The organism is Acinetobacter sp. YH16053 (assembly GCF_013417035.1).
Lineage (GTDB): Bacteria > Pseudomonadota > Gammaproteobacteria > Pseudomonadales > Moraxellaceae > Acinetobacter > Acinetobacter towneri.
The window spans coordinates 57,165-103,554 of record NZ_VPEP01000008.1 but is presented as its reverse complement, the minus strand read 5'-3'; the positions used below and the strand labels follow the sequence as shown (position 1 = coordinate 103,554).

Annotated in this window: 42 protein-coding genes, 2 pseudogenes and 1 other annotated feature (1 of these 45 running past the window's edge); of the genes and pseudogenes, 27 read left to right on the top strand and 17 right to left on the bottom strand. The window is 43.0% G+C overall.

Annotation, left to right across the window (positions count from 1 at the left end):
* Positions 1 to 481: pseudogene (locus FTV43_RS08630) on the bottom strand (transposase); the annotation flags it as partial.
* Positions 89 to 206, bottom strand: a sequence feature (AL1L pseudoknot). It overlaps the preceding pseudogene by 118 nt.
* A 39-nt stretch (positions 482 to 520) precedes the next feature.
* Between FTV43_RS08630 and FTV43_RS08625 the strand changes: the two are divergent.
* A pseudogene (locus FTV43_RS08625) lies at positions 521 to 1,245 on the top strand (IS66 family transposase); the annotation flags it as partial.
* Positions 1,246 to 1,514: 269 nt separating this feature from the next.
* On the opposite strand, the gene FTV43_RS08620 reads toward FTV43_RS08625, so the two are convergent.
* On the bottom strand, positions 1,515 to 3,482 hold the full coding sequence (locus tag FTV43_RS08620) for a BCCT family transporter (RefSeq protein ID WP_096901225.1): 1,968 nt from the start codon (positions 3,480 to 3,482) through the stop codon (positions 1,515 to 1,517).
* 535 nt (positions 3,483 to 4,017) lie between these two features.
* Between FTV43_RS08620 and FTV43_RS08615 the strand changes: the two genes are divergently transcribed.
* Positions 4,018 to 4,272: a TIGR03643 family protein gene (locus FTV43_RS08615; RefSeq protein ID WP_096901224.1), complete on the top strand. Its 255-nt coding sequence runs from the start codon at positions 4,018 to 4,020 to the stop codon at positions 4,270 to 4,272.
* Here FTV43_RS08615 and FTV43_RS08610 read toward each other — a convergent pair.
* Together FTV43_RS08610 and FTV43_RS08605 are read right to left on the bottom strand one after the other, a co-directional pair.
* On the bottom strand, positions 4,269 to 4,421 hold the full coding sequence (locus FTV43_RS08610) for a DUF2256 domain-containing protein (protein WP_076755130.1): 153 nt from the start codon (positions 4,419 to 4,421) through the stop codon (positions 4,269 to 4,271). The genes FTV43_RS08615 and FTV43_RS08610 overlap by 4 nt on opposite strands.
* Before the next feature lie 3 nt (positions 4,422 to 4,424).
* The gene (locus FTV43_RS08605) at positions 4,425 to 5,948 is read right to left on the bottom strand and encodes a cryptochrome/photolyase family protein (RefSeq protein WP_179995335.1); all 1,524 of its coding nucleotides are present in this window, start codon (positions 5,946 to 5,948) and stop codon (positions 4,425 to 4,427) included.
* 382 nt (positions 5,949 to 6,330) lie between these two features.
* Between FTV43_RS08605 and nudC the strand changes: the two genes are divergently transcribed.
* From nudC to FTV43_RS08560, 9 genes are all read left to right on the top strand, one after another.
* The gene (gene nudC / locus FTV43_RS08600) at positions 6,331 to 7,104 is read left to right on the top strand and encodes an NAD(+) diphosphatase (protein WP_179995334.1); all 774 of its coding nucleotides are present in this window, start codon (positions 6,331 to 6,333) and stop codon (positions 7,102 to 7,104) included.
* A gap of 227 nt (positions 7,105 to 7,331) precedes the next feature.
* Complete coding sequence (locus tag FTV43_RS08595) at positions 7,332 to 7,880, top strand: lipocalin family protein (RefSeq protein WP_179995333.1); 549 nt, start codon at positions 7,332 to 7,334, stop codon at positions 7,878 to 7,880.
* A gap of 137 nt (positions 7,881 to 8,017) precedes the next feature.
* Positions 8,018 to 9,004: an acyl-CoA desaturase gene (locus tag FTV43_RS08590; protein WP_179995332.1), complete on the top strand. Its 987-nt coding sequence runs from the start codon at positions 8,018 to 8,020 to the stop codon at positions 9,002 to 9,004.
* Complete coding sequence (locus tag FTV43_RS08585) at positions 9,001 to 10,284, top strand: NAD(P)/FAD-dependent oxidoreductase (RefSeq protein ID WP_179995331.1); 1,284 nt, start codon at positions 9,001 to 9,003, stop codon at positions 10,282 to 10,284. The genes FTV43_RS08590 and FTV43_RS08585 overlap by 4 nt, the downstream gene beginning before the upstream one ends.
* A 9-nt stretch (positions 10,285 to 10,293) precedes the next feature.
* Positions 10,294 to 11,088 (top strand): DUF1365 domain-containing protein, encoded by a 795-nt coding sequence (locus tag FTV43_RS08580; RefSeq protein ID WP_179995341.1) that lies wholly within the window; start codon positions 10,294 to 10,296, stop codon positions 11,086 to 11,088.
* Positions 11,085 to 12,281, top strand: a complete 1,197-nt coding sequence (locus tag FTV43_RS08575; protein WP_179995330.1) for a cyclopropane-fatty-acyl-phospholipid synthase family protein — start codon at positions 11,085 to 11,087, stop codon at positions 12,279 to 12,281. Before FTV43_RS08580 ends, FTV43_RS08575 begins: the two co-directional genes overlap by 4 nt.
* A gap of 25 nt (positions 12,282 to 12,306) precedes the next feature.
* Positions 12,307 to 13,086, top strand: a complete 780-nt coding sequence (locus FTV43_RS08570; protein WP_179995329.1) for a DUF1295 domain-containing protein — start codon at positions 12,307 to 12,309, stop codon at positions 13,084 to 13,086.
* A gap of 8 nt (positions 13,087 to 13,094) precedes the next feature.
* Positions 13,095 to 14,144, top strand: coding sequence for a cyclopropane-fatty-acyl-phospholipid synthase family protein (locus FTV43_RS08565; RefSeq protein WP_179995328.1), 1,050 nt, complete (start codon positions 13,095 to 13,097; stop codon positions 14,142 to 14,144).
* Positions 14,145 to 14,192: 48 nt separating this feature from the next.
* The gene (locus FTV43_RS08560; protein WP_218950794.1) at positions 14,193 to 15,506 is read left to right on the top strand and encodes a HAMP domain-containing sensor histidine kinase; all 1,314 of its coding nucleotides are present in this window, start codon (positions 14,193 to 14,195) and stop codon (positions 15,504 to 15,506) included.
* Here FTV43_RS08560 and FTV43_RS08555 read toward each other — a convergent pair.
* The 4 genes from FTV43_RS08555 to FTV43_RS08540 form a co-directional block, all read right to left on the bottom strand.
* A complete protein-coding gene (locus FTV43_RS08555; RefSeq protein WP_179995326.1) occupies positions 15,503 to 16,195 on the bottom strand; it encodes a response regulator transcription factor in 693 nt (230 codons plus the stop codon). The two genes, FTV43_RS08560 and FTV43_RS08555, sit on opposite strands and share 4 nt — an antisense overlap.
* A gap of 11 nt (positions 16,196 to 16,206) precedes the next feature.
* Entirely contained in the window at positions 16,207 to 16,707 is a 501-nt protein-coding gene (locus tag FTV43_RS08550; RefSeq protein WP_179995325.1) for a chalcone isomerase family protein, read from the bottom strand.
* Positions 16,683 to 17,255: a nuclear transport factor 2 family protein gene (locus tag FTV43_RS08545; RefSeq protein WP_179995340.1), complete on the bottom strand. Its 573-nt coding sequence runs from the start codon at positions 17,253 to 17,255 to the stop codon at positions 16,683 to 16,685. Before FTV43_RS08545 ends, FTV43_RS08550 begins: the two co-directional genes overlap by 25 nt.
* Before the next feature lie 118 nt (positions 17,256 to 17,373).
* The gene (locus FTV43_RS08540) at positions 17,374 to 18,255 is read right to left on the bottom strand and encodes a LysR family transcriptional regulator (protein ID WP_179995324.1); all 882 of its coding nucleotides are present in this window, start codon (positions 18,253 to 18,255) and stop codon (positions 17,374 to 17,376) included.
* 102 nt (positions 18,256 to 18,357) lie between these two features.
* Between FTV43_RS08540 and trpB the strand changes: the two genes are divergently transcribed.
* Complete coding sequence (trpB, locus tag FTV43_RS08535) at positions 18,358 to 19,569, top strand: tryptophan synthase subunit beta (RefSeq protein WP_179995323.1); 1,212 nt, start codon at positions 18,358 to 18,360, stop codon at positions 19,567 to 19,569.
* A complete protein-coding gene (trpA, locus tag FTV43_RS08530; RefSeq protein WP_136143603.1) occupies positions 19,566 to 20,354 on the top strand; it encodes a tryptophan synthase subunit alpha in 789 nt (262 codons plus the stop codon). Before trpB ends, trpA begins: the two co-directional genes overlap by 4 nt.
* 125 nt (positions 20,355 to 20,479) lie before the next feature.
* Here the strand turns inward: trpA and ribA are convergent, their stop codons facing one another.
* Positions 20,480 to 21,082: a GTP cyclohydrolase II gene (gene ribA / locus FTV43_RS08525; protein ID WP_179995322.1), complete on the bottom strand. Its 603-nt coding sequence runs from the start codon at positions 21,080 to 21,082 to the stop codon at positions 20,480 to 20,482.
* Positions 21,083 to 21,619: 537 nt separating this feature from the next.
* On the opposite strand from ribA, the gene FTV43_RS08520 reads away from it, so the two are divergent.
* The 5 genes from FTV43_RS08520 to FTV43_RS08500 all read left to right on the top strand — a co-directional run bounded on the left by FTV43_RS08520 (position 21,620) and on the right by FTV43_RS08500 (position 28,755).
* The gene (locus FTV43_RS08520) at positions 21,620 to 22,528 is read left to right on the top strand and encodes a cation diffusion facilitator family transporter (protein ID WP_179995321.1); all 909 of its coding nucleotides are present in this window, start codon (positions 21,620 to 21,622) and stop codon (positions 22,526 to 22,528) included.
* Between the two features lie 64 nt (positions 22,529 to 22,592).
* Complete coding sequence (locus FTV43_RS08515) at positions 22,593 to 23,012, top strand: cation efflux protein, CzcI-like (protein WP_179995320.1); 420 nt, start codon at positions 22,593 to 22,595, stop codon at positions 23,010 to 23,012.
* Positions 23,013 to 23,059: 47 nt separating this feature from the next.
* Complete coding sequence (locus FTV43_RS08510) at positions 23,060 to 24,382, top strand: TolC family protein (protein WP_179995319.1); 1,323 nt, start codon at positions 23,060 to 23,062, stop codon at positions 24,380 to 24,382.
* A gap of 1 nt (position 24,383) precedes the next feature.
* Entirely contained in the window at positions 24,384 to 25,619 is a 1,236-nt protein-coding gene (locus tag FTV43_RS08505) for an efflux RND transporter periplasmic adaptor subunit (protein ID WP_179995318.1), read from the top strand.
* Positions 25,609 to 28,755, top strand: a complete 3,147-nt coding sequence (locus FTV43_RS08500) for an efflux RND transporter permease subunit (RefSeq protein ID WP_179995317.1) — start codon at positions 25,609 to 25,611, stop codon at positions 28,753 to 28,755. Before FTV43_RS08505 ends, FTV43_RS08500 begins: the two co-directional genes overlap by 11 nt.
* 62 nt (positions 28,756 to 28,817) lie before the next feature.
* Here the strand turns inward: FTV43_RS08500 and betA are convergent, their stop codons facing one another.
* From betA to betI, 3 genes are all read right to left on the bottom strand, one after another.
* Entirely contained in the window at positions 28,818 to 30,485 is a 1,668-nt protein-coding gene (betA, locus tag FTV43_RS08495) for a choline dehydrogenase (RefSeq protein WP_136143596.1), read from the bottom strand.
* Between the two features lie 107 nt (positions 30,486 to 30,592).
* Entirely contained in the window at positions 30,593 to 32,065 is a 1,473-nt protein-coding gene (betB, locus tag FTV43_RS08490) for a betaine-aldehyde dehydrogenase (protein ID WP_096901206.1), read from the bottom strand.
* Entirely contained in the window at positions 32,058 to 32,684 is a 627-nt protein-coding gene (gene betI / locus FTV43_RS08485; RefSeq protein WP_179995316.1) for a transcriptional regulator BetI, read from the bottom strand. Before betI ends, betB begins: the two co-directional genes overlap by 8 nt.
* Before the next feature lie 554 nt (positions 32,685 to 33,238).
* Between betI and FTV43_RS08480 the strand changes: the two genes are divergently transcribed.
* Positions 33,239 to 35,299: a choline transporter gene (locus FTV43_RS08480; RefSeq protein WP_004976932.1), complete on the top strand. Its 2,061-nt coding sequence runs from the start codon at positions 33,239 to 33,241 to the stop codon at positions 35,297 to 35,299.
* A 12-nt stretch (positions 35,300 to 35,311) separates the two neighbouring features.
* Complete coding sequence (locus tag FTV43_RS08475; protein WP_004976930.1) at positions 35,312 to 35,926, top strand: MarC family protein; 615 nt, start codon at positions 35,312 to 35,314, stop codon at positions 35,924 to 35,926.
* 238 nt (positions 35,927 to 36,164) lie between these two features.
* Here the strand turns inward: FTV43_RS08475 and FTV43_RS08470 are convergent, their stop codons facing one another.
* Positions 36,165 to 36,596 carry a PPC domain-containing protein gene (locus tag FTV43_RS08470; RefSeq protein ID WP_004976922.1) on the bottom strand — a complete coding sequence of 144 codons (432 nt, stop codon included), beginning with the start codon at positions 36,594 to 36,596 and terminating at the stop codon, positions 36,165 to 36,167.
* Positions 36,597 to 36,731: 135 nt separating this feature from the next.
* On the bottom strand, positions 36,732 to 37,598 hold the full coding sequence (tehB, locus tag FTV43_RS08465; protein WP_179995339.1) for an SAM-dependent methyltransferase TehB: 867 nt from the start codon (positions 37,596 to 37,598) through the stop codon (positions 36,732 to 36,734).
* Positions 37,599 to 37,868: 270 nt separating this feature from the next.
* Between tehB and FTV43_RS08460 the strand changes: the two genes are divergently transcribed.
* The 6 genes from FTV43_RS08460 (at position 37,869) to FTV43_RS08435 (ending at position 42,297) form a co-directional block, all read left to right on the top strand.
* Entirely contained in the window at positions 37,869 to 38,507 is a 639-nt protein-coding gene (locus tag FTV43_RS08460; protein ID WP_218950791.1) for a 2'-5' RNA ligase family protein, read from the top strand.
* Positions 38,504 to 39,025, top strand: a complete 522-nt coding sequence (cobU, locus tag FTV43_RS08455) for a bifunctional adenosylcobinamide kinase/adenosylcobinamide-phosphate guanylyltransferase (protein ID WP_096901203.1) — start codon at positions 38,504 to 38,506, stop codon at positions 39,023 to 39,025. Before FTV43_RS08460 ends, cobU begins: the two co-directional genes overlap by 4 nt.
* Positions 39,022 to 40,080: a nicotinate-nucleotide--dimethylbenzimidazole phosphoribosyltransferase gene (gene cobT, locus FTV43_RS08450; protein WP_004976913.1), complete on the top strand. Its 1,059-nt coding sequence runs from the start codon at positions 39,022 to 39,024 to the stop codon at positions 40,078 to 40,080. The genes cobU and cobT overlap by 4 nt, the downstream gene beginning before the upstream one ends.
* Positions 40,077 to 40,682, top strand: coding sequence for a histidine phosphatase family protein (locus FTV43_RS08445; RefSeq protein WP_104851861.1), 606 nt, complete (start codon positions 40,077 to 40,079; stop codon positions 40,680 to 40,682). The genes cobT and FTV43_RS08445 overlap by 4 nt, the downstream gene beginning before the upstream one ends.
* Positions 40,679 to 41,422, top strand: a complete 744-nt coding sequence (locus FTV43_RS08440) for an adenosylcobinamide-GDP ribazoletransferase (protein ID WP_104851862.1) — start codon at positions 40,679 to 40,681, stop codon at positions 41,420 to 41,422. Before FTV43_RS08445 ends, FTV43_RS08440 begins: the two co-directional genes overlap by 4 nt.
* Positions 41,423 to 42,087: 665 nt before the next feature.
* The gene (locus tag FTV43_RS08435) at positions 42,088 to 42,297 is read left to right on the top strand and encodes a hypothetical protein (RefSeq protein ID WP_004976903.1); all 210 of its coding nucleotides are present in this window, start codon (positions 42,088 to 42,090) and stop codon (positions 42,295 to 42,297) included.
* An 85-nt stretch (positions 42,298 to 42,382) separates the two neighbouring features.
* Here FTV43_RS08435 and bioB read toward each other — a convergent pair whose 3' ends face one another.
* Both bioB and queG read right to left on the bottom strand, forming a co-directional pair.
* The gene (gene bioB / locus FTV43_RS08430; protein WP_104851863.1) at positions 42,383 to 43,375 is read right to left on the bottom strand and encodes a biotin synthase BioB; all 993 of its coding nucleotides are present in this window, start codon (positions 43,373 to 43,375) and stop codon (positions 42,383 to 42,385) included.
* Between the two features lie 288 nt (positions 43,376 to 43,663).
* Entirely contained in the window at positions 43,664 to 44,764 is a 1,101-nt protein-coding gene (gene queG, locus FTV43_RS08425; RefSeq protein ID WP_104851864.1) for a tRNA epoxyqueuosine(34) reductase QueG, read from the bottom strand.
* A gap of 21 nt (positions 44,765 to 44,785) precedes the next feature.
* Between queG and FTV43_RS08420 the strand changes: the two genes are divergently transcribed.
* Positions 44,786 to 46,306, top strand: coding sequence for an NAD(P)H-hydrate dehydratase (locus FTV43_RS08420; protein ID WP_104851865.1), 1,521 nt, complete (start codon positions 44,786 to 44,788; stop codon positions 46,304 to 46,306).
* A gap of 24 nt (positions 46,307 to 46,330) precedes the next feature.
* Here the strand turns inward: FTV43_RS08420 and ruvC are convergent, their stop codons facing one another.
* Positions 46,331 to 46,390: the 3' portion of a crossover junction endodeoxyribonuclease RuvC gene (ruvC, locus tag FTV43_RS08415; protein ID WP_004976895.1), read on the bottom strand. The gene runs 486 nt beyond the window's last position; only the last 60 of its 546 coding nucleotides appear in the window; the start codon falls outside the window, past its right edge; its stop codon occupies positions 46,331 to 46,333.

The window sequence follows — 46,390 nt, the reverse complement described above, 5'->3', positions numbered from 1 at the left end:
ATTTGCTCTGCATGATGTAAATCATGCAGAGCACGTTTCGCTCGATGTTCTGGGTTATCAACGAGATCTAAAGCCCGATAATAGGTCGAAGCTGCAATCGGTAAAATTCTACAAATCGCTTCAACACTATATCGATCTTTATTGTTCTGGATAAAATCCACCATTATTTGTGTGGGCGGTCGAGCTCCGCCTGGGCGAAAAAAGCGGCTGCTTTACGTAGAATCTCATTGGCGCGTTGCAGTTCTTTATTTTCGCGTTCGAGTTGTTTGATACGTTCTTGGTCTGAAAGCTGCTGTACTTTAACTGGATTTTGTTTATCTAAATATTATTGATACCAAACACGAAGTGTTTCAGGAGTACAACCAATCTTAGGCGCAATTGCTGTGATCGCAGCCCAATTCGATGGATAATCTTTTTCGGATTCAATCAATAATTGAACCGCTCTATCTCTGATTTCAGGGGTGTATTTTACTTTTTTCATCGGGACATTCTCTCAAGAAAAGTGGTCTCCGACAAACCCAGTACGGTTCACAATCCAGTTCAGGCGGTGATCTATGACTTTCAGGATAGTCGTTCAGGCCAGCATGCTGAAGAGTTCTTGAAAGGCTGGCAGGGCTATCTAGTCTGTGATGATTACAGTGGTTATAAAGCACGTTTTAAATCAGGCCAGGTGATTGAGGTGGGGTGCATGGCCCATGCACGTCGTAAATTCCATGAACTGCATGTAACTGGGAAAAGTCAGGTCGCTGAACAGGCCTTAGTGCTGATTCAGAAACTGTATGCGATAGAAGCAAAACTCAGGAAAAAGACCGATGGTACAGCGGAAGACCGCCGCGAATACCGACAACAGCATAGTCAACCAGTGATGCAACAACTATATGAATGGCTCAACCAACATCATCTGACAGTGCCATCGAGTTCTCCCACCGCCAAGGCCATCAATTACACTCTGAAGCGTTGGCCAGCTTTAAGCCGCTATCTGGATGATGGCAATCTACCGATATGCAACAATTGGGTCGAGAATCAGATGCGTCCCTAGGCGTTGGGGCGCAAGACTGGCTGTTTGCAGGTTCGCTGCGCAGTTGTCAGCGAGCGGCAAACATCATGACGTTAATCCAGTCAGCAAAGCTGAATGGCTTGGATCCGTATGCCTATTTAAGTGATGTGCTGAAAAGGTTACCGACACACAAAGTGACCCAAATTGAAGAATTGCTGCCGCACTGCTGGAAACCTAAATCGAATTAAAAAATAGGTATGGGATTCAGCGGACGCTTACAAAGTTCTTAGCTATTTTTAAGTATAGAAAACCCGACCAGGGGAGATCGGGCTAAAAAAGAAACTACCGCACTAATTTCTGCAATAAATATAACTTAAATCACAAAAAAATAAAAATATGAGCATTCATTCACAGATCGGGCTAGTTGTCCTTCGGATCAAACCAATTTCGTTACACTCATTGTTTTGAGCATAGCAAATTCAGGCAATTACACAATTTAATTTACATTCTCCAATACTTAGTTGCGAACCACATTTAAGAAATATAAATGCCGCTCATATTGTTCCAAAATGTCTTGAAGTAAGTCTTCTTGTGTCCATTCCATCACATTGTAGTTTTTACCACCTTCTCGTAAAAACACTTCAGCAATATAAGACTGCTGAGTATCTTCATTTTGATCTTGAAGCATAAAGCTTGGAGGGAGAGTTTTACTTACAGCTACTTGGTAAATAAAATTAATTTCATCATGATGATTGACTTTGAATAGTAAGCCTTGATCACTTTCGACAATAGATACATTCAGTTGGCGACGTTGAAATTCACGCTTTAAATTCTGAAATGCTTGACGTACATCCTGTTTAATATAGGCTTTGACTTCGGATTCACTGTGAGGCGAATGCATAATTAAACTTAAACGCTGTTGCCAGCTTCTTGGATTATGTATAGCGCGTGGTGTGATTCGAGCACTTTGTAAAGCTTGCATCTTAGTCACATCTAAACGTAAGGCTTTGATGAGTCCGATGCACAATAGCAGCATAATAAAAGTGAACGGTAGGGCACTCATAATAACTGCAGACTGCAAAGCTTCTAAGCCACCTGCAATCAATAAAATAATAGAGAGCACAGCAATAGTTGCTGTCCAAAACAGTCGTTGCCACGCAGGAGAATGTTCTGTTTTTGCTGTTAAATAATCGGTGATTAAAGACCCAGAATCTGCAGAAGTCACAAAGAATAGAAAAACTAAAACCGTTGCAAGTAAGCTAGAAGCCCCAGAAAATGGCAAGTGCTTTAAAAACTCAAATAAGGCAACAGAAGAGTCTTTTTCTACAGCAGCAACTAAACCTCCCTGATTTTCAAAAAGAATACTAAATAGCGCGGCATTACCCATAAAACCCATCCATACCAAAGTGAAACCTGTGGGAATGAGTAATACCCCTACAATAAATTCACGGATGGTGCGTCCACGGGAGACACGAGCGATAAACATACCAACGAATGGCGACCATGAAATCCACCAAGCCCAATACATGATGGTCCATCCACCAATCCAGCCTGTAGGCTGATAAGCATACAGATTAAAGGTCATTGCAAATAAATTGGAAACGTATTGACCAATGTTCTGAATGGTGGTTTGTAAAATATAAATACTCGAACTGGCGAAAAATACAAATGCGAGCAGTATTACGGCCAAAATGATATTTAGTTCAGAAAGTCGTTTAATGCCCTTATCAAGACCAAGAAAAACTGAAAATGATGCGAGTGCACTGACTAAGATAATTAAGATAACTTGGGTTTGAATACTATTTTCAAAATCAAATAGATAATTTAGCCCAGAGCTAATTTGAGTTACACCAAAACCTAAAGTGGTTGCGATACCGAATATTGTGCCTATAGTTGCAAAAGTATCAATTCCATCGCCAATAGGGCCATAAATTCGCTTGCCAATAATTGGATATAAGCCTGAACGCACCTTTAAAGGTAAGTTATGTCTAAAAGAGAAATAAGCAAGACTTAATCCCACTAAAGCGTAAATAGCCCAGGCATGCAATCCCCAGTGGAAAAAAGTAATACGCATGGACTGTTGGGCAGATTGGATGGTTTCGGGTGTTCCAGTCGGTGGGCTAACATAGTGCATAACGGGTTCGGCCACACCAAAGAACATTAAGCCAATACCCATTCCTGCGGTAAATAACATGGCAAACCAAGAACTATTTTTATATTCAGGTTCGCTATGATCTGGACCTAATTTAATACGCCCCATTTTAGACAAGGCGATACAGGTAAGCGCGATCAGAAAAATGGCGACAGCAAGTACATAAAACCAACTAAATGAGGCTGTGATCCATTGGTTTAACTGATTGGTGAGCAAGTTAAAAGCATATGGTGTAAATATCACTAATGCTAAAAAAACAGAAATAATAATCACGGTGCTAAAAAATACATTTGGATTGACGTTATCAAACCAAGATGCTTTTTTGGAAGGCATAATTCCCCCGTATTTTGTCGTAGTTTGGTGCGTGTAGATAAAAGCAAAAATTTCACATTGAGTGAAAAGATAGGAAATCAATCCCTTGATGAGTGTGCTTGGTACAGAATTATCGGCAGAACAACTGATTTTTAATTATATCATTGGATTTACCTTTTAGTAAAACCTAGGGTGTAAAAATGCATTTCAGTATTTTATATACGGTAAATTTTTAGTTAGGAAAAGTGTGGCTAGTAAATCGATGGCTATTCATAGCTTATAAGGCTAATAATTCTCTAGCATAATCTGAAAAATCAACTAGCCTCACAGAGGCTTTGTTGCATAAATATGTAAGCATCTGATTTAAATAAATTTAATTTTGGATCAAAAAACAATCAAAACTTTAAAATCATATAATTATGAAATCTTTGTGCAACAAAGCCTTCGTAAACTAGAAAAAATCACAAAAAATTCATGATTGTACTGTTATTCTTTTAGTTAAATTAAAGTCGATAAAGCTTATTCACGCTTCATGATGATTAAAAACGAGAATAGTATGAATCAATTTTCTGAACAAGACGTATCCAGAATTATAGAAATGGCTTGGGAAGATCGAACTCCTTTTGAAGCTATTTTATGTGAGTATGGTTTAAATGAAGCGGCGGTGATCAGCTTGATGCGGCAAAATATGAAAGCATCGAGTTTTAAAATGTGGCGTGAACGCGTCACCGGCCGAAAAACCAAACATCTGCAACTGCGTTCACCCGACGTGATACGGGCCTATTGTTCACGGCAATACAAGCGTTTCTAAGCGTTTGACTTTGACCGTTGTCTGGACTCACGTTTACATCGTTCAGAACAGTATCTGACTTCCTCCCAGCAGCGTTGCCATTTTTTGCGCCAAGTAAAAGGACGCAAACAGTGCATACAGATTTTTTCAGGAAGATGCTGTTTTTTCATGGTTTATAACTCATCAATCCGGCTAAGAAGTTGCTGGGCATGGCTGATGATCTGCGGCCGATCTTTAAGCTTGTCCAGCTGTCGATAGATCATGCCCATACGTGGATGAGTACGGAATGTCGCTTCATGCCGGATCATGAAATACCAGTACAGGCTGTTGAAAGGACAGCTGTCTGGTTCGGTACGGGTTTTGACATTGTAGCTACAGTGCTTACAGTAATCCGACATCTTATGGATGTAATTGCCCGAAGCGGCATAGGGTTTGCTGGCCATCAAGCCACCATCGGCATGCATTACCATGCCCAAGGTGTTCGGTAGTTCTACCCATTCATAGGCATCGGCATAGACTGCCAAATACCACTCGCTGATCTGCTGCGGGTCTACACCAGTTAATAAGGCAAAATTTCCAGTCACCATCAAACGCTGGATATGATGTGCATAGGCATGCTGAAAAGTATTACGGAAACACTCAGCCATACAGTTCATCCGAGTACGTCTAGTCCAGTAAAATTGTGGCAATGGTGCTGAGTGCTGCAGTGCATTGCGGCTGGCATATTCTGGCATGTACAGCCAGTAAATTCCGCGAACATATTCGCGCCAGCCTAGAATCTGTCGGATAAAACCTTCCACTGCATTCAGTGGTGCATGACCGTCATAGTAGGCAGCTTCTGCCGCATCACAGACTTCTTTGGGCAGTAACAGACCACAATTTAGATAAGGCGAGAGCAGGCTGTGAAACAGCATGTCTGCACCCTGAACCATGGCATCCTGATAATCTCCAAAATGCGGCAAACTGTGGGTAATGAAATGCTCCAGTGCAAGCAGAGCATTGCTACGTGTGGTGGCCCAGCGGAAGTTGTCAAGGCTGCCAGCGTGAAGCGGAAACTCGCGCTCAACCATTTGCATTACATCCAGATCAATCTGATCGCGTTCAAAATGAAGTGTTGGAGGCAATGGTGGAGTGCCTGACCATGTCTTGCGATTGGCGCTGTCATAGTTCCACTGTTGTCCAAGCGGCTGCTGTCTCTGCATCAAATAACCAGTCTGTTTACGCATTTCCCGGTAAAAATATTCCATGCGCAACGTCTGGTAGCGGCTGGCCCAGTGCCGGAACTGCTCCGGGCTACAGAAAAAACGATCGTCATCCAGACACTGTACCGGCAGTTGCAGCTGCTGGCTCCAGTGCTTTTCAATCTGCTGCTGCAGGCGGTATTCCCCGCATCGGGTCATTACCAATTCTGTGACGGGGAACAGCAGTTGCTGTGCCTGTACGAAATCCAGCAGGCTACGAATCGGACTGCCGTACTGAAAAGCATGGTAACGTACACGCCAGCCTTCCGCTTTGAGCTCTTTGGCAAAATGCCGCATTGCGCTAAAAATCAGGGCAATTTTCTGCGGATGATGGGCGACATAAGTCGCTTCCTCAACCACTTCGGCCATCAGGATCACATCCCGGGTACGGTCCAGCGCTTTAAGCGTAGCGAGCTGATGATGAAGCTGGTCACCTAAAATTAAACCGAAACGCATAGCCCTTCCAGACCCGATCAAAGATAGTCTAGTGTAAAGCCAGACAGTTCAATTTTTTGTGAAAACACAGATCAGTCCGCATGTTCAGTAAATTCAACCCGACCAGATGATCTGCTGACATTGCACATGAATCATGATTGCTACAATAACAGAGTGTTCATCTCTATAATGCTACAGCCAGTTAATGAAACTCGCTTCGCATTATTCCTGAAGACATAATTGTTGTGAAAATTATGTGATTTTAATCAAAAAGATACAAATTATTATGGTTGTAATTCAGGCAGCGTGCGCTTAGTATCTAAAGAGAAGTTACTCTATGTAAGCTTCCTTAGTTTTGTCCCATACACCCCCATGTATGGGATTTTTTTAATCAGTGGATGTCATGAGTATGCATTCAAAAGCGTATATTTTTAGACAGCAGCAATTACTGGTGGATGAGCATTTTCAGTTGCCGCAGGTAGAAAAACTGCAGCACGACTTGGATCTGTCGGAAAATGGCCAAGTCATTGCACGGGATCTAAAAGAAAATGAATTAGTACCTGAAGGCTATCAACTAGTCCCGATCCGGCAATTGGTGCAGGTCTGGAGCAGGCCACAGTTTGAACAAGCCAGTCGCGCTGTGCAGTTGCTAGAGTGGCGCCGTAATCACCGCTTTTGCAGTAAATGTGGCCACCCGACCCAGCAGCACGTCAGTCACTATGCTATGGTCTGCCCATCCTGTGGTTATAACCAGTATCCGCGTGTGAATCCTTGTGTGATCACTATCATTACCCGAGGTACAGATGAAATTCTGCTGGCAAAAAATGCTCGTAACAAAACCCAGATGTACAGCCTGATTGCCGGATTTGTCGAAGTGGGCGAAACCCTGGAGGAGGCGGTACGCCGTGAGACGATGGAAGAAGTGGGACTACAAATCAAAAATATTCAATATCTAGCCAGTCAGCCGTGGCCGTTTCCCAGCAATTTGATGATGGCCTTCAGGGCAGAATATCATGCAGGCGAGATTCAGATTCAGGAAAATGAACTCAGCGATGCGCAGTTTTTTAAGTTTGATCAGTTACCCGAGATTCCGTTCAAGGGCAGTATCGCCTATGCCATGATTCAGCATGTGATGCATGGCACACCTGTTGCCGATGACAGCAAAGAATGGCTTTGAATTAACTAGTCTGGTTTGACTGCTTAAATTAAGAAAAGAATCAGGAGGTTTATTTTCGATCGGTGTAATTCCCGAGAACCTGAATTTTCTAATGTTGAAGACTTAATTATTTTTTAGCGGATAAACGAATGGCATCTCAACAAAAACTGAATCGCAGCATCTAATCTTCACGCTTTGTTCACATCCAGCTGGGTTATGCTAATCCTGAAATTAAACAAGGCTTAAAAATGAAGATGCTATTCAAGTCGGTTTTCGCAGTTACAGCGCTGGCCATCATCAGCTTAAGCTTTACTGCCCGAGCTGAAACGGTTGCCCCTCAGGCAGTCTATCAGGTGGATATCTGGCAGTATGCGGGTAAATGGTATGAAATTGCGCATTTACCGATGTATTTTCAGCGTAAATGTGTCTCGGATATCTCGGCACAATACACTGTCAATGCCGATCAGACCATGGGCGTCTTAAATAGCTGCCGGATTGAAAATGGTGAAATGATCAGCTCTGAAGGGGTAGCCTATCCGCAAAATCAGGGCAACAGCAAACTGAAGGTCAGCTTTTTGCCGCCAGGTTTAAGATGGATTCCGTTTACCAAAGGGCATTACTGGGTATTACGCGTGGATCCAGAATATAAAGTGGCGCTGGTCGGTGGACCGAGTACCAAATACCTGTGGATTTTATCGCGCGAACCGCAACTGGATGAAGCCACCTATGAGTCCTATCTGGATACAGCAAAATATTATGGTTATGACATCACAAAACTGATCAAATTGCCGCATTAATCTGTTACCCTTTTGCCGAACTCATTAGTCTCTCTACAGTTCGGCTTTTTTTTATTTCACTTCACATAAAATTCATATCTGACTGATTAGACTCATCAAATAGAATAAAGACAACCGCTTAAAAGTAGGATGAGTCCATGTTGAAAAGCCTGATGCGATGGATAGACAGCTGGTCCATACACACATCGCCTGAAACGCTGACCGCTGAAAATAGTAAAATTCAGTGGTTCAGAATTTTACCCTTTATTCTACTGCATCTGGCCTGTCTGGCAGTATTCTGGGTGGGGGTATCGTGGTTTGCACTGGGTTTCATGCTCGCATTCTACCTAATCCGCATGTTTTCCATTACGGCCTTTTTTCATCGCTATCTGTCACATAAAACTTTTCAGACTTCGCGTCCGGTGCAATTCCTGTTTGTGTTAATTGGAACTATGAGTGCACAGCGTGGTCCGCTATGGTGGGCGGCCCATCACCGTTATCACCACCGCTATACCGATACACTACAAGATCCACACTCCTCAACACATGGTTTTTGGTACAGCCATGTCGGCTGGTTTTTAAATGAATATAATTTTGCCACGCGTAAAGAAGTGATCAAGGACTGGCTGAAATATCCGGAACTGATCTGGCTGGACCGCTTCAGTTTAATTGTGGTGCTGCTGACCGCGGGAGGAATTTATGCACTCGGGGAGTGGGTGGCCATCACCTGGCCGCAATTTGGTACATCAGGCCTGCAATTGCTAGTCTGGGGCTTTGTGGTCTCCACCGTGTTACTGATCCATGCCACTTTGTGTATTAACTCACTGGCGCATCATTACGGCAGCCGTGATTTTGACACTGAAGATCACAGCCGCAACAACTTATTCCTGTCGATCATTACCTTAGGCGAGGGCTGGCACAACAATCACCATTATTATGCCGGCAGTACCCGGCAGGGTTTTTACTGGTGGCAGATTGATGTGACCTATTACCTGCTGAAACTCATGTCTTTGTTCGGGCTGGTCTGGGGACTCAAGCCGATTCCGGCACGGGTCTACGACGTCAGTAAAATTGCCCAAGCTCGAAAACAGAAAAAAGCTGCCAAGAAGGGCACTCCGACTATTCATTCAAAGGAATCACCATGAAAATTGCAATTATTGGTTCAGGTATTTCTGGTCTGTACGCTGCCTGGAAACTCAGCAAAGCGCATGAAGTCACAGTCTTTGAAAAGAATAACTACTTTGGTGGTCATACCGATACCCATCAGCTGAATATCGATGGTGAACAGGTTGCGGTAGACAGTGGCTTTATTGTCTTTAATGAGCATAACTATCCGCTGTTCTGCGCCATGCTAAAAGAACTTGGGATTCAATCGCAAAGCAGTGACATGGGCTTTTCGGTGAATAATCAGGTCAGTGGCTTACAGTACAATCCTTCAAAAAAATTCTCGTTATTGTTCCGACCTCAAAACTTTTTTAATGCAGATTTTCGCGCGATGTTGTCGGATCTGTTCCGCTTCTATGCCGCCAATAAAGATCTGGATGTGGAGCATGTCGATGCACAGCTCAGTATTGATGAGTATTTAAATCAACATGGTTATAGCGATGCCTTCCGTCATGAACATCTCTATCCGATGTGTGGAGCGCTGTGGTCCTGCCCGGTGGAACAGGCCGGACAGATTCCGTATAAGTTTGTGGTGAGCTTTTTCCAGCATCATCGCATGTTGCAGCTCAAAGACCGTCCTTTATGGCTGACGGTCAAGGGTGGGTCAGCTCGCTACGTTCGTGCCATTCAAGCCCAGTGCAATATCACCTTCCGTAAAACTGCTGTGCATCAGGTGTCTCGCAGCGCCAATGATGTACTGATTGAAACCCAACAAGGTAGCGAGCGTTTTGACTGGGTGATTTTCGCCAACCACGCCGATGACAGCCTGGAACTGCTGAAAGACCCGACCGCGCAGGAGCTGGACGTGCTAGGCAAGTTCCGCTATCAGGATAACCGCATGGTGGTACATTCCGATACCTCTATCATGCCCAAATCCCGTCGCCAGTGGGCCAGCTGGCATGTACACGTCACGCCGACTCAGGCCACTGAACAGACGCCATTCCAGCACAGTGGCACACATTATGGCTTTAGCTACTGGATGAACCAGTTGCAGAACCTGAACTGCAAAACCCAAGTCTTTGCCACCCTGAATCCTAATTTTGCCCTGAATCCGAAAAAAGTCTGGGTAGAACGACATTACCGTCATCCAGTGTTTGATGCCCCGGCGATTGAAGCACAGCAACGCTGGGTCGAGGTCAACGGCCAAAACCGCACTTCATACTGTGGTGCTTACTGGGGCTGGGGCTTTCATGAGGATGGGGCGCGTAGCGCATCATGGGTAGTCGATCAGCTATTGAAACAGGCCGAACAGGCCGCCTAGGAGCACATGATGCAGATGTATCCACTGGCGATTGCCTCTGCCGAAATCCGGCACCGACGTTATTTGCCCAAAGCCCATGCTTTTGAGACCCAGCTAACCTATCTATGGTTTGATCCGGATCAGCTCGCGACCTTTACCGGTAAATCCTGGCTCTGGTCTTCCAGCCGCTGGAATTTTCTGACCCTGGATGAGCGCGATTTTCTGAGCATGGAATGTGGTTCAATCCGGCAGAAAGTTGCACGCCTGCTAATCAAGCGGGAAAACTATCTGTTACCGCATGCCGCTTCCATCCGGGTGCTGGCCTTGCCGCGCACACTGGGTTTCCGTTTCAATTCCGTAGTGTTTTATCTGGTCTTTAGTGCCACCGACCAGTTGCTCTTTGTGCTGAGTGAAATCACCAACACACCGTGGAATGAACGACAGGTCTACATTCACGACTGCCGGAACAATGCAGACGAACATGCGCCGTACCAGAGTCACCAGTTTGACTTTAAAAAGGCCTTTCATGTGTCGCCGTTCATGCCGATGGGGCTGGATTATCGCTGGCGCTTCAGCTTTTCGGATCGGCAGAACGTGATTCATATGCAGCTGTTTGAGCAGGGAATCTTGCAATTCGATGCCACCCTGAAATTTTCCTTGCAGGCCATCACGGTTCCTTCACAGCAGCATCGCTATGCTGTAATGAAAGTTCTTGAACCCTTCAGGATGGTCAGCGGAATTTATCTGCACGCCTTTCGTTTATGGAAAAAGAAAGTTCCATTTTACCGACATCCTAAAAAAGAAAAAGGAAACACATTGCGATGAAGACACTATTCATGGGAGAGCAAAGCACACTGCCGGTGGTACTGCGCCACCTGCTGAAATTACGCCATGGTCAGCTGATTTTTAAAGGCGTCTGGAACGGGGCTGTCGGGGAAAATAGCGATTTACAGGCGGTGATACAGGTGCATGATGTTCGTCTGATGGATCTGCTGTTCCGTAATGGTGTACTGGGTGCTGCCGAAGGTTTTATCCGTGGCTACTGGAGCAGTGAAGATCTGGTCGATGTGATCCGCATTTTGGCACGTAACCGCGATGTGCTGGACCAGATGAATCAGAATGCAGTGGCCAAAGCCAGCCAGTTACTGTTAAAGGTCTGGTATAAATCGCGCAAGAATTCGATTGATGGCAGCCGCAAAAATATTGCCGAGCATTATGACCTGAGCAATGACTTTTTCAAGCTGTTCCTAGATTCCAGCATGATGTATTCCAGTGCGGTGTTTAAAGAGCCGGGCATGACCCTGGAACAGGCTTCGGATTATAAAAAAGAACTGATTTGCCAGAAACTGCAACTCAAACCGATGGATCATTTGGTTGAAATTGGCAGCGGCTGGGGCGGTTTTGCCATTTATGCGGCTCAGCATTATGGCTGTAGGGTGACTACCATTACCATTTCCAAAGCTCAGTACGATGAAGCACTCGCCCGAGTTGCTGAAGCAGGGCTGTCTCATCGGGTGTCTGTACAGCTTCAGGACTACCGTTTACTCGAGGGTAAATACGACAAATTGGTGTCCATTGAAATGATTGAAGCAGTTGGTGAGCAATATTTATCAACTTATTTCCGAAAATGCCGCGAGCTCCTCAAGCCGAATGGTCTGGCCTTGATACAGGCGATTACGATTGAAGATGCACGCTATATTAAAGCTTTAAATACGGTGGATTACATCAAGCGTTATATTTTCCCCGGTAGTTTTATTCCATGTATCAGTGTTATGACGCAAACGGCTTCTGAGCAAAAACTTCGTCTCAAACATCTGGAAGATATTGGTCAAAGCTATGCACAAACCCTGAAGTGTTGGCGTCAGCGTTTCTTGCAGCAGCATGATCAGGTACTTGGGCTTGGCTTTGATGAGCGTTTTATCCGCATGTGGGATTTTTATCTGTGTTATTGCGAAGGTGGCTTCCGCGAAGGCGTGATCAGTGATGTACATCTGCTGTTCGAAGCCAGTGCCTACTAAGCCAAGATAAAGCAGGAGGGCTGACATGCTGCTGAATTTACTGGTGCTGAATGTCTTCATTATGCTGTGTAGCTGGCTGCTGGTGACCTATAACCAGCGTGCCGGACTGGTCGATGTAGCGTGGAGTTTCAGTATTGCACTCAATGTGATTATTGCCGCTTGGGCGATTGACAGTGCACCGATGTTGGTTCGCTTATTTCTGGGACTGGCGAGTGGGATCTGGTTTTCACGGCTGACTTGGCATCTGTTACGGCGCTATGCCAGTGAAACCCAAGAAGACACGCGTTATGCCAACATGCGCCGAGCGATGGGGGAGTATCAGCATCTTGGTTTTCTGGTGTTTTTTATATTTCAGGCAGGATTGGCTCTACTGTTTTCTTACCCAATGCTGAAGCTGTTAAGTATCTCGACCGAGCAATGGAATGACTGGACTTTGGTCACTGTGATTGTGGCGGGCATGATCATGCTATCCGCTTTGATAGGCGAAAGCACTGCCGATCAGCAACTTTACCGTTTTAAGCTAGATCCACAGAATCAAGGTAAAACCATGGATCAGGGTTTGTGGAAATATTCGCGCCATCCCAATTATTTCTTTGAATGGCTGCACTGGTTTGCCTATCCGGTCCTTGGTCTGGCAGCAGGTGCCTATGGATTATGGATTTATCCGCTGCTGATGTGGCTGTTTCTGTACTACATCACCGGGATTCCCTTTAGTGAACAACAGGCGCTGGCACATCGCGGCGACAACTATAAAGACTATCAACGACGAACTTCAATGTTTATTCCGTGGCCACCCAAACAGTAGGTAAATACATGGACTTTATGATTCAACAATCTTTAAAACTGGTCGAAAGCGGCAAGCTGCCCGATTCGGTCATTCGCGCCGGCATTCGCAGCCTAAGCAAAAAACGTCTGGCACAGGAAGGACGCTTTGACCCGGCACTGGCAGCCCGGCGCTATATGGATGTGCTGCATATGCTGAAAAACAGCGAGATTGCCATCGAGACCGACAAGGCCAATGAACAGCACTATGAACTGCCCACCGCATTTTTCCAGGCAGTACTGGGCAAGCGTCTGAAATACAGTGCCAGCCTGTTTGAACATACTCATACCACGCTGGATCAGGCGGAAGAAGCGGCACTGGCCAGCTATTGCCAGCGTGCACAGTTAAAAGATGGACAGGATATTCTGGAAATTGGCTGTGGCTGGGGATCTTTGAGTCTGTATATGGCCGAGCATTATCCCAAGGCCCGTATCACGGTGGTGTCGAATTCCTCGACCCAGCGCCAGTATATTCAGGAACAGGCGCGTCTGAAAAAACTGCAGAACCTGACGGTGATCACCTGCGACGTCAATGTGCTGCAACTGGAACCCGCGTCCTTTGACCGCGTGGTTTCGGTGGAAATGTTTGAACACGTACGTAATTACCAGAAACTGTTTGAAAATATCAGCAGCTGGCTGAAAGCGGATGGTCTGCTCTGGTGCCATATTTTCTGTCACCGTTTCCTGCATTATCCGTTTGAAGTGAAAAATGAATTCGACTGGATGTCGAAATATTTCTTTAGTGGCGGACTGATGCCGGCAGCGTCGACCTTTCTACATTTCCAGCAGCATTTGCAATTAGAGCAGCACTGGCAATGGGCGGGTACGCAGTATGAACGTACCGCAAATGCTTGGCTAGAAAATATGGATGCTAAACAGGCCGAGCTAAAGCCCTTGTTTGAAATAACTTATGGCGCGGATGCCGCAATCTGGTGGCAACGCTGGCGAATTTTCTTTATGGCCTGTGCCGAGCTGTTCGGTTATGAGCATGGACGCGAGTGGGTGATCGGTCACTTTCTGTTTAAAAAGAAAACCGTATAATTGAATGGCGAATCGGATGGGGTAGCGGGGAATGCACCAATGTTAAAGCTGTTCAGGGACAAACACGATCATCCTCTGGGTGAGGTGTTTAACCGCTATTACTGGCTGCAAATCGGATTCATTGCCTTGTCTGTGGTGATTGGGATTGGCTTCAGTGCCTGGGTGATTAAAGGTTCCCTGCTCAGAACTGCGCTAGAACAGGAAATGTCACACTACTGGCAGCGGCTGGAACGTAATCCGGCTGCTGAACTGCCCGACACCAAAAACTTGTATGGTTATCGCTGGAGTGATGTACCGCCAGTCCAATTTCGCCACATACAGCTTGAGCAAGGGGTGAATCGGCATTTTGTCGATGGCAAGGAGCGCATGACCGTTTATGGTGAAAAAGACGGGCAGCATGTGCTGTTGGTGTTTGGCGAAAGCAACGTCAACAAGCTGGTGTGGCTGTTTGGTCTGGCACCGCTGATGGTCAGCCTGTTTGTGCTATATAGTGTGCTGTGGTGGTGGAACCGTCGGGCCCGACGTTATTTTTCCCCGATTACCCGGTTGGCCAATGCGCTGGAACATATCGACTGGGAACATCAGAAAAATCAGGCTTCGCCTTTTCAGGACATCCGCACCGACTCCAATCTGGAAGCTGAATACCTCAAGCAGGCGCTGGAAAAATATCATCAGGTATTAAGCGAATTTATTCAGCGTGAGCGTGAATTTACCGGAGATGTTAGCCATGAGCTGCGCACGCCACTGACCATTTTAAAAGGCAATGTGCAGCTGTGTCAGGCACGCTATGGCGACAACAAGTCCTTTACCCGCCTGCATAACACCATTGAAGACATGCAGCTGCTGGTCGATACCTTGCTGGCCATTGCCCGCAATACCACCAATACTTTAACTGCTGAACCGACCATGCTTTCAGAATGTCTGGACAATCTGGTGCAGGATCTAGAGAGTGTCAGTCATAACAAAGGCATGCAGATTGACCTGCAAAAAGACCTCGATGAACAGCCGCGTAAACTTTATCCATCCATGACCAAAATGGTGTTTGGCAATATTCTGCGCAATGCGCTGAACTATTCACAGGGCACAGAAATTGATGTGATTCTGGAAAAAAATAAAGTGCTGATTGCTGACAATGGGGTCGGCATGCCTTTACCTAACAATTCTAAAGTTCAGGAACTGTCTGGTCAGCAGCTAAAACTGGAAATCAAAGGGCATGGCATTGGATTACAATTGGTGCAAAAGCTATGCAAACAGCTAGGTTGGCGTGTGGAGCTGTTTGACAGGCAATATTATCTTGACACTCATCAGAATGTTGAATTAGCAATCACCACTGGACTGATTGTCGTTGTGTACCTAAATTAGGCTTCATCTTCGAAAGCAATCTTTAAACCAATCCCAGATATGGTGTGAATCAGCTTATGTTCAAAGGGTTTATCGACCATTTTGCGTAAATTATAGATATGACTGCGCAGAGCATCACTTTCTGGCTCTTCATCACCCCAAAGCTCCATCATAATTTCCTGTTTGGTCAGTACTTTAGGAGAATGACGCATCAGTAGCTTCAAAAGTTTAAACTGAATCGGAGGCAATTCAATGTTCTGCCCAGCTCGAGTTAGCTGTTGTGTTGCTGGGTCCAAAATTAGGTCATGAATTTGCAGACGACTGCTAGATACTTCACCCAGGGAACGTTTGATCAGGGCCTTGACCCGAACCACTAGCTCGTTAAAGTCAAAGGGCTTGACCAGATAATCATCCGTGCCGGAATTGAAGCCTTTAAGTTTGTCATCCAAGGTATCCCGAGCGGTAAGCATCAAGACAGGTAAGTCCAACCCCTCTTCATTGCGTAACCACTCGCACAATTCATAACCAGAACCATCAGGCAAATTAATGTCTAGTAGCAAGATATGGTAGCGTTGCTGTTTCAGTAATTGTCTAGCAGCACTCAGATTGCGGGCGTGATCGACCACAAAGCCATGTTCTTCAAGAAACTCGCATAGGGTAGAGGCCAGTTCATAATGGTCTTCAACCATCAGGATAAAATGTTTCGACATAGCGGCAGACACTAATTTAATAATTGCTGTTTTAATTTAGCACTAAATGGCTGGGGACCAAGCCATATATTAAAATATTGCTGGGCTAGCGGATGCTGCAGCTGCCCTAAATTTTTCCGGTTGAGGGATAAACTTAGGGTTTGCGTGGCATGGCTGTATTTCAAGCGGTACAGATCACCTGATCTGACCGGACGATACAAATCGGTGATTGGGTTGAATAGAGCATGTATTTTTGCGTCTTTAACATTACGTTTCAGTAAATGTGTGGCCGCACGCTTAAATGCCCATTCCGGAATATTCTGGGTATAGGAAAAGTCCATCTGTATATTTTGTTTTTCCCAGGACTGGCTACAGTTTTGGGCAAAATAACTGGCCATACCGACCTGTTTTTGACCCACCATCAGCGGACCATTGCCGCATTGATTCAGGCTTTGTGCCTGTGCCCATGGACAGAAGCTACATCCCATCACTAACGCTGTACTAATCGCTATTTTTTGAAAGGCAGTAGCCATGAGTAGACCCCTCCAACATAAGGCAGGGAACGGTACAGGCCATTCGCAGGGTCCCAGAAATCCTGCTGGAAAATAATCTTGTTGTTTTCGTTGATCTTGATTTCACTGATACCGTAAGAGTCCATACTGCGGGTCGTGCCGAACAATTTAAAATCATAGGCCATATGCCAGTGCACATAGGCAGAGTCCTGATGATAAGAAGCGTTTAACAGCTTGACGCTGACCTTGCTGACCCGTTTGTTCATGCCTTGAAAGTGCTCGAGTAGATTTTGACGGGATGAAAATTGCGATAGCGTATCGTTAATAAACAGCTGGTCGGCATACAGTGCTCCAGCATTTTCAACGAATTCAGGTGTGCCCAAGGTATTAAAGGCTGAGGTAAAGCGGAGGCCGATATCCTGAGCTTTAGCCTGATCCAGCGCTATCCCCTGAATACCATTTCTGGATTGGGCGTAATCGGTTGAATAACTGGGGATACTTTTACATCCGGCTAACAACAGAAGCGGCAAGGATAAGGCTGTAGCAATTAGTGTTTTTACAAGTCTCATCATCAGTGTCCGTATGAAGTGTATGTTTATACCTTAGGCAGCACAGCGTGAATAGAATGTGAAATAGACGTTATAGATGAGCAATTGAATAGAATTTTTCAAATCAAAGATTAAATGTTTAACTTTTTTCTTCGGCCATTAACCAATTAATGATATTCATAACATCACGATTTTCATTATTTTTTCTGACCATTGCATAAAAATTATAGTCACAATAGATAAAACCAAAAGGGGCAATGATCTTTCCATTTAACATTTCTTTTTCTACTAGAATTTGAGGTGCTATGGCAATTCCTAACCCAGACACGGCAGCTTCTATCATTAAATTCAGACTATCAAAATAACGGTCATTGGATTTTGGGCAAAAGCTTATTTGAAACTGATCAAACCATGTATGCCATGCACTTTTATTTGAGTGGGTATGAAGTAATGGATAGTTTAAAAGATCATTTACGGAATGAAGAGGATTTATTTCACGATTACAAATAGGACCCATGTTATCGGGAAATAACAGATATTTATTCAAAAAGTTGGGAAGTAGATGATGCTCACTGACGCTATTGATAAATATGTCAACCTTCTCTTTTTCTAACAATTTTAAGTCATTACATGTCATTAATTTGATATGGATATTGGGATAAATGACTTCGAGCTTTTCTAATCGAGGAATCAGCCAATTTGCCATAAAACTATGAGAAGCGCCTATGACAACTTCTACTTCTGAAGTTTTATTTGTTAACTCAAAGACGCATTGTTCTAAACGATTAAAAAGCTCCATACAAACGAGCGATAATTCTTCGGCATCCGCCGTCAGAGAGATGGTCGAGGAATGTCGAATAAACAATTTTTTATCCAACCATTCTTCTAACTGCTTTATTTGATGGCTAATCGCACTATGGGTGACACATAATTCTTCGGCAGCTAAGCTGAAACTTTTATTTCTGGCGACAGCTTCGAAAGCTTTTAAAGCATTAAGAGGAGGTAATGTTCTGCGTTTCATGTTGTAAAATTTTCTAACACCATAAGCTCAAAATATATCAATTATCATCAAAATGAAAATATTTTAAGATCGAACAAGTTTTGATAGTAAAAGAGATATGAGATGACAACCCCTTATACAGGTAATGGTCCTGATGACTTGGGATTTTTTGGTAAATTTGGTGGATGTTACATGACAGAGAGCTTAATGCCAGCACTTCAAGAATTAGAGCAAGCCTTTAATACTGTTCGGCACAAACCTGAATTTTGGGCTGAATATCAGCAGATTTTAACGGACTTTGTTGGTCGTCCTAGTCCTCTTTTTTATGCAAAAAACCTAACAGCTTATGCAGGCGGCGCTCGAATATATTTCAAGCGAGAAGATTTAAACCATACGGGTGCGCATAAGATCAATAATTGTGTAGGGCAAATCTTATTAGCCAAATTTATGGGCAAAACCAGAATCATTGCAGAAACGGGTGCTGGGCAACATGGTGTTGCAACAGCAACGGTTTGCGCGCTGTTTAAGATGAAATGTACCATTTTTATGGGAGAAACAGATATTCAGCGCCAACAAATGAATGTTGAACGTATGAAATTACTCGGTGCTGAAGTCAGAAGTGTTCAAAAAGGTCGTGGGACTTTAAAAGATGCCATGAATGAAGCATTACGTGACTGGATTCGTCATGTGGATACAACCTATTACCTGTTGGGTACTGGCGCAGGCCCTCACCCATATCCGACGATGGTCAGAGAATTTCAGAAAATTATTGGTTTAGAAGCCAGAAACCAAATCCTGCTCAAAGAAAATAAACTGCCTGATGCTCTAGTTGCTTGCGTTGGTGGGGGATCAAATGCACTAGGGTTGATGCATCCTTTTCTAGAAGACCTGAATGTCAAAATGTTTGGCGTTGAGGCAGGTGGAAAAGGAATAAATAGCGATGAACATGCCGCCTCTATTTGCAAAGGCCAAGTCGGTGTGCTGCATGGCAATTTAACCTATTTATTACAAGATTCAGATAGGCAGATTTTAGATGGACACTCTATATCAGCTGGCTTAGATTATCCTGGTGTTGGTCCTGAGCATGGCATTCTGTTTGAAACAGGACGTGTGACATACACGGCTATAACCGATCAAGAAGCCGTAAATGCATTTCAGCTTTTAAGCCAACAGGAGGGCATTATTCCTGCTCTTGAAAGTTCCCATGCGATTGCATATGCGATTCAACTTGCTCAAGAAATGCAACCAGAACAGATCATTATTGTCAATTTAAGTGGCAGAGGAGACAAAGACTTAAACACGGTAAAAAAATATCTTGCAGGAGCTACAGCATGAACCGTCTAGATCAAAAATTAGAGCAATTGAAACTGGAAAATCGAAGCGGTCTGGTCTGTTATTTTACTGCTGGAGATCCTAATTTTACAGAAAGTTGTCGTCTGTTAAGCCAATTGGGTCAAGCAGGGGCTGACATTATTGAAGTGGGTATTCCATTTTCTGATCCAGTGGCAGATGGAGAGATCATTCAGGCAGCGCATCTTCGGGCTTTAGGTGCAGGTCAAACGGTAAAACAGACCATTGAGTTGGTAAAAGCAATCAGGCTACATGATGACCAGACACCAATAATTTTCATGACTTATTTAAATCCGATGATGCAATATGGCTTCGAGACACTTATCGCCGAAACAGAAAATCTTATAGATGGAATATTGATTTTAGATGCTCCATATGGATATCGAGAAAACTTTGAAGTGCAGTTAAATGAAAAAAATATGCATTTAATTGTAATGACCGCGCCGACGACCCCAGTTGAAAGGTTAGAGCAAATTTCAGCGCGCGCGACAGGGTTTTTATATCATGTTGCAGAAAATGGATTAACAGGAGGAGACTTCAATTTATCTAATCTTGAGAAAAAGATGACTGAAATTAAGCGAATTTTTAATATTCCTGTTGCAATTGGTTTTGGGATCAAAAATGAAAGCCATGTTAAAGCACTAGCCAATAAAGTAGATCTTATTATCATTGGCTCAGCGCTTGTCGATACTTTTTTTAATAAGGGAATGAACGCAACTTTAGAAAAAGTCACAGTTTTTTCGCAAATCCTGAGAGAAAATAAAGAATAAGCCAGCTTCTTTGATAGGTATTCTTTAAAACCATAATTGAATATAAAACAATCTTTTATCTTTACCTTCTCCCGTGAGGGAGATGGAGCTTTATACGTGGATTTTTTTCTATAAGTGATCGCTTTTTAAAAATCACTATTATCATATAGATGTGACATGCGTTTTTGCTTTGTTTCAAGATAAGCTTTGTTAAAGATATTTAAACCAACTTTTAAAGGAATACGTTCAACAACATTAATTCCTAAATCAGTTAAAGATTTAATTTTAAGGGGATTATTTGTAATGAGTTTTACATTCTTTATTTTTAAATAATCTAACATAATGGTACACATATCATATTTACGAGCATCTGCTGGTAAATTTAATAATAAATTGGCGTCAAGAGTATCATGTCCTTGGTCTTGAAGGGCGTAAGCTCGAATTTTATTGGTTAGTCCTATGCCGCGACCTTCTTGGCGTAAGTATAAGATCACACCTTGACCTGCATCATTAATCATTTTCATGGTTGAATGTAATTGAGGACCACAGTCACATTTAAGTGACGCAAAAGCGTCACCTGTTAAGCACTCTGAATGAATTCTAACGAGTACAGGTTGATTAGAAATAGTACCCATGCCTTTGGCAAGAGCGATATGTTCTTCACCAGTACTTTGGTCTTGAAACGCTATAATTTCAAAATCACCAAATGCAGTCGGTAGTTTTGATTTTGAAACAAACTCTATAGCCATTGAAGAATACACCTATATAAATTTATATTTGGTACAATTTACTTAATCTAACATGAAAGCATTGGCTAATTTTTTTCAGTCATAAATTTCAGCATTTTTACTTCCAAGTAAAGAGTATGTATTTAATAGTGAATTTTTTGTGAAATATTAAGTTGACAAAATAACTAACCAAGCTAAAAAATTTAGTTAGCCGAGGCTTTGTTGCATAAATATGTAAGCATCTGATTTAAATAAATTTAATTTTGGATTAAAAAATAATCAAAACCTTTAAAATCCATATAGTTATGAAATCTTTGTGCAACAAAGCCGAACAGATGCCAAAATAATTGATCTGGTACAACGTATTACACCAACAGGGCTATACGCAGGCGATGAACTTTTTAACTGGAAAAAAACGCCGCACATAAAGACGTATTCACATGAAAGATGATTTTATCGTTTTAACCGAGTATGCTGAATCGAGTAATTTTTAAATTAAAAAAAGCTTCGATTTCAATGCTGAAGCATTCCGTTAAATAAAATGATAAGGAGCACTACATGAGTGGTTCTCATAACCATGATCACAGTCATGTTGAAGTGACTGCAAAAAATGCCAAGAAATTAACCATTGCACTTGCCCTGACGTTTACCTTCTTAATTGTGGAAGTGGTTGCAGGATTTATCACACAAAGCTTGGCCTTATTGTCCGATGCAGCGCATATGTTTACCGATGCCGCTGCTTTAGCCATTGCTTTAGCAGCCATCAAAATTGGGCAAAAACCTGCGGATGATAAACGTACTTTTGGTTATCAACGGTTTGAAATTTTGGCAGCTTTGTTTAATGCCATGATGTTGTTTGTGGTAGCCATTTACATTTTATATGAAGCCTATCAGCGTTTTAGTCAGCCACCTGAAATTCAAAGCTTGGGCATGTTGGTTGTTGCTGTTTTAGGTCTAATCATTAACCTGATTTCAATGAAGATTTTGGTGTCGAGCAGCCAAGACAGCTTAAATGTGAAAGGGGCTTATCTTGAGGTGCTCAGTGATGCCTTGGGTTCTGTGGGTGTAATCATTGGCGCATTGGTGATTTATTTCACAGGTTGGATGTGGGTAGATACCGTTATTGCGGTGTTGATCGGCTTTTGGGTCTTACCTCGAACTTGGGTGCTACTGAAACAAAGTATCAATATTTTGCTCGAAGGTGTGCCAAGTGAAATTGATATCGAATCTTTACGCAATGACTTGCTGGCTTTAGAGGGTGTACAAGATATTCATCAGCTTAAAGTTTGGGCCATTACCTCTAAGAATGTGCACTTAACAGCGCATTTGATTGCACCAGATGTAGACCAAAGAGCTTTATACCACCAAGCTGTGGAGTTATTGGGGCATGAGCATGGGATTACGCAAGTGACTTTGCAGATTGAAGAAGATGAATGCCATCCACACCAACATGAACATAGTCATTAAAAAGACTTGACCTTAGACTTAGTCTAGGCTTTACAATAGCGTCACTTTATTTTAGTACGACATTATGCGTTCTACCACGTGGATTAGCGTCTTAGTTGCTTTATTCATGTTCCAAAGTCTTTGGAACGTGGCGGCAGCTTTTTGCATCCATGAAGAACAAAAAGCTCAAGTCCTGACACAACAAAGTTTTCATTTTGGCCACCATCAAACCACCTTGTGTGTGTCTGATGATAAGGCACACCAGCAAAGCAGTGTTGATGACCATACTCAAACGGCAAATGATCAGTTTGAATTGGGTGAAGACCATCAAGATCATTTGCCCTCAATGGCACATTTGATTATTCCGAAAGAAAAAAACTATCAAATGCCGCTCGCGTTTGAAGTTCGTGAGCGTCCGCAGTTTTTTTGGCACAATGCCTATCAAGCCCCTGATTTATTGGGGCAACATCCTCCTCCTGAACATGCCCCGCTAATGGTGGGGTAGCCTAAAACATTTCCCACCACTTCTTCTAAAAATTAGTGGGAAAAAGCATGTCGAATCAATTTAAGGCGTTTATACGCCAAGCCCTTGCTGTAGGCATAACAACAGCCGCGATGCAATGGAGTTTTGCCGAACCGATCAAGACTTTGGATGAAGCTTTAGCAAAAGTAGAGCATTATCAAAACCAAAGTGACATTGGGCAACAGCGTCAAAGCATTTCAGAGCTGAACATCAAAAACAGTGGCCTATGGCAAAATCCTAACTTAAATATCAATCAAGATGGTTTTGGTTCAAATACCGATCAAGAGCTCAGTATTGCCATCAGTCAGCCCTTAGATGTGTTTGGACAGCGTAAGCTCAATCAAAAACTCGCAGAAACAGCGCACCAACAAATGCAGTTACAGCAACAACTGTGGACAGCACAAAGCCAATTGGTGGTGAAATTTGCATGGTCTCAATTGGCTTTGGCACAAGTTGAAAAATCGCTGTACGCAGCACAACTCAAAGTGAGTCAAAACAATTTAGACAGTGCCAAAAAACGTTATCAGGCGGGCAGTATTTCTTTGGTTGACTATGAACGTGCGCAAATCGAAAGTTTGGATATGCAGCGCTTATACCAACAAGCGGTATTGGCAGAACAAGTAGCACAGCGTCAACTCTCAAACCTATGGGGCGAAACCAAAGCCGATATTCAACTCAATGCGACCACCATGCCATGGCCAGATCAAAGTGATGCCACAGTACAGCGCTATATTGCTGAAGGTTGGTTGGAAAAGCTGTATGCACTGAACATTCAACAATCCAATTTAAATATTGAAAGTTTAAAAGTGCAGGCGCGTCCTAATCCGACCTTAAATGTCGGCATGAAACGAAGCCAAGCACCGAATGAAAGTAGCGATACCACATTAGGTGTCGGTGTGGATATTCCGCTGAATATTTTTAACCGCCAGCAATACAGCATTCCGATGGCCCAGCGCCAGCAAAGCTTGTTAAATCAGCAGCAACAGCGCGAGTTAAAACAGCAGATTTTAGATATCGCCAATGCCATGCATGAGCTTAAAGGACTAAAACTGCAGTTCAGTGCGATCAGTCAACAAACCACTTTGGCAGAACAAGTGCAAGTCCGCACACTGCAAGGTTTTAAAGCGGGAAAGTTGTCCATTACCGACATTCAACAAGCCAACTCACAACTGCAAAGCATACGCCATGGGCAGTTGCAGTTATTACGTCAAGCTTGGCAGACTGCATTGAGCGCAGAAGCACTCAGCCTCGGTACCAGCTATGAACAGATCAGTAGTTCAGATGCTTATAGCCAAATCAGTAAAAATTCGATCGCACAAATACAAGACCTCATCCTTGGCGGAGCACAATAATATGCAACTAAAAAACCAATTTGGAAAAATATCACAGCCATTGATGATTGGGCTTTTGCTCCTTATTACATTCCTCATCGCTGTTGGGATCTGGTTTAGCTCCAAAGATAAAACCACCGATGAACATGCGCATGCCGAACATGAAGAATCTGAACCTACGGATGAGCCCGAGGCAGAAAAAGGACATGCCGAGGAAGGTGAAATTCAACTGACAGCGCAGCAACTAACAGAGCAAGGCATTCAAATCGCTTCAGCTCAACAAGGCGTGGTATCTCAAGTCACCGTTCTACCCGGAAAGCTTGTGGTTAATACCGATCAGCAAGCTCATATTTCGCCAAACTTTGGTGGGCATGTGGAACAGGTGAATGTTGAACTGGGTCAAAACGTACAAAAAGGACAAATTTTGGCTGTGCTGTCTGTACCCGAGCTGATCGATCTACAAGCCAATTTGCGGATGGCTCAAGCCAGTTTGGATTTAGCGCGTCAAGATTATCAACGTGAACAGCAGTTATGGTCACAGGGCATTTCTGCCAAGCAAGATTATCAACGGGCAGAAAATGCTTACCGACAAGCGCAGATTACTGTGCAATCGGTGCAAAGCCGCTTAAACGCCCTAGGTGCAACAGGTGGGGTAAATGGTCGTTTTGCCATTAAAGCACCCATTTCAGGTGTGATTAGCCAAAAAGATATCGTAGTGGGTGAAAACGTACAATTGGCCGATCAGCTTTTTGTGATTGAACAATTTAAAGAGTTATGGCTTGAGTTTAATCTGCCTGCTCAGTACTCAGGTCAGTTACAAGCCAATCAGAGTCTGACATTTAAGCCGAATGCTTCTGATCAAAAATATGAAGCCGTCATCCAAAGCTTAACTTCTCAAGCCGATGCACAAACAGGACGTTTGGTGGTACGTGCTAAATTAAAAAGCCAAGCGGCTGAACTACGTCCAAATGTTTTGGTGAATATCTTTTTAGACAATACCAGTTCCAAAACAGCACTTCGCGTCCATAAAAGTGCTATTCAAAACATTGAAGGTCAAACTTCGGTATTTGTAGTCGACGCGGAACAAAAAGGACAAGTGCATTTGAAAGCGCAGCCCGTTCAACTTGGACAAGCTTCAAACGACGCTCAATGGGTGGAAGTAATTTCAGGCCTAACAGCAGGACAACGCTATGCCAGTCAAGGCAGCTTTGTGCTTAAGTCTGAACTAGAAAAAGGCGAGGCTGATCATGCACACTAATCATGATTTACCCAAGCCTGAGGGTTTGTTTGAACGAATTATTCAGTTCTCTATTCAAAATGCAATTTGGGTCATGCTCTTTGTCTGTACATGGATTGCGGTCGGAGTTTATAGCTATCAAAAACTGCCGATCGATGCAGTGCCTGATATTACCAATACGCAAGTACAAATTAATACCCAAGCCAATGGTTTTACCGCACTAGAGGTTGAGCAGCGGATTACCTATCCAATTGAAACTGCAATGGCGGGTATTCCAGATTTACAGTTGACTCGCTCGATTTCACGTTATGGTTTGTCCCAAGTCACTATTGTATTTGAGGATGGCACAGACATCTATTGGGCACGTCAGCAGATTAATCAGCGGGTGCAAGAGGTCAAAGCGGACTTACCTAGCGATGTTTCTCCAACCATGTCACCAGTTTCGACGGGTTTAGGTGAAATTTATCAGTGGGTCATTAAAGCCGAACCGAATGCTAAAAAAGCGGATGGTACGGCTTATAGCGCGATGGACTTGCGGGAGATCCAAGATTGGATCGTTCGCCCACAACTGCAACGTGTTGCGGGAGTTGCCGAGGTCAACAGTATTGGCGGGTTTAACAAAACCTATGTGGTTGCTCCCGACTTTAACCGTATGCAGCAGTTGAATATTTCCTTGAGCCAACTGCAAACCGCTTTACAGGAAAATAATGAAAACCGTGGGGCAGGTTTTATTGAGGAAAATGGTCAGCAACTCACAGTGCGTGTTCCAGGGACACTCAACAGTCTTGCAGACATTGAAAATACAACGGTTGCCAGCCCAAATGGGAACCCTATTCGTGTCGCAGATATTGCGCAGGTTTCAATTGATCATGACCTCAGGACAGGAGGCGCAACCTATAACGGCGAAGAAACTGTACTCGGCATCGCTATGATGATGATGGGAGAAAATAGTCGAACGGTGTCTAAAGCTGTAGATGCTAAAATTCAAGAGGTACAAAATAGTTTACCGCAAGGCGTTAGAATCGAAACAGTTTATGACCGCACCACGTTGGTAGAAAAAGCCATTAAAACAGTGCAAAAGAACTTGGTTGAGGGTGCAATCTTGGTGATTGTGATCCTGTTTTTATTCTTGGGTAATATTCGTGCGGCGTTAATAACAGCCTGTGTGATTCCACTGTCTATGCTGTTTACTTTAACGGGTATGGCACAACAGAACATCAGTGCCAACCTAATGAGTTTGGGTGCATTGGATTTCGGTATTATTGTCGATGGCGCAGTGGTAATTGTTGAAAACTGTATTCGGCGTTTAGCCCATGCGCAGCAATTACTCAAACGACCGTTGACTCAGTCGGAACGTTTTAAAGAAGTGTTTTTGGCAGCGCGCCAAGCCCGTCGCCCGCTCATTTTTGGTCAACTGATTATTTTAGTGGTGTACTTACCGATTTTTGCACTGACTGGTGTAGAAGCAAAAATGTTCCACCCAATGGCTTTGACGGTTGTACTTGCGCTCGTTGCAGCCATTATTTTGTCGATCAGCTTTGTACCTGCGGCTGTCGCACTTTTTGTTAAAGGTGACATCAAAGAAACTGAAAGCCGTTGGATGCTGTGGCTAAAGGATCGTTATCAACGTGTATTGGACTGTGCCTATCAGTATAAAGCGGTGGTTTTAACCTTTGCACTGTGCTTGTTGATGTTGACAGGATTACTTGCAACACGTATCGGCAGTGAGTTTGCACCGCAACTGAGTGAAGGTGACTTTGCTGTACAGCAACTGCGCTCTCCAAGCACAGGCCTAGAAGAATCACTTCGTATTCAGGAAAATACGGAAAAGCTACTTCTGAAAAAATTCCCTGAAATACACGCTATTTTTGCGCGAACAGGTACGGCTGAAGTGGCGACCGATGTAATGCCTCCAAATATTTCAGATGGTTATATCATGTTAAAACCCCGTGATGCATGGCCAAACCCGAAAGAAACATTGGATGAACTGCGTAGCCGTATGCAGGCGTATTTAGCGACATTGCCCGGTAACAACAGTGAGTTTTCTCAGCCAATTGAACTGCGTTTCAATGAGTTAATATCGGGTGTACGTAGTGATGTCGGTGTCAAAATCTTTGGCGATGACATGCAAGTATTAAATGCGGAAGCTGAAAAAATCAGTAAATTGATTCAACAGGTTTCAGGCAGTACCGCCGTTAAAGTTGAACAAACGTCGGGTTTACCTTTGCTCAATGTGGAAATTGATAAAAGTTTAGCAGCTCAATATGGCTTAAGTGTCAAAACTATACAAGACTATGTGTCAGCAAGCATTGGCGGACAAAATGTCGGTGAAATTTTACAGGGTGACCGCCGTTTTGACTTTGTGATTCGGCTCAGTGAGCAAGATCGTAGTCTCAGTGGGATTGCGCAACTGCCAATACAGCTTCCAAATGGTGGCAGTATTTTACTTACCGATATTGCCACTGTAAAAATGATGGATGGCATCAACCAAGTCAGCCGTGAAAACGGCAAACGGCGTGTGATTGTCACGGCGAATGTGGAAGGGCGTGATTTGGGCTCTTTTGTCACAGAAGTACAAAGTCAGCTTAAGCAGTATCCTCTACCAAGTGGTTACTGGATTGAATATGGTGGTCAGTTTGAAAATCTGGCCTCGGCACAGGCTCGAATGCAGATTGTGATTCCACTGGCGTTACTGACAATCTTTATTTTGCTGATGGCCGTTTTCCATAACATCAAAGAAAGCTTGTTGGTGTTCACGGGTGTTCCATTTGCTCTAACTGGCGGAGTGCTTTTCTTGTGGTTAAGAGACATTCCCTTGTCAATGTCGGCGGGTATTGGTTTCATTGCCTTGTCTGGCGTTGCCGTCTTAAATGGTTTGGTCATGCTGACCTTTATTAAAGAGCTAAGAGGGCAATATCGCCTGCATGAAGCCGTTTGGCAGGGAGCGATTTTGCGATTAAGGCCTGTTTTAATGACCGCTTGTGTGGCGTCCTTAGGTTTTGTTCCCATGGCGCTTGCCACAGGCACAGGGGCAGAGGTTCAACGTCCACTGGCGACCGTGGTGATTGGTGGAATTATTTCTTCGACGTTATTGACCTTGGTGCTATTACCAGTGTTGTATCGTTGGATGAATGCAAAAAAAGAAACGGAAGTTTAATTCCTTAATCAGATGAAGTATGAGGAGGTAAAATACTCTCCTCATGCTTGAGTGTGAGAAAATTATGCAGATGAACGGGCTTGATAAAAACCTGCATCAGAACGAGCTAATGCTGGTAGTCCACGAATTTGATCGGCAATTTTCTCAGCCATCATAATGGTCGTAGCATTCAAATTCCCTGTGATAATTAACGGCATAATTGAGGCATCAACCACACGTAAATTGTGCAGACCATGTACACGCCCTTGACCATCGACCACGGCCATTTCATCTTCGCCCATTTTGCAACTACAAGAAGGGTGGTAGGCCGTTTCAGCATGATTGCGTACGAAGTCATCCAATTCTGCATCACTGCTTAAATGTTTACCCGGACTAATTTCTTCACCGCGATAAGGATCTAATGCGGGTTGTTGCATGATTTCACGTGTAATCCGAATAGCATCGCGGAATTCGCGCCAATCTTGCTCTGTAGACATATAGTTAAACAGAATGCTTGGATGTTCAAATGGATCTTTAGATTTTAATTTGATGCGTCCACGCGAGGGTGAACGCATAGAACCGACGTGGGCTTGAAAGCCATGTTCTTTGACTGCGTTGCTACCATTGTAGTTAATCGCAACAGGCAGGAAATGAAACTGAATATTGGGCCAAGAAAATTCATCGGAAGAGCGAATAAACCCCCCTGCTTCAAATTGGTTGCTGGCGCCAATCCCAGTTCCATTGAATAACCATTCGGCACCAATGGCAGGCTGGTTATACCATTTCAAGGCGGGGTAGAGCGAAACAGGTTTTATGCATTTATATTGCAGATACATTTCCAGATGGTCTTGTAAATTTTCTCCGACACCAGGTAAATCATGGACAAGTTCAATATCTAGATCACGCAGTAACTCGCTAGAGCCTACACCTGAACGTTGTAAAATTTGCGGAGATGCAATTGCGCCTGCACAGAGCAAAACTTCTTTATTCGCATAGACCTGATGTAACTGTTGCCGATTTGCACCTTGCAGGTATTCCACCCCAATTGCTTGTTTGCCGCTAAACAGAATTTTATGGGTGGTGGCATGCGTCATGATAGTCAAGTTGGGCCGCTGCTTTGCCATATCCAGATATCCGCGGGCTGTACTGGCGCGTCGACCATTGGGCGTGACAGTTCGATCCATAGGACCAAAACCTTCTTGTTGATAGCCATTTAAATCATCTGTACGTGGATAACCTGCTTGTACGCCAGCGTCTACCATCGCATGAAACAGCTCATTATTATTGGCTTTGGGTGTAGCAACACTTACAGGTCCATGATCACCATGATAGTCGTTGGCGCCAATATCACGACTTTCTGCTTTTCGATAGTAAGGCAGGCAATCGGCATAGCTCCAGTTTTCTAAACCTTTTAAAGTCGACCATTGTTCTAAGTCCATGGCATTGCCACGGATATAGCACATGCCATTAATCAGTGAAGATCCACCCAAACCTTTGCCGCGTCCACATTCCATGCGGCGGTTATTCATATGCGGTTCGGGGTCAGTTAAATAAGCCCAGTTATAGCGTCGCCCTTGCAGTGGATAAGCCAACGCAGCAGGCATTTGGGTACGAAAATCGAGTCGGTAGTCAGGTCCGCCAGCTTCTAATAATAAAACAGAGACATCGGCATCTTCAGTTAAACGTGCGGCAAGAACATTACCTGCAGAGCCAGCGCCAATAATAATATAATCGTAGTGTGTAGAATGCATAATGATCCTTTTTCTATGGCAGTACCACGCCCGATTAGAGCGTGGCGACATGTTGAGTTGAGGATGTAAAAACAGAAAAATAAAGAACAACGGTCAGTATTTAGCATTTAGAAAATACTGTGATAATCGCCCAATTCGACTTGAATGGATTTAATGCGGGTATAATGTTGCAAAGTAGACAAACCGTTTTCACGTCCCACACCCGATTGCTTATAGCCCCCGACAGGCATTTCAGCAGGGGATTCGCCCCAAGTGTTAACCCAGCAAATGCCCGCTTCAAGTTGGTGAATAATGCGATGTGCTTGCGAGATATCTTGTGTTACAACCCCCGCCGCTAGACCATAAGGGGTCTGGTTAGCACGTTGAATGACTTCTTCGATGCTGTCATAAGTCAAAATACTCATCACAGGTCCAAATATTTCATCTTGTACAATTCGCATGTCGTCATGACAGTCTGAAAAAACAGTTGGCATGACATAAGCGCCCTGAGCCAGTTCCGCAGAGGTCGCTCGTTCACCCCCAATTAAAAGTGTCGCACCTTGCTGTTTGCCCAATTCAATATAAGACAAGACTTTTTCCATATGCGGGAAACTGGTGAGCGGACCAAAATTGGTTTCTGCCAACATTGGGTCACCTACACGAATACGTTTAACACGTTCGAGTACAGCCTGTTCAAACTCGACTTTTAGGTGGCGCGGAATAAAGACACGCGTACCGTTGGTGCACACCTGACCCGAACTAAAGAAATTTGCCATCACTGCAATGTCCGCAGCGCGGTCAAGAGGGGCATCAGAGCAAATGATCAACGGAGACTTGCCGCCGAGTTCCATGGTAATTTCTTTTAAACTGGATGCAGCTGCACTGGACATGACTTTTTTGCCTGTTTCCACGCCACCTGTAAAGGAAATTTTGGCAATTTCTGGATGTTCAGTCAGCCATTGACCGACTTCTTGTCCAAGCCCTTGAACCACGTTAAAGACCCCAGCAGGCAAACCCGCTTCGGTATAAATTTCAGCCAACTTAAAGGCCGTCAGTGGCGTAATTTCACTGGGTTTGAAAATCATGGCATTCCCCGCAGCTAAGGCAGGTGCAGATTTCCACAGCGCAATTTGAATAGGGTAGTTCCATGCGCCTATACCCGCGACAACGCCTAAGGGTTCGCGACGGGTATAGAAAAAACTACTTTCACGCAGGGGTACTTGTTCGCCCTGAATCGCAGTTGCAAGACCTGCATAATATTCGAGAACATCCGCGCCAGTTACAATATCGACACTAGAGGTTTCGCTGTATGCTTTACCCGTATCGAGCGTTTCTAGACGGGCAAGCTCATCATTACGTTTACGTAAAATATCCACGGCACGCAGCAGAATACGTGCCCGTTCAACAGCCGTCATGGCGGCCCAAACTTGTTGCCCTTGTTGGGCACTTTTAACCGCCGCATCTACATCGGCTTGACTTGCTTGCTGCACGCTCGCAAGGATTTGACCTGTAGCAGGGTTAATCGTATCGAAGGTTTTACCACTAGTGGCATTGACATACTGTCCATGGATATACAATTGATGTAATTGTGCATCATTCATTTTGCTGTTCCTGCCGTATCTGTTGTATTAAGCGAAGTTGCATATCGACATAGTCGTATGCAATAGAACGTGCCAAGTCACGATCAAATGCTTGATGACCACTTAAACTGCCGCGTAACCAAAGACCATCAATCAAAGCAGCAAGCCCTTTGGCGATATGGCTGGCTTTGTCTTTAGGCATCATCTGCAGTAAATGAAATTTTAAATTTGAATAAAGACGTTGGTCATTTATTCGCTGCAAGCGACCTAAATCGGGCATGTGCATGCTGGCGGACCAAAAATCTAACCAGACACGCATCGCTGTTTGATTCACCTGACTGATGTCAAAGTTGGCATCAATAATTGCCTTAAGTAAATTTTCTGGTGTGGGCTGACTAACTTTGGCTTTATAGGTTGCCGCAGTTTCACGTAAGACAAAGAGCATTTGTCGCATACAGCTTTGAATCAAACCCTGCTTATCACCAAAATAATGACTCACAATGCCTGTAGAAAGTTGGGCTTTTTTTGCAATCTGAGCAATAGTGGTATTGGATAAACCCACCTCGTAAATGACCTCATAGGCTGCGCGAATGATTTCTTCACGACGTTCATGCTCAGGTTTAACTCTACGTTTATTCATGATAATCCAGAAAATTTACCTTAGATTTAAAGGTGTTAGATTCAATTATTGACATGGAAAACATCATAGCATTTTTTTATGATACTTTTAATTGATTGAACGTTCAATCAATTAAAAGTATCATGTTGTTTAAATTGAATGCAGCTTTGCAAAGTTTGTTCTCAATTTTTTAAGTATTAATGCTTATTTATCATATGGATAGAATTGTAGTTGGTTTTGGTGAACCTGTGGCAGAGTACGCGCATTTTTTTATGTTCTTGCTTGAAACATCGGATACAACACCTAAAAGCTTCTACAAAAATTGAGTTTAAGGAGAAGAACAGTTTATTTATGTCGTTCTCATGTTGGAATTGGTTGTGTAAGCAGGGCAAATTTAGGGAATTTGTTACACTGCCACATATCTTTATATTCTGGCTAAACATTCGGTTACACGAAGATAGCATTTTTGTCGGAGACAAAAGTACTGTCGTATAGCACTTATCGATTTTTAAGCTCTCGACAGCGAGAAGTTTAAAAATTGATTTTCAACTTATATTTACTTCCTTGAGGATTGTATGGCAACAGATAATCCAAGAGCAGTTGATGATCAAACATTAGCACCAAAAGACCGTTTAAATGGTGTGGTCTTTTATATTTCAGCTCTCATTATTTTAATTTTTTCAATTACCACCATTTTGTTCAATGACTTCGCCAATCAAACGCTGAATGCAGTTTTGGCATGGGTCAGTTCCACCTTCAGTTGGTACTATTTACTGGCTGCCACACTGTATATGGTGTTTGTGATTTTTATTGCCTGTTCACGCTATGGTGATATTAAGCTTGGCCCCAAACATTCTAAACCCGAATTTAGTTTACTCAGTTGGTCTGCCATGCTGTTTTCAGCAGGGATTGGTATCGATTTGATGTTCTTCTCGGTCGCTGAACCTTTATCCCATTATATGCATCCACCAGTAGGTGAAGGACAGACCTTTGAAGCTGCACGTCAGAGTATGGTCTGGACTTTATTCCATTATGGCCTGACAGGATGGTGCATGTACGCCTTGATTGGCATGGCATTGGGATATTTCAGCTATCGTTACAATTTGCCACTCACCATCCGTTCCGCGCTTTATCCGATTTTTGGTCAAAAAATTCATGGTCCGATTGGACATAGTGTGGATACTGCCGCGGTGATCGGGACGATTTTCGGTATTGCGACCACCTGCGGTATTGGTGTCGTGCAACTGAATTACGGTTTACATGTACTGTTCGATTTACCTGAAAATCTGTGGATGCAGGCATCCCTAATTGGTGTTGCTGTAGTGATGACCATTATTTCGGTGACTTCAGGTGTAAATAAAGGTCTGCGCATACTCTCGGAAGTGAATATTTATGTATCCGTGGGTTTGATGCTGTTTATTTTATTCCTCGGCAATACAGAATTTTTACTCAATACTTTTGTGCAAAATATTGGCGATTACATTAGCCGTTTCCCAAGTATGACCTTGGAAAGTTTTGCCTTTCAGCAACCCAAAGAATGGATGAACAGTTGGACGCTATTCTTCTGGGCTTGGTGGGTGGCTTGGTCACCTTTTGTGGGACTCTTTCTTGCACGTATTTCTCGTGGGCGTACCATTCGTGAGTTTGTCAGTGGTACCTTAATCATTCCGTTAATTTTTACCCTAACGTGGCTGTCAATTTTCGGAAATAGTGCATTATACAATGTGATTTTTGATGGAAATCTGGCATTGGCTCAAACCGTCATTGCCAATCCAGCACACGGTTTCTACGACTTGTTGGCTCAATATCCGTATTTTCCTTTTATTGCAGGCATCGCAACCATTACAGGGTTGTTATTTTATGTGACTTCAGCCGACTCAGGTGCATTGGTCTTAGGGAATTTCACCACACAATTTACCAATGTCGACCATGATGCACCACGCTGGCTCAGTGTATTTTGGGCTATTGCCATTGGCTTGCTGACCTTGGCCATGTTGATGACCAATGGGATTACTGCTTTGCAAAATGCAACTATTATCATGGGGTTGCCTTTTAGTTTTGTTATGTTCTTGGTGATGGCAGGTTTATATAAATCTTTAAGACTTGAAGATTATCGACAAGCCAGTAGCAGTTTGAATGCAGCACCTGTGGTGGGTAATGTAGATATTCTGAACTGGAAAAAACGCTTGTCACGGGTTATGCATCATCCTGGAACCAGCGATACCAAACGCATGCTGGATGAAATATGCCGCCCCGCCGTGCTGGCCGTCGCAGAAGAAATGCAAAAAAGAGGCGTGAATATTGACGTGCAGGAAAGTGCATTAGAGCAAGATCCAACTTTATATCATTTAGATTTGATTATTCATCTGGAAGAAGAACAGAACTTTGTTTATCAAATCTGGCCAGTACGTTATATCGCACCCACATTTAGTGAACGTGGTAAGTTGGGTAAACGGTTTTATTTTCGTTTGGAAACCTATCTTTATGAAGGTTCACAAGGTAATGATTTGGTTGGTTACACCAAAGAGCAAGTTATTAATGACATTCTAGACAGATACGAACGACATATGACCTTCTTACATATAAACCGAATCAGTCCTGGAAATCGTCCGTTATTTCCAGACCCACAAAGTTAATCAGGGGACACCATGTATATCTCATATTTACATGCTTTTGCGTTGTTCTTTTCATTGCTTAATCCATTTTTGATGAGCATTTACATGATTGGCATGATTCGTAATTCAGAAGCAAAAGTGTTTAATAAAGCCCTGATTCAAGGCTGTTTAATTGCTTATGCGGTATTTATGCTGTTTGCATGGGGTGGTGAAGCTATTTTCAGCAAATATTTGAATGTGCGGTTTGAGGCATTTCAAATCTTTGGTGGGCTTATTTTCTTGGTGATTGGTTATCGCTATGTGTTTCAAGGTGCAGACACCATCGGTGAGATGCGGGGAGCACCTGAACATTTGGCAGGTACCATTGCTATGCCTTTTATGATTGGACCGGGGACGATTAGTGCCGCCGTGGTAACAGGCATGACTTTGCCCATTAGTGGGGCTGCGCTGGTAATTTTCCTCACCTTGGCGCTAACCTGTAGTTTAATGATTTTGATGAAGTTTGCGCATGATCATCTCAGGTATAAGCATGCCAAATATATAGACCGTTATGTGGATATTGTAGGTCGATTATCTGCGTTACTGATTGGTACTATTGCGATTGAAATGATTATTACGGGGATTTTAGGTGTGATTGCGGAGATGTAAGTTCATCACAGAAAAAAACCGAATGCAATTCATACAGTTTTTTTATTGTCAGAAATATGATTCTGATTAGGATGCAAATTTCTTAAGAATTTGATGAGGGTGTAAATAATTCTGTGTAAATACAGTTTTATTTACAGTCTCCATACACGTAAAAATCACGCCCCAGTTTAACTGGCAATAGTTTTGAACCCTTAGTTTTGAACCCTTGTATTAAAACTTAAACGAATCTAGCAATTCTTTATTTGATGTTAATACTCATCCAGTATTGAGGTTTTTTATCTTTTCTTGCTTGTGATCTAGGTTGAAATACTCTAATTTCATACTCACCTGACGCAGGTAAAATATAAATACCATTATCATCAAGCTCTGGAGAATATTCTCCAAGACTGATGGAGTCTTTTAATTGATTACCCCATAAGTAAGTTTCAACATTTCCTCCAGTCAACTTCACTTTTAACTTTTGCCCTTTTTTAGCATAAAATTTGTAGGAATCATACTTGTATCCATCTATCCTTCCGTAATAATTTGCAGAGTAAGCTTTTTTTGCAAAGTTAACTACTACAATCTTTCGTATATCATTGTTATCATTTGCAAGTACGGCAGGGCTAAGCATAGTTAAAGTTAGGGCCATACAAGCACCAGCTAGTAATTTCGTATTCGCTATTTTCATAAGTTACCTTAATAATTGTATACCTCACTACAGAATAACATATGAACCCTTGATCCTAGGCAGTATCTAGGACAAACAACTCCTCGTTTGCGAGCAGCTAAAAAAGATCATCTGTTTCAAATTTCTTTTGTGATTCTACTTTTTCCTCGCCAACAATGTCGCAAAACGCTGTTTAATTCGATTACCATCTGCATCTTTACGGTGCAATTCACCGACATTTTCATTGTATTTCACAATATCCCAATCAGCATAATAAGCACTTAACTCACCCGCTTTAAAACTAAAAGGGAAGTCCTGTTGCACAGGGTAATCTTCAGTATTCATCGCGCAAACAATTAAGTTAAAGCCTTGAGGTTTGGTCGCTTGCTGCATATGCTGAATAAGAGGAGGGATAGTTTCAGGCGCCAAAAACATCATTACTACGATACAGTTGATGAAGTCATATTCACCAGTAATAGTGGCATCCTGATTGAAATCCCGAACAGCAGTTTGAATAGATGAAATCTGTTCTGCAGCAATAATTTCATTTAATTTTTGGATACTCACTAGGTTCACATCCCAAGCATCCACCTGAAAACCGTTTTGGCTCAAATACAGCGCATTTCGGCCTGTACCACAGCCAACATCCAAAGCTTTACCCACGGTTAACTGTGGAAGTGCCATTAAAATTTCAGAATGTGTTGGGCTTAATTTATATTTTTTAACAAAATAATCTTGAGGCAAACAATAAAAACTAAGCTGGCACTCAATATCATCACTGGCAGATACAATTTTATGCCACGCTTGCGGTTCAATAAATGGTGGTTGATTTTCCACGGAAAAAATATGCTCAGATTGTACTTCACCAGATTCATGCAGCATCGAAAAATGCAATTCGCCTTTTAAAATAGTCAACTTCGCCCATGTGCCGACTTGGGTATTGTGTTGTTTTTTAAACCCTTGTGGAATTGAGTCATGATTCCAAATAGGAAGTTGTTTATAACAGATCAATTCTTGTTGCATCATAAACTCCAGTTATACCGATTCTGATGGGGTAAAGCTTCACAGTAATGTAGTGTCTTGTGTAGATTAGAAGAAAATATCATCTTCATTTCAGCATAACATTGCAGACCTGTTTCAGCCATCTTCTGAATTTTATCCATCTCATTAAAATCAAAATTATTTAAATGATGTAGATGGTTAAAATACCAAACTGAAAAATATTCACCTCAAATTGCATGATTTTCATGTCTATTCAGTTGTGAATGTTTTACCATAAGCTGTTTTAATTCATTGAATTATCCCGTGTTTATTCAAGCCAATCAGTACGTTATTCCAACACAGCAGCATGATTATCCTGAATGGCATCGTGGGCGTGAGCGTTATGTGCTTTGGTATTTAGCTGTTCAACATCCAGCTTTAGAATGTTATTTACAACAATTAAAACAGCAATTTTCAGATGTATTATTTCGCCCAAACACTCGCCAGTTTCATATCACCTTATATATTTGTGGGTTTTATGCAGCAAAAAAGCATTGGGAAGATGACTTTCTCGAGTCACAATTACAACAACAAGTTCAAGCCTTACAGCAGTTGCAACTAGAGCCTTTTCAACTGAAAGTGGGCGGCATCAATAGTTTTGATAGTGCTTTATTTGTAGAAGTGCAAGATCAATCACAGCAACTGGCGCGTATACGTCAGGCACTTAGCGTAGGCGGGGCTGAAATCGCAGCTTTACAGTATCATCCACATATTACTTTGGGTTTATATCAAACAGCGTGTTCAACCAATTTGATTTTGCAGCGTATTCAAAATCTCCCCGTGCAATATTTCGATTTAGATATCCATCATTTAAATTTTGGTTATTATCAGGCACACACTTTACAAGGTCAGCTATTTAGCACGCATCAATTTCCTTTGGAGCACATGTGATTCAACTTATTTTGGGCGGTGCGCGTTCGGGTAAAAGCCGTATGGCTGAGCAAACCGCGCAGCAACTTGGCAAATCCGTCATTTATGTAGCAACTGCACAAGCGGGCGATGCAGAAATGCAGGCGCGGATTCAGCATCATCAACAACAGCGTCCGCAGACTTGGCAATTGTGCGAAGAGCCTTTGTATTTGGCGGAGCAGTTAAAGATGCTGGATCATCCGAATGCTGTGATTTTAGTAGATTGTCTGACCTTGTGGATGAGTAATTTGTTGATGCAATCTGCAGAAAGCTTTGCCGAACAACAAATTTCAGCATTGCTCGAAGTTTTACCTCAGTTGCAAGCCGATATTATTTTAGTGAGCAATGAAACAGGTTTGGGCGTTGTACCGATGGGCGAAATAACCCGAAAATTTGTCGATGAAACAGGGCGATTACATCAGCAATTGGGACAAATTGCAGACAAAGTGCAGTTCTGTGTCGCAGGTTTTCCAATGCTTTTAAAAGGAGAGAAGAAATGACTTGGTGGTTTGCAGCGTGTCAAAAGCCAAATGAACAGATGAAACAACAGGCAATTGCACGACAACTTCAATTGACCAAACCAACAGGTTCATTGGCAGCATTGGAAAATATTGCGATTCAACTGGCGGCTTTGCAAGGAACAACGCAGCCGAATATTGAACGTCCGTGGATATGTATTTTCGCAGGCGATCATGGCGTGATGGAAGAAAATATTTCCGCCTATCCCCAAGCCGTGACTCGGCAAATGCTACAAAATTTTGCCACAGGTGGGGCATGTATCAGCGTCATCGCCCGACAATATCAGGCGCATTTACAAGTGGTGGATTGCGGCTCGGTCGGGGAAGCGTATGAATATGCAGGAGTAGAGCGGCATTGTATTCGTGCAGGCACAGCGAATTTTGCTAAAACCCGCGCCATGACTGAACAAGCGTGTGCAGATGCGATGGCACTTGGACGTCAAAGTGTGGAAGATGCCATCGCACAGCAGGCCTCGATTTATGTCGCAGGTGAAATGGGTATTGGAAATACCTGTTCGGCATCAGCCTTGTCTTGCTTTTTATTACAAGAACCTGCTGAAGCCTTGACTGGCATAGGCACAGGAATTGACACTGCACAATTGCAACATAAAAAACAGGTGATTGATGCTGCTTTAGCTCTACATCAGAACTATGTGCAAGATGATGCTTTTAAAGCCTTGTGTGCAGTTGGTGGATTGGAGGTCGCTGCAATGGTGGGCGCGTATATTCGCTGTGCGCAGTTGGGCTTGCCGATGGTGGTGGATGGTTTTATCAGCAGTGCTGCTGCATTAGTTGCAGTGCGTTTAAATCCTCAAGTCCGAGAATGGATGTTGTTTGGGCATCAATCGGCTGAATATGGACATCGTCGCTTATTAGAAGCATTAGGTGCACAAGCCTTGCTGCATCTAAATTTACGCTTAGGTGAGGGCAGCGGTGCGGGCGCGGCATTGGGCATTATCCAACTGGCCTGTGCCTTGCATAATCAAATGGCGACTTTTGCCGAAGCTGCGGTTATTGGTGAGAAAGTATCTTTATGATCATGCTAGACCTATTAAGACATGGCGAAACAGAATTGGGTCATACTTTGCGTGGCTCAACCGATGATGCTTTGACTTTAAAAGGTTGGCAAGACATGCAGCAGACTTTAAACACGGCAATAGCTACAGGACAGCGATGGGATGTTGTGGCAAGTTCACCTTTACAGCGTTGTCTGCAGGTTGCTCAGACCTTTGCGCAAGCACAGCAATTGCCACTGTATATTGATGCACAATTTCAGGAAATGCATTTTGGTGCATGGGAAGCTATTTCCACTCAAACCTTATATGAACAATACCCTGAAGATTTAGCTAAATTTTGGATGACACCGACCCAATTTAGTCCGCCACAAGCAGAATCTTTGCTAAATTTTCAGCAGCGCGTTTTGCAAGGTCTGTCCGATCTCAACCAATATTTACAACAACTCGAGCAACAACCTAAACGTGTGTTATTGGTCACGCATGGCGGGGTAATTAAATTGCTCAAAGTATTGGCGCAGAAACAACCTTTAGACGATATTTTAAAAATGTCTGCAGCGTTGGGGCAATTGAGTTCATTCCAGTTACATCCTAATGGCAAGATTCACATGCAGGGGCAAACATGACACCTTTTTGGATTGCCTTGCAATTTCTGAGCACGTTTCCTGTTTCTTTAAAACAGATACCAACTGCAGTGCAAAATGCGCAATCACTGTTGTTTTATCCGCTCGTTGGCTTATTAATCGGGGCTGTGTTGTGGGGAATGGCGCATCTATTGCAATTCCTGCCTTTGGTGCTCAGTAGCAGCTTAATTTTAGTACTCTGGATTTGGCTGACAGGTGGTTTACATTTAGATGGATTGGCGGATACTGCCGATGCATGGGTCGGCGGTTTTGGCGATTCTGAACGTAGCTTAAGCATCATGAAAGACCCAAGCAGTGGCCCGGTTGGAGTGTTGAGCTTACTGATCTGCTGCTTATTAAAATGGTCTGCGCTATATGTACTGCTTGAACAACAGTATTTTGCCTTTTTGCTGTTTGTACCCGTATTGGGACGGTTAAGTGCTTTGATTTTATTTTTAAGCACGCCTTATTTACGTGCCAATGGTTTAGGCACTGCTATTCAGGCACATTTGCCTAAAACAGGCACAAAAATTGTGATTGCATTGATCTTGTTTGCTACGGTGTTTTGGGGATGGATGGGCTTGGTGGCTGTTCTGACTTTTATTCTCAGCACTTTGTATTTGCGATACAAGTTTATGCAACGTTTAGGTGGAATTACGGGCGATACCGTTGGTGCGAGTATTGAAATAACAGAAAGCATGATGTTATTGGCTATTGCGATTCTTTGGTTTTTAATAAATTAGCTTTTAAGCAGTTTTTCTTGTTTCAAGCGCGCTGAAAATTGAAATAATATAAGCGAATGAATTTACAGCTATTTATGCACTCAATTTCAGCAAGTATGCAGATGAATTTGTCATTTGTCGGAAAGTTCCTAAATTAGATTTGCTATTTTTTTTAAATATGATAATAGTAGTTTATGTCAATCAGCCTTGATGGCATTTGTATCTCAGGATGAGATCACAAACGTGATGTATAAAAATCAAAAGGAATGTCATTTATGATCAAACTGTTAAAGCAAATTTTCTGTATCCATATTTATGAATATGACGCAATGGAAGAAATCGGGGCGCATTTAGAGTGTCGTAAGTGTGGGGATTCTAAGACACAATAATGTTAAGTATTGAATCTGTATTAAAACCAAGTGAGTCTTTATGACTCACTTTTTTATTTTAGGCTAATAGCCTGAATATTTTGCTTAGTCTTGCCTGCATGTATAGATTAGACTGCACTTATCCATCTTCAAAACTACATATATCATTCCCACCTCTTTTGGTGGGGAGACTTCTCATGCTGTACGAAGTTTGATTTATACAAGTGCACAATTAAATTTTCTATCCTCCGCACACTTTATCCCACAAGGTATTCCGCTTAAAATCCAGTACCTAGAAATATTGAACTGACCGTATTTATGGCTAAAAACTTTCAAGAAAAAACGTATATTGTAGATGACAATCTAGCAGATACTTTGACGTGGTTGCTGCATCATCAGGACTGTTATGATCGGTTTTATTATGATGCGATTCAGCAACAACTGACGGTAGAACATGCCAACGGGGTAGATATTATTAAAACAGGGCAGTATTTAAATGCCAGTTACGGAATTTTAATCACCTCTTAAAAGCATTGCCGCATAAACTTATTTTGCTGCATAAAAAACAAAGTCCCTTTGCGGGACTTTGTACATTTGGATGGATGCTAAAACTTTAAGCCATTGCCATCGCATCTACCGACAATTCAGAAACCGTTGGTTTAGCACGTTCAGGCACTAAGCCTAACTTTTGGAACAATTGTTTGTCTTTGCCTTCGCCTGCGTTTGGTGTAGTTAAAAGTTTTTCACCTGAGAATAACGAGTTCGCACCTGCCATAAATGCCAATGCCTGATCTGAATCAGACAACGATTCACGCCCTGCAGACAAACGAATATAGCTGTTTGGCATGATAATACGTGCAACTGCAATAGTACGAATCCATTCAATCACATCTAGCTTTTCGACTTCAGCCAGTGGTGTACCTTCAATCGGAACTAACATATTGATTGGCACAGATTCAGGGTGTAACGGTAAAGTCGCCAATTCATGTAACAAACCAATACGGTCTTGGGTATCTTCACCTAAACCGACAATACCGCCACTACACACTTTCATACCTGTTTGACGCACAATATCTAAAGTATTTAAGCGGTCATCAAAGCTGCGAGTACTAATCACATTGGGATAATACTCACGCGATGTGTCTAGGTTGTGGTTGTAATAATCCAAACCTGCATCTTTTAAGCGTTCTGCTTGAGATTGATTCAACATCCCTAAAGTCATGCAAGTTTCTAAGCCCAATGCTTTGACTTCACGTACCATTTCTAAAACATACGGCATATCGCGTTCATGCGGATTACGCCATGCAGCACCCATACAAAAGCGTGAAGAACCTGATGCTAAGGCTTCTTTAGCTTCTTGAATGACTTTATCCACTGCAATACGTTTTTCAGCTTCAAGCTGTGAATCATAATGCGCAGACTGCGAGCAATATTTGCAATCTTCAGGGCATTTGCCTGTTTTAATAGACAATAAGGTACTGACTTGTACGGTATTGGCAGCAAAATGTTGGCGATGCACACGTTGTGCTTCAAAGACTAAATCCAGAAAAGGCTGTTCATATAACTGCTGAATTTCTTCCCGAGTCCAATCATTGCGTACTGACATAAGTAAAAGTCCATCATCCCTATTATTCATAGTCTGTATCATACACAAATAGTTGGAATCAGAAAGGCATAATCTCCCAATTTCATGGCTAATATTCGACAGTATGGAAACAAAAATATGCAGTCGATTTGGTTGCAAACTTAAGCAATTTTAATACTATTTCGCTGCAAAATTTATTTTTAAGCATTTTTATTTTGCAATGAATTGGTCACTAAAATTCAGTTAACTGCATAAATTGGCAAGTAACCTGCAGCCAAAATATCGTACCATTTGGGTGGTAGTTTTTGTTTAAATTTTAGGCTGTTTAAGCAATTGTTCCTGAATCGCCCAATCAATATGGATTTGCACAATCTCATCATGCTGTGCTCGCGTTTGCTGCAAAGTTTGCAAAATCTGTGCTGAAAATGGGGCATTTCCAACCCCGATGGCAATATTACGCATAAAACTTTGATAGCCTGTACGACGCAATGGACTACCTTCAGTTTTGGCTAAAAACGTGCTTTCATCCCATTGCCATAAATCTAGCAAGCTGACTTGATCTAAGGCATGTCGAGGGTGAAAATCCTCCACCGTAGTGACTTGTGCAAAGCTATTCCACGGACAAATCAGTTGGCAATCATCACAACCAAACACCCGATTACCAATACCACGACGTAATTCTTCAGGAATAATACCCTGATATTCAATGGTCAAATAAGCAATACATTTACGCGCATCCAACATATAAGGTTCAACAATGGCCTGCGTTGGACAAATGTCGATGCAGGCTGTGCAAGAACCGCAATGCGAGGTTGCAGGCGGATCAAAAGGCAAATCTAGTGAAGTAAACAACTCGCCCAATACAAAAAAAGATCCAGATTTTTTATGAATCAGTAAGGTATGTTTACCTGTCCAACCCATACCAGCACTTTCTGCCAGTGACTTTTCAAAAATCGGGGCTGAGTCCGCAAAGGGGCGTGATTCAAAATTCCCCACTTTTTCACGAATACGGGTGGCAAGAGTTTTTAGGCGTCCGCGCATGACTTTGTGATAATCGCGCCCACGTGCATAACGGGCAATAATTGCAGAGTTAGGTGCATCGGGAATGTGTCGTGGACGTGGTGTTTCCACCAAATAATTCATCCGCACACAAATAATACTTTTTGTATTCGGGACTAACAGTGTGGGATTAGCGCGCTTGTCTAAATTTTCTTCTAGAAACTTCATATCGCCATGATAGCCACGTTTTAAATATTCCTGAAAACGTGCTAATTCTGCTTGAGCATCTGGTTTGGCAATGACACAATCAGCAAAACCAAGCGCCAAAGCTTGAGCTTTAATCCACGCTTTCAAGGCGGCTGGATCGTCTTGATGCAGAGAAATATGTGCTGAAGTGGTGGATGTTGCCATAACAAAATAGAAGGGAAGAAAATGCCGCAGCAAGTGTACCATAGCCCTGTTTATCATAGTCAAAGTATTCAAGCGTGGGAGCAGCGCTGGTTTGCCCGTCAAAATAGTTCTTACGGTTTAATGCAGCAAGTGGCGTGGACACTGCATTTACAAATTCGCAAAATTTTTGCAAAACAGCCATCTACAATACAAAAAATTGCTGTGTGTTGTGGACAAGGCAATAACGCAGGCGATGGCTATTTAACTGCAAAATATTTAAAACAAGCAGGTTTTCAAGTCGATATTTATGCCGCAACACGCGGTTCATCGGCAGATTTACATCAGGCTTTTTTAGAAGCTCAGACAGAACAAGTCAATATAATTCAAGGTTTTGCATTTCAACAAAGTTATGACTGCTATATTGATGCATTATTTGGTATTGGTTTAGATCGTCCTTTAAATGATGAGTGGCAGTCGCTTATTCACGCAATGAATCAACAAGCGGGTTTAAAAATTGCGGTTGATATTCCAAGCGGTTTAAATGCCAACACGGGGCAGCCATTGCCATGTGCAATTAAAGCCGATTACACCTTTACAGCTTTGGGTTTGAAAGCAGGGTTATTTACAGGGCAGGCACAGGAATATACTGGACTGGTCGATGTGCTGGATTTGATTCCAGCCGATGCAGAACTCAAAGCGTTGGCCCAACTCACACCACATTTGATTCAATTACCCGCACGGCAGGCTTTTGGACACAAAGGCAGTTATGGGCATGTGTTGATTGTGGGCGGACATGCGCAAATGGGTGGTGCGGTGATGATGGCTGCAGAAGCCGCATCAAGCGCAGGTGCAGGGAAAGTGACTGTGGTCTGTCATGCCAAACATCATGTGGCGATATTAAGCCGTGCGCCGAATTTAATGTTGCGGGATATAGACGCACTGACAGGCGCAGAAATTCAGCACTTAATTTCACAGGTCGATGCCGTGAGTTTAGGGATGGGACTAGGACGAGATGCTTGGGCAGAACAGCATTATGCAGACTGGTTTGCCGCACTAAATCAGTCCGAGGTAGAAGTAGTTTACGATGCCGATGCCTTGTGGTTTTTGGCGAAACAAGCGCATTCATCGCATCATCCAGCCCAACTAAAACCGAACAGTTATGCCACACCACATTCAGGTGAGGCTGCGACCTTGCTCAATACTACGGTTGCAGCCATTGAAGCAGACCGTATTGCCGCGATTCAGCAATTGCAGCAACGCTATGCAGGCGATTGGGTGTTAAAAGGTTCAGGTAGTTTGACTTTGCAAGCTGCATCTACAGAACCGCAAGCAAGTTCATTGTGGATTTGTACCGCAGGCAATCCTGGTATGGGTACAGGTGGTATGGGCGATGTGTTGGCAGGCATGATTGCCAGTTTAAAAGCCCAGTTTCATCATAAAATTCAATTGCATGAAATTGTCATGTTACATGCCTTGGCGGGGGATGTATTGGCACAGCAGGGCATGCGCGGTTTACAGGCACAGCACATGAGCCAAGCGATTTATCAGGTTGTGAATCGGTAAAATATAAGCGATGGCGATGCTGATTTAGCGACGTCTGGAGCTTGAACGACTACGTCCGCGTGCCATACCACCCAAGGCATTGAG

What these genes read in the sequence shown, in the direction of transcription:
- FTV43_RS08620 (WP_096901225.1), bottom strand. Translation starts at nt 3,482, where the DNA reads ATGCCTTCCAAAAAAGCATCTTGGTTTGATAACGTCAATCCAAATGTA.
- FTV43_RS08615 (WP_096901224.1), top strand. Translation starts at nt 4,018, where the DNA reads ATGAATCAATTTTCTGAACAAGACGTATCCAGAATTATAGAAATGGCT.
- FTV43_RS08610 (WP_076755130.1), bottom strand. Translation starts at nt 4,421, where the DNA reads ATGAAAAAACAGCATCTTCCTGAAAAAATCTGTATGCACTGTTTGCGT.
- FTV43_RS08605 (WP_179995335.1), bottom strand. Translation starts at nt 5,948, where the DNA reads ATGCGTTTCGGTTTAATTTTAGGTGACCAGCTTCATCATCAGCTCGCT.
- nudC (WP_179995334.1), top strand. Translation starts at nt 6,331, where the DNA reads ATGAGTATGCATTCAAAAGCGTATATTTTTAGACAGCAGCAATTACTG.
- FTV43_RS08595 (WP_179995333.1), top strand. Translation starts at nt 7,332, where the DNA reads ATGAAGATGCTATTCAAGTCGGTTTTCGCAGTTACAGCGCTGGCCATC.
- FTV43_RS08590 (WP_179995332.1), top strand. Translation starts at nt 8,018, where the DNA reads ATGTTGAAAAGCCTGATGCGATGGATAGACAGCTGGTCCATACACACA.
- FTV43_RS08585 (WP_179995331.1), top strand. Translation starts at nt 9,001, where the DNA reads ATGAAAATTGCAATTATTGGTTCAGGTATTTCTGGTCTGTACGCTGCC.
- FTV43_RS08580 (WP_179995341.1), top strand. Translation starts at nt 10,294, where the DNA reads ATGCAGATGTATCCACTGGCGATTGCCTCTGCCGAAATCCGGCACCGA.
- FTV43_RS08575 (WP_179995330.1), top strand. Translation starts at nt 11,085, where the DNA reads ATGAAGACACTATTCATGGGAGAGCAAAGCACACTGCCGGTGGTACTG.
- FTV43_RS08570 (WP_179995329.1), top strand. Translation starts at nt 12,307, where the DNA reads ATGCTGCTGAATTTACTGGTGCTGAATGTCTTCATTATGCTGTGTAGC.
- FTV43_RS08565 (WP_179995328.1), top strand. Translation starts at nt 13,095, where the DNA reads ATGGACTTTATGATTCAACAATCTTTAAAACTGGTCGAAAGCGGCAAG.
- FTV43_RS08555 (WP_179995326.1), bottom strand. Translation starts at nt 16,195, where the DNA reads ATGTCGAAACATTTTATCCTGATGGTTGAAGACCATTATGAACTGGCC.
- FTV43_RS08550 (WP_179995325.1), bottom strand. Translation starts at nt 16,707, where the DNA reads ATGGCTACTGCCTTTCAAAAAATAGCGATTAGTACAGCGTTAGTGATG.
- FTV43_RS08545 (WP_179995340.1), bottom strand. Translation starts at nt 17,255, where the DNA reads ATGAGACTTGTAAAAACACTAATTGCTACAGCCTTATCCTTGCCGCTT.
- FTV43_RS08540 (WP_179995324.1), bottom strand. Translation starts at nt 18,255, where the DNA reads ATGAAACGCAGAACATTACCTCCTCTTAATGCTTTAAAAGCTTTCGAA.
- trpB (WP_179995323.1), top strand. Translation starts at nt 18,358, where the DNA reads ATGACAACCCCTTATACAGGTAATGGTCCTGATGACTTGGGATTTTTT.
- trpA (WP_136143603.1), top strand. Translation starts at nt 19,566, where the DNA reads ATGAACCGTCTAGATCAAAAATTAGAGCAATTGAAACTGGAAAATCGA.
- ribA (WP_179995322.1), bottom strand. Translation starts at nt 21,082, where the DNA reads ATGGCTATAGAGTTTGTTTCAAAATCAAAACTACCGACTGCATTTGGT.
- FTV43_RS08520 (WP_179995321.1), top strand. Translation starts at nt 21,620, where the DNA reads ATGAGTGGTTCTCATAACCATGATCACAGTCATGTTGAAGTGACTGCA.
- FTV43_RS08515 (WP_179995320.1), top strand. Translation starts at nt 22,593, where the DNA reads ATGCGTTCTACCACGTGGATTAGCGTCTTAGTTGCTTTATTCATGTTC.
- FTV43_RS08510 (WP_179995319.1), top strand. Translation starts at nt 23,060, where the DNA reads ATGTCGAATCAATTTAAGGCGTTTATACGCCAAGCCCTTGCTGTAGGC.
- FTV43_RS08505 (WP_179995318.1), top strand. Translation starts at nt 24,384, where the DNA reads ATGCAACTAAAAAACCAATTTGGAAAAATATCACAGCCATTGATGATT.
- FTV43_RS08500 (WP_179995317.1), top strand. Translation starts at nt 25,609, where the DNA reads ATGCACACTAATCATGATTTACCCAAGCCTGAGGGTTTGTTTGAACGA.
- betA (WP_136143596.1), bottom strand. Translation starts at nt 30,485, where the DNA reads ATGCATTCTACACACTACGATTATATTATTATTGGCGCTGGCTCTGCA.
- betB (WP_096901206.1), bottom strand. Translation starts at nt 32,065, where the DNA reads ATGAATGATGCACAATTACATCAATTGTATATCCATGGACAGTATGTC.
- betI (WP_179995316.1), bottom strand. Translation starts at nt 32,684, where the DNA reads ATGAATAAACGTAGAGTTAAACCTGAGCATGAACGTCGTGAAGAAATC.
- FTV43_RS08480 (WP_004976932.1), top strand. Translation starts at nt 33,239, where the DNA reads ATGGCAACAGATAATCCAAGAGCAGTTGATGATCAAACATTAGCACCA.
- FTV43_RS08475 (WP_004976930.1), top strand. Translation starts at nt 35,312, where the DNA reads ATGTATATCTCATATTTACATGCTTTTGCGTTGTTCTTTTCATTGCTT.
- FTV43_RS08470 (WP_004976922.1), bottom strand. Translation starts at nt 36,596, where the DNA reads ATGAAAATAGCGAATACGAAATTACTAGCTGGTGCTTGTATGGCCCTA.
- tehB (WP_179995339.1), bottom strand. Translation starts at nt 37,598, where the DNA reads ATGCAACAAGAATTGATCTGTTATAAACAACTTCCTATTTGGAATCAT.
- cobT (WP_004976913.1), top strand. Translation starts at nt 39,022, where the DNA reads ATGACTTGGTGGTTTGCAGCGTGTCAAAAGCCAAATGAACAGATGAAA.
- FTV43_RS08445 (WP_104851861.1), top strand. Translation starts at nt 40,077, where the DNA reads ATGATCATGCTAGACCTATTAAGACATGGCGAAACAGAATTGGGTCAT.
- FTV43_RS08440 (WP_104851862.1), top strand. Translation starts at nt 40,679, where the DNA reads ATGACACCTTTTTGGATTGCCTTGCAATTTCTGAGCACGTTTCCTGTT.
- FTV43_RS08435 (WP_004976903.1), top strand. Translation starts at nt 42,088, where the DNA reads ATGGCTAAAAACTTTCAAGAAAAAACGTATATTGTAGATGACAATCTA.
- bioB (WP_104851863.1), bottom strand. Translation starts at nt 43,375, where the DNA reads ATGTCAGTACGCAATGATTGGACTCGGGAAGAAATTCAGCAGTTATAT.
- queG (WP_104851864.1), bottom strand. Translation starts at nt 44,764, where the DNA reads ATGGCAACATCCACCACTTCAGCACATATTTCTCTGCATCAAGACGAT.
- FTV43_RS08420 (WP_104851865.1), top strand. Translation starts at nt 44,786, where the DNA reads ATGCCGCAGCAAGTGTACCATAGCCCTGTTTATCATAGTCAAAGTATT.